This is a genomic window from Polynucleobacter sp. MWH-Creno-3A4, assembly GCF_018881885.1.
Lineage (GTDB): Bacteria > Pseudomonadota > Gammaproteobacteria > Burkholderiales > Burkholderiaceae > Polynucleobacter.
In genome coordinates this window covers 230686-288356 of the sequence record NZ_JACXSA010000001.1, presented here as the reverse complement: position 1 = coordinate 288356, position 57671 = coordinate 230686, and the positions used below count along the sequence as shown (strand labels likewise).

The window sequence follows — 57671 nt, the reverse complement described above, 5'->3', positions numbered from 1 at the left end:
GCAAAATAGTCTTATCTCTTGTATATGACCCTGATGTAGCTTTCGCTACCTGACCCAAGAGAGAATCAGTTCAGGGGCAACCGCAATTAAGCGGCTAGTGCGTAACGTTCGTCGTTAGCAGTTATTACATTCCCATTGATTTACGAGATAACGGGTCCTCGGTATGCCCTTGATGCTTTGTAATCCACGTCGAAACCATGTCGACCCCAGAGTTCATGCATAGGAGGATCTATTTTAAAGCCGCTAGCCCCAAATTGCTTAATATCTTTTGGGATGCCATTAAACCCTATTAGGAAAGATGATTGGTAATAATTCGAGGGGGCTGTTGATGATGTGATCAGCACCCCAAGCTTCTGGTGGCTCTTTGCAGCCGCAGTAACCATACGCAGCTGCAACCGTCAGCATGCCTGCAGCTTTTCCTGCAATGACGTCTCGGATGTCATCGCCTACATAAATTGACTTTGTTGGATCAATATTGGCAATTCTGGCGGCATGCAGAATTGGTTCTGGATGGGGTTTTGAGTGGGGCGTTGTATCGCCTGACACTGTAGAGACCGCTCTTTGACGCAGGCCCATCAGTTCAGTGAGTGGATTGGTGAAGCGCTCACTTTTATTCGTCACAATTCCCCAGGGAAGGTTTGCGATTTCCATTTGCTCAAGCAAATCATCCATGCCATCAAATAACTTGCTGTGGACTAATAGAGCATTTTCATAGTTTTTAAAAAACTCATCTCGCAATGCAATGAAATCCGGATGATCTGGAGTAATTCCAAATGCACCCTCTAATAGGCCCCGTGCACCAGCTGACGCACAAGGGCGCAAAACTTCGTAAGGTTTCGGTAACAGCTGACGCGCTACCAGCAATTGATTGGTTGCAGCCACTAAATCCGGCGCTGTATCTGCAAGAGTGCCATCCAAATCAAAAAATACCCCGTGATAAGGGCTTGATAGGGTGCTCATGCCTTACTTCCTGACGGCAATCATGTAGTTCACATCTACATCATCCCCGAGGCTATACACCTGAGTGATTGGGTTGTAGCTCAAACCCTTTATTCCAATCATCTCTAAGCCCGCTTGACGGGTGAACGCAACCAGCTCTGATGGCTTGATAAATTTCGCGTATTCGTGAGTCCCCTTGGGTAGGAGCTTGAGGATGTATTCGGCGCCAATAATGGCAAATAAGTAGGACTTAGGGCTACGATTCAAAGTGCTAAAGAAGAGCGTGCCACCGGGTTTGCAAAGCTTTGCACAAGCTTGCGCAACTGATGCAGGATTTGGGACGTGCTCCAACATTTCCATACAGGTCACAACGTCATATTGTTCGGGCTGTTCATCAGCGAGAGCCTCTGCTGAGATTGAGCGGTAAGTCAGTTTTGCGCCTACTTCTAATGCATGTAATTCTGCAACCTTGAGAGCTTTTTCAGAAAGATCAATGCCAGTGGTGTCTGCGCCAGATTGAGCGATGGATTCTGCCAAGATGCCACCACCACAGCCGATATCAACCACTTTTTTTCCCTCTAAGTTTACGAAGGATTTGATCCAAGCAAGGCGCAGTGGGTTAATGGCGTGCAAAGGCTTGAATTCACTATTAGGGTCCCACCAGCGGTGAGCTAGGGCGCTAAATTTAGCGATTTCAGATTGATCAACGTTCATCTTGAGTTTGGCTCTCAGTAAGGCGGGTAAAGGATTCTACGAATATAGCGGAAATAAAAAAGCCCGCAAGAAGCGGGCTTTTTTACAAGTAAGGTGAATTACTTAGCTGTACCAACAACTTCGATGTCAGTACGGCGGTTCTTAGCGCGGCCTTCAGCAGTTGCATTGCTTGCAACTGGATTGCTCTTGCCTTTTGATTCTGTGTAGATACGGCTACCGTCAACACCCTTGCTTACAAGGTATGTCTTAACAGATTGCGCACGACGCTGACCGAGAGCCATGTTGTATGCATCTGTACCGATGCTGTCAGTGTTACCAACAGCGATGATGACTTCTAACTTGATCTTGCTTAAATCAGCAGCGATCTTGTCCAAAGTAGCTTTACCTTCTGGTTTCAAATCAGACTTGTTGAAGTCATAGAGTGTGTCAGCTTGCAAAGTGATTTTGCTTTGGCTAACGCCAGCAGGACTGTGTGCAGTCAACGCACCGTCACAACCCTTAGCTGCAGTTGCTGGTGTCCAGTTATTATCGCGCCAGCACAATGTGCCATCGCCGTTTTTCCAGTTTAATTGGCCGTCGCCGTTTTGCCAGTTATCAGAAGCCATTGCTGCAGAAGCAGAAACAGTAATAACAGAAGCGAGCAACACTCTTAGGGTTTTGTTCATTTTTAGTCCTCAAAAATCTCTTTTTAATTAAAGTCAAACTTAAATGTAATTCGCCCTACTTTGAAGCAAAAAACCGCAAAGCGACACATCTCAATTTCGTACAAACTGACAGAATCTTAGCATAGGGGCTATCCGTCATCAAAATGATATTATTTCTGGATGGAACAAGCCGCTAAAGAAACACTACCAATATCCCTCGAAGACGAAATGCGGCGGTCCTATTTGGACTACGCAATGAGCGTCATCGTCGGCAGAGCCCTGCCAGACGTGCGCGATGGCCTCAAACCGGTTCACCGCCGGGTCTTATTCGCGATGTATGAATTAAACAACGATTGGAACCGAGCTTACAAAAAATCTGCCCGTATAGTTGGCGATGTGATCGGTAAATACCATCCGCACGGTGATTCTGCGGTGTATGACACCATCGTTCGGATGGCCCAGGACTTCTCCCTGCGCTATATGCTGGTTGATGGGCAGGGCAACTTTGGCTCCGTAGACGGCGATAACGCTGCTGCGATGCGGTATACGGAGATCCGCCTGCGCAAGATCGCCCATGAGCTTTTGGCCGATTTGGACAAGGAAACCGTGGATTTTGGGCCAAACTACGACGGTAGCGAGAAAGAACCCCTGATTCTTCCTGCAAAAGTGCCTAATTTGCTCATTAACGGCAGCTCAGGCATTGCGGTGGGTATGGCGACCAATATCCCTCCCCATAACCTCGATGAGGTCGTTACAGCCTGTTTACACGTCTTGCATAACCCCGAATGCTCGATTGATGAGCTGATTGAGATCATTCCAGCTCCCGACTTCCCCACCGCCGGCATTATTTACGGCGTTCAAGGAGTGCGCGAAGGCTACAGAACTGGTCGTGGTCGTGTTGTTATGCGTGCCAAGACTCACTTTGAAGATATCGACAAGGGTGCACGTCAGGCCATCATCGTTGATGAGTTGCCATATCAAGTAAACAAAAAGAACTTGCTCGAGCGTATTGCTGAGTTAGTGAATGAGAAAAAAGTTGAAGGCATTTCTGATTTGCGTGACGAGTCAGATAAATCCGGTATGCGCGTTGTGATTGAACTTAAGCGCGGTGAAGTGCCTGAGGTAGTTCTCAATAATTTGTATAAGAGCACTCAACTGCAAGATAACTTCGGTATGAACATGGTGGCCTTGGTAGATAACCAGCCACGCTTGCTCAACTTGAAGCAAATGCTGGAATATTTCTTGCAGCATCGTCGTGAAGTTGTGACACGTCGCACAATTTTTGAATTGCGTAAAGCGCGTGAGCGCGGTCACGTCTTAGAAGGTTTGGCAGTTGCCTTAGCAAACATAGATGAGTTCATTGCCATCATTAAAGCGGCTGCAAACCCAGTGATTGCAAAGCAAGAGTTAATGGGTAAAGCTTGGGATTCATCGATGGTGCGTGAGATGTTGGCGCGTGCTGAGACCGATACACCAGGAGGCCGTAATGCCTACCGTCCAGAAGGTTTGTTGCCCGAGTACGGTATGCAGACTACTGGCCTGTATCGCCTCTCTGACAGTCAAGCACAAGAAATTTTGCAGATGCGTTTGCAACGCTTGACTGGTCTTGAGCAAGACAAGATTGTGAACGAGTACAAAGAAGTCATGGCAGAAATTTCTGACTTGTTAGATTTGTTAGCAAAGCCAGAACGTGTTACTCAAGTCATCGAAAGCGAACTAAAAGAAGTGCAAGCTGAATTTGGTAAAGCTGGCGGTGATACAGGTCGTCGTTCATTCATTGAGATGAATGCAACCGAACTCTTCACAGAAGATTTGATCACTCCACAAGATATGGTGGTGACACTGTCACACACTGGTTACATGAAGAGTCAGCCGCTGAGTGAATACCGTGCACAGAAACGTGGTGGTCGTGGCAAGCAAGCCGCCGCTACGAAAGATGAAGACTGGATTGATACGCTGTTCGTAGCCAATACACACGATACGATTTTGTGTTTCTCTGATCGTGGCCGCATGTACTGGCTCAAAGTGTGGGAAGTTCCACAAGGCAGTCGTACTTCACGCGGTAAGCCAATCGTCAATATGTTCCCATTGATCGAAGGTGAAAAGATCACTGTGATTCTGCCGATCAAGGGCTACCAAGATGATCAGTATGTCTTTATGGCAACGAGTTTGGGTACTGTGAAGAAGACACGCTTATCTGACTTCTCCAACCCACGTAAGGCCGGCATTATTGCGGTTGACCTCAACGAGAATGATTTCTTGGTTGGCGCAGCTATAACGGATGGTCAGCATGATGTGATGTTGTTCTCTGATGCCGGTAAAGCAGTGCGTTTTGATGAGAATGATGTGCGTCCAATGGGCCGTACCGCACGGGGTGTGCGCGGCATGAATTTAGGCGTCGGCCATCAAGTGATTGCGATGTTAGTTGCCCCAGCAGAAGCTGCTGAAGGTGCTGAAGCCGCAGTGGTAGACGCAAACGGCATTGCAATTCCAAGTAGTGTGTTGACTGCTACGGAGAATGGTTACGGTAAGCGTACGCCTATTGCTGAATACACACGTCATGGCCGCGGCACCAAGGGCATGATTGCAATTCAGACAAGCGAGCGTAACGGTAAAGTAGTTGCTGCCGCTTTGGTTTCTCCTGAAGATCAAATTATGTTGATCACTACGGGTGGCGTTTTAGTGCGTACACGTGTTTCTGAAATTCGCGAAATGGGTCGCGCTACTCAAGGCGTGACTTTGATCAACGTGGATGAGGGCACTCGCTTATCTGGTCTGCAGCGTATTGCTGAGAGCGACTCGGATGAAGAGGGCGACGAAGCAGAAGAAGGTGATGCATCTGCTGATTCAGCAACTGATTCCAATTCTGATGCGGCAGGTGACGCTTAAAGCGTTATCACTAGACTAGTAGCTTATGACTTTTGACCGCCGCATCTTCAATTTCGCTGCGGGGCCTGCTACATTACCTGAGGAGGTATTGAAGCAGGCTGCTGATGAAATGCTCAATTGGCGCGGACTCGGTACTAGCGTCATGGAAATTAGTCACCGCAGTAAAGAATTCATGGAAGTGTATGAAGAGGTGATTCAAGACCTGCGTACGCTGATGAGCATTCCGGATTCTTATGAAATCTTGCTCTTGCAAGGTGGTGGACTTGGACAAAATGCAGCTATCCCCATGAACCTCATGCCCTTGGCTAAAAACGGCCCTAAGGCAGACTTTCTAGTCACTGGTGTCTGGTCAGAAAAATCATTTAAAGAAGCGCAAAAGTATGGCGCTGCTCATTTGGTGGCTTCTTCAGCTGCAGAAAAATTCAACACGATTCCAGCAAGATCCACTTGGAATTTATCCAGTGATGCGGCTTATGTGCATTACTGTGCCAATGAGACGATTGGTGGCGTTGAGTTTCCGGATGTACCAGATGTTGGGGGTACTCCTCTGGTGGCAGATATCTCTAGCAATATTCTTTCAAAAGAGATGGATGTCACCCAATGTGCTGTGTGGTTTGGTGGTGCACAAAAGAATATCGGCCCCTCTGGTGTGACCATTGTGATTATTCGCAAAGACCTGCTTGGTCACAGCATGGGTATCACCCCAACGATTTGGGATTGGTCAGTGCAGGCCGGCACTCAATCGATGATCAATACGCCCCCAACTTTTTCGATTTATATGGCTGGCTTGGGCTTTAAGTGGCTCCTCAAGCAGGGTGGCGTCAAGGTGATGGAAAAGCGCAATCAAGAAAAAGCAAACTTGCTCTATAGCTTTCTGGATCAAAGCAGTCTGTATGAAAATCGCGTCACTAAGGAATATCGCTCACGGATGAACGTGACTTTTTTCTTAAAAGATGAGAACCTGAATGCAGAGTTTCTGGCGCAGTCAAATGCTGCTGGTCTGGTGGCCTTGCGAGGTCATAAAGCGGCGGGTGGTATGCGCGCCAGTATTTACAACGCAATGCCGATCGAAGGTGTGAAGGCCTTGCTTGAGTTTATGCGTGATTTTGAAAGGCGGGCTTAATGAGTACTGAAGAACAGCGCTTAGCTCCCCTGCGAGAAAAGATTGATGCATTGGATGCAGCGATTCTAGATTTGCTAACGCAGCGTGCTAAAGCGGCGCAAGAAGTGGGTCATGTCAAAGGTGGCTTCTCATCCCCAGTGTTTCGTCCTGAGCGTGAGCGCCAGGTAGTTGCTCGTCTGCAAGAAATCAATGCTGGACCTTTGTTGCCTGATGGCATCGCCGCTATTTGGCGCGAGGTGATGTCTGCTTGCAGAGCATTAGAGGCTCGTCAAACTATTGCCTATCTTGGGCCAGCAGGGACTTTTTCTGAGCAGGCTGCGCAAACGTATTTCGGTCATTCGATTGTGGGTTTGCCTTGTGCGAGCTTGGATGAAGTTTTCAAATCAGTAGAGAAGGGCGCCGCACAATTTGGCGTGGTCCCGGTTGAGAACTCCAGTGAAGGTGCGATCTCACGCACATTGGATTTGTTGCTAGATTCCTCTATGCGTATTAGCGGAGAAGTCGTCTTGCCGATACGCCATCATCTCTTAACGAAGAGTGGTAGCTTGGATGGCGTGACAACGGTTTGCGCTCATGCACAAGCATTGGCACAGTGCCAACAATGGTTAAGTCTGCATGCCCCGCATTTAAAGCGTCAGGCAGTCAGTAGTAATGCAGAAGCTGCTCGCCTAGCTGCAAATGATCCAAGCCTAGCGGCTATCGCGGGAGATCCTGCGCAAGAAGCTTACGGCTTGCAGGCTGTGGCTGCACAGATTCAGGATGACCCGCATAACCGGACACGATTTGTCGTAGTTGGTAACTATGCGTGCACTCCAACAGGCAAAGATCAAACTTCTTTAGTGTTGTCGGTTGATAACCAGCCGGGGGCTGTGCACCGTTTACTGGCTCCTTTGGCAAAGCATGGTGTGTCGATGAATCGTTTTGAGTCTCGCCCTGCCCGTAAAGGGACTTGGGAATATCACTTCTATATTGATATTGCTGGTCATGCAGAGGATGCCAAAGTTGTAAAAGCGCTTGAGGAGTTAAAAGAGACTGCGGCGTTCTATAAGAATTTGGGTTCTTACCCACACTCTGCCTAATTCATTTGTAAAGTTCGCATGACTTCTAAGATTGGTCTAAAACACATTCACGCTATTGCGCCTTATGTTGGTGGCCGCCCTATCAGCGAGGTTGCTCGTGAATATGGCTTAGATGAAAGCAAGATTGTGAAGCTAGCTTCCAATGAAAATCCATTAGGTATGCCTAAGTCTGCTCAAGAAGCGATGCTCAAGGCTGCAAGTGATCTGGGCCGCTATCCTGACTCCAATGGTTTTGAATTAAAAAAGGTTTTATCAGAGCGCTTAGATGTCCCGGCTAATTGGATTACTTTGGGTAATGGAAGCAATGACATCCTAGAGTTGGCGGCCCGTGCTGTGGCGCAGGCTGGTGACGAAGTCATCTTCTCCAAACACGCTTTCGCGGTTTACCCCCTTGCAACGCAAGCAGTTGGCGCTAAGGCAGTCGAGGTTTCAGCAAGCTCTACTTATGGCCATGACTTGCCAGCGATGTTGGCTGCAGTCAAAGCTGCTGGTGATAAAGCAAAGCTAGTCTTTGTAGCCAACCCAAACAATCCGACAGGAAGCTATCTCACCGCTAAAGAGATTGAAGAATTTCTGGTGGCAGTCCCAGCTCATGTTGTTGTGGTGCTTGATGAGGCGTATAACGAATACTTAACTCCAGAGCAGCGCTATGATGCGGTTGCCTGGGTAAAGCGCTTCCCAAATATGATTTTGTCGCGTAGCTTTTCCAAAGCCTACGGCCTAGCAGGTTTACGTATTGGTTATGGAGTTGCACAGCCTCACTTAACAGATTTGCTCAATCGTATTCGCCAACCATTTAATGTGAATAGTCTTGCGCAGGCAGCAGCCATTGCGGCATTTCAAGACAAAGCATTCTTACAAGAAGGTTTTGAACTCAATCGTGCTGGCTATTTACAACTTACTAAAGCATTTGATGATTTAGGCCTGACTTATCTGCCATCTGCTGGAAACTTTGTTCTCGTCAAGGTAGGTAACGACGATCAAGCGGGGGCCCGCATCAATTTAGCTTTGCTAAAGCGCGGCATTATCGTGCGTCCGGTAGGGAGCTATGGTTTGCCGCAGTGGTTACGTATCTCGATTGGTTTACCAGAAGAAAATGCTGCTTTCATCGCAGCCCTAAAAGAAATCACTGCAGAAATACTTTCCTAATGACCATCATGAATCCTGCGAGCAATTACGGTACTGTCACCATCGTTGGTGTGGGCTTGATCGGCGCATCCCTAGGTTTGGCGCTCAAACAAGCGGGTGTGGTTACCAAAGTGTTAGGTGTGGGTCGCAGTAAAGAAAATTTAGATCAAGCGCAAAAGATGGGTGCGATTGATGGCGTAGTGGATTTAATTGAAGCTGCTAAGCAGTCTGATGTCATTGTGTTGTGCATACCAGTTGCCCAAATGCGAGCAGCCTTTGAGATGATTGAACCGCATCTTGAACCTAGAACTATGATTACGGATGCCGGTAGCACTAAGGGCGATGTGATCTTGACTGCCAAAGAGGTGCTAGGTAAAAAAGCTTGTCAGTTTGTACCGGCTCATCCCATTGCAGGCGGAGCACAACATGGTGCTGCAGCAGCAAAAGCAGATTTATTCAAAGGCAAGCAAACGATTATTTGCCCTCTACAGGAAAACTCTCCTGAAGATATTGCCTTAATGATTAGATTTTGGGAGTCAGTCGGTTCAGTAGTGAAAAAGATTGGTGTTGTACAACACGATGCAATTTATGCCGCCGTATCCCATCTTCCACACATCTTGTCATACGCTTTGATGGCAAGTGTTGTGAATTCTGAAGATGCTGATCAAAAGCTTGGTCATGTTGGCGCCGGCTTTAAAGACTTCACTCGGATTGCAGCATCTAGCCCAGAAATGTGGCGCGACATTTGTTTAGGTAATCGCACAGCCATTCTGAAAGAGTTAGATCAATATCTATTGATCGTGAATCATATGCGTAAATTGATTGCTGAAAATGATGGTACTGGTCTAGAGAAATTATTTAATAAGGCAAGCAAAGCGCGTCAAGATCTGGATGGGGCTTAATGACTCATTTGCCTAGTATTGAGATTGGTCCATTCAAGCGAGCTCAAGGCTCAATTGTTTTGCCTGGTTCCAAGAGCATCTCAAATCGTGCTTTGCTATTGGCAGCGCTTTCTTCGGGCACAACACCGCTAAATAACCTCTTAGATGCAGACGACACACAAGTGATGCGTAATGCCTTGCGTCAACTGGGTTTATCTGTGACGGACAAGGCAGACAAAGTTTGTGTAGTGGAGGGTTGTGGTGGCAAATTCCCGGTGCGTGATGCAGACCTCTTCATGGGTAATGCCGGCACGGCTATTCGTCCTTTAACTGCTGCACTAGCAATGCAAGGTGGTCACTATCGCCTATCTGGTGTTGCGCGCATGCATGAGAGGCCCATTCGCGATTTAGTAGATGGCTTACGTCAAGTGGGCGCCAAGATTGAATACGAATTACAAGAAGGTTATCCCCCAATCAAAATCTTGGCTGCAGACATTCAGATTAAAGATGTGGTTAAGGTACGTGGCGATGTATCAAGTCAATTCTTGACAGCATTGTTAATGGCCTTACCTTTGGTTGCAAATGAGCCGGTCCGTATTGAAGTCATTGGGGAATTAATTTCTCGACCCTATATTGATATCACCTTAAAGCTGATGGCGCGCTTTGGTGTGAAGGTTAGTTGCCCAGATGCACAATCATTTGTGATCCCTGTTAAGACGTCTGATGCGGTGTATCAAAGTCCAGGTCAACTATCAGTTGAAGGTGACGCCTCTTCCGCATCTTACTTCTTGGCCCTTGGTGCTATTGGTGGCGGACCTATAAGGGTTCTGGGCGTAGGTAAGGAGAGTATTCAAGGGGATGTGGCTTTTGCTGATGCGCTTGCCTTGATGGGTGCCAATATTGCTGCTGGTGAGGATTGGCTTGAAGTCTCGGGTGTGAAAAATGCCAACGGCAAACTTCAGGGGATCACGCTTGATTGCACAGAAATCCCAGATGCTGCAATGACACTCGCTATCGCAGCTTTATTTGCAGAGGGTCCAACACGTTTAAACAATATTGCAAGTTGGCGAGTTAAAGAAACAGATCGTATTGCCGCAATGGCAAAAGAATTGAGAAAAGTAGGTGCGATTGTTGAAGAAGGTGCTGACTACATTGTTGTGAATGCACCTAAAGCGCCAGCCGACTGGAAGTCACCGAGCGAAGGCATTGATACTTATGATGACCATCGCATGGCGATGTGTTTTTCACTTGCTGCGTTAGGACCGAACGCACTCAAGATCAATGATCCCAATTGCGTAGCAAAAACTTTCCCAAGCTACTTCGCTGAATTTGCGAAAGTTGTGAGTTAATTCAAAACAATTCATGAGTAATTTTCCAGTCATCGCAATTGATGGACCTACTGCTTCCGGTAAAGGGACGGTTGCCTCTTTGGTGGCAGAAAAGTTGGGCTTTCATTATTTGGATAGTGGGGCGCTCTATCGCTTAGTGGCTTTGGCTAGTGAAAAACAGGGAATTGACGTCAAAAATGGCCCTGAATTAGGCCTCTTGGTTCCTAAGTTATTGATTTCATTTAAAAATAACCAAATTTTCTTGAATGGAGAGGATGTCACTGATGCGATTCGCGCGGAAAACATCGGTTTGAGAGCCTCAGCCTTAGCCGTTCATCCTGAGGTCAGATCTGCATTGGTGGGCCTACAGCGCAGTTTTCGCCAATCTCCCGGATTGGTGGCTGATGGCAGAGATATGGCCAGCGTGATATTCCCAGATGCAGTTTTGAAGGTTTTTTTGACGGCAACAGCCGCTGCCAGAGCTGAGCGTCGCTATAAGCAATTGATAGCTAAGGGAATTTCTGCTAAACTTTCAGACTTACTGCAAGATTTGCAGGAGCGCGATGCCAGAGATAGTAGTCGAGGTACCGCACCCCTCTTGGTTGCAGATGGCGCAAAAGTGCTTGAAACATCAGATCTTTCGATAGATCAAGCAGTTAAGACAGTTTTAGATTGGTATCAATCTGCAATTGTTTAGTTTTTAGCGGTAGATGTAAGTAGTAGTTTTGGCGTCTTAGGAAACTCCACAACGCGATCATTTCATTAGCGTGTTTCTTAAAGACTTTTTTAACCTAACCCGTCGGGCCTTCTGACGGCACAAAGTGAATACACATGTCTGAATCATTTGCAGAATTATTTGAAGAATCATTAACCCGATCGAATATGAAGACCGGCCAAGTTATTTCGGCTGAAGTCCTTCGCATCGACCACAACTTCGTCGTTGTTAACGCTGGCTTAAAGTCTGAAGCGTTTATTCCTGTTGAAGAATTCCATAACGACGCTGGAGAGATTGAAGTAGCTCCTGGCGATTTCGTTTCTGTTGCTATTGACGCTCTTGAGAATGGCTATGGCGACACTATCCTCTCCCGTGATAAAGCAAAGCGCTTGGCATCATGGATGAATTTGGAAAAAGCACTCGAGCAAGCCGAGATCGTTACCGGTACTGTTACCGGTAAGGTTAAAGGCGGCTTGACTGTGATGGTGAACGGTATCCGCGCATTCTTGCCTGGATCACTCGTTGACACACGCCCAATTAAAGACACCAGCCCTTACGAAGGTAAGACGATGGAGTTCAAGGTTATCAAGCTTGACCGTAAGCGTAACAACGTAGTGTTGTCACGTCGTGCGGTAGTTGAAGCTAGCCAAGGTGAAGAGCGTGCGAAGTTGATGTCTAACCTTAAAGAAGGTGCAGTGGTTACTGGCCTCGTTAAGAACATCACTGATTACGGCGCGTTCGTTGACCTCGGTGGTATCGATGGCCTCTTACACATTACCGATTTGGCATGGCGTCGTGTGCGTCACCCAAGCGAGATGTTGACTGTTGGTCAAGAAGTTACCGCCAAGATTTTGAAGTTCGATCAAGAGAAGAACCGCGTTTCACTTGGTGTGAAGCAGCTTGGTGATGATCCATGGGTTGGTATCGCTCGTCGTTACCCACCAAATACCCGTTTATTCGGCAAAGTAACCAACTTGACTGACTACGGCGCATTCGTTGAAATCGAATCTGGTATCGAAGGCTTGGTACACGTTTCTGAAATGGATTGGACCAACAAGAACGTTGCTCCAAGCAAAGCGACTGCATTGGGAACTGAAGTTGAAGTGATGGTTTTGGATATTGATGAAGACAAGCGTCGTATTAGCTTGGGCATCAAGCAGTGCAAAGCAAATCCATGGGAAGAGTTCTCACGTTCACAGCAAAAAGGCGACAAGCTTTCTGGTGCAATCAAGTCGATTACCGATTTTGGTGTGTTCATTGGCTTGCCTGGCGGTATCGATGGTTTAGTTCACCTCTCAGACCTCTCATGGAATGAGCCAGGTGAAGAAGCTGTTAAGAAATACAAAAAAGGTGATGAAGTTGAAGCCACTGTATTGGCAATTGATGTTGAGAAAGAGCGTATTTCTCTCGGTATCAAGCAATTGTCTGGTGACCCATTCAATAACTACACATCCGTCAGCGACAAGGGTAGCCTCGTCACCGGTACTGTGAAGGCAGTTGATGCTAAGGGGGCAACGATTCACTTGGCTGATGAAGTTGAAGCTTACTTGCGCGCTTCTGAGATCTCAACCGATCGCGTTGAAGATGCACGCAATGTATTGAAAGAAGGCGATAGCGTTACTGCAATGATCATTAATATTGATCGTAAGTCACGCGTCATCAATCTTTCAATCAAAGCAAAAGACAGTTCTGATCAACAAGATGCAATGAGCAAACTCCAAGGTGATGCGCAGTCTGGCACAACCAATTTGGGTGCTTTGTTAAAAGCAAAATTGGACAATCAGGGTTAAGGCAATATCGCCGCTTTCCGTTGGGGGAGCGGCGATTTTTTTGATAGATCATGACAGATCAAGAGCAACAAGCAATTACTCGCTCCGAACTTGTGGAGAGCCTTGCGGAACAATTTCCGCAGCTTCTGCCTAGGGACGTAGAGCTAGCAGTAAAAACTTTGCTAGATACCATGACTCATGCTTTAGCTGAGGGCAAGCGTATTGAGTTGCGCGGTGTTGGCAGTTTTGTACTGCATCATCGTCCTGCTCGTACTGGTCGCAATCCAAAGTCTGGTGATAAGGTCTTGATTCCAGAAAAGCGTGTGCCGCATTTCAAGCCTGGTAAAGAGTTGCGTGAACGAGTGGATTACAAGCCGCTCAAACAGGCGGGCCCCAAAGAGGGTTCTGGTGCCTAATATTCAGGCTTATCCTCAGTGGTCCATTCGGGCCATTTTTTTATTTAAATTCTGTACGCCATGATTCAGATAGCGACATCTTGGCTTTTATTGCTACCCATCATGTTTGGTGTTGGGTGGCTAGCTGCTCGCTGGGATCTTCGTCTTGAGAATCGGATGGATGAACGTGAACGCATGCGTCAGCAGCGTTCAACCTTTAAAGGTTTGAGCCTTTTACTGAATGAGCAGCCGGATCAGGCAATTGAAACGCTGGTCAAAATTGCGCAGCTTGATCCAGAGACTATTGAACTCCATTTTTCGTTGGGCAATTTATTCCGTCGTCGCGGCGAGACTGAGCGGGCAATTAAAGTGCATCAGCACTTGGCTAATCGTGATGATTTAAAACCTCGCGATCGTGATCATGCTGCTTATGAATTAGGCCGTGACTTTTTGCGTGCTGGGTTGCTGGACCGTGCTGAAGCTTCCTTGAATCGGGTTGGTGACGGCAAATTTGCGGTTCCTGCAAAAGAAAGTTTGCTAGAGATGTATCAGGTAGAGCGTGATTGGAAAAAAGCCATCATTGCTGCCAGTGAGCTAGAAACACTGCAGGGTAAATCTCATAAAACAGAGATTGCTCAGTTTCATTGTGAGTTGGGTCAAGAGGCTTTGCGTCGTAAGGATTTGGCAGAAGCAGAACAGTCTATTCAGAGGGCCTTGCAGGCCGTCTCAAATCATGCGCGTGCTTTGATTTTGCAGGGTGATTATTTGATGGCGATGGAGCGCCCAGCACAAGCAATTGATGCTTGGAGTTTAGTGGCGGCCTCCCATCCAGCCTATATGCATTTATTGGCTGACCGCTGGATGATTGCCCATACCGCTATTGATCGGGTAGATGAAGGGTTGGATCGTCTCTGCGCACTATTAAAGACTCAGGCATCTGGCGAGCTATTGGATATTGTGCACAAGCAGCTCATGAAAATTCGTGGACCGCAGGCTGCCAATATCATGCTTGCCGATGTCATGCAGCATTCCCCTAGTTTGAGCGCACTTTCTAATCTGGCTGAAACCCGCCTTGCTTTAGAGGAGGGGAGCGCCAATCCAGAAAGGCTCCTGGAGTTGCATTCCATCTTGAATTTGTTGCGTCAGCGTACAACCAGTTTGGCTCGATATACTTGTGGCAACTGTGGATTTCGGGCGCGCAGATTCTATTGGCAGTGTCCTGGCTGTAATAATTGGGAGGCATACTCCCCGAGACGTACCGAGGGTGCTGCACCAAGCGGCCCCTCAATGTAATGTTTAATAGAGTAAAGATTAATCAGGAGCTCATTTGAAAGTCACCATCATCGGCAGCGGCTACGTAGGTTTAGTAACTGGCGCTTGCTTGGCAGAGCAAGGAAACAATGTTTTTTGTTTGGATCTTGATCCTAAGAAGATTGATATTCTCAATTCTGGTGGCGTGCCGATTTATGAGCCAGGCTTAAAAGAGATGATTGAGCGCAATCGTGCTGCTGGCAGATTGCAGTTTTCTACTGACATTGCGGCTTCGGTAGAGCATGGCGACATTCAATTTATTGCAGTAGGCACACCTCCTGATGAAGATGGTTCAGCTGATCTCCAATATGTGGTTGCTGCAGCTCGTAATATTGGCCGCTATGCTACGACTCCTAAGGTGATTGTGGATAAGTCCACAGTGCCAGTAGGTACTGCAGATAAGGTCTCTGCTGCCATTAAAGAAGAGTTGGAAAAAAGAGGTCAACCAGAAGATTTATGTTCGGTAGTATCTAATCCCGAGTTTTTAAAAGAGGGTGCGGCCGTAGAAGACTTCATGCGCCCAGACCGCATCGTCATAGGTACAGAAAGCACTCCAGCAGGATTGCGTGCTAAAGAGCAAATGCGCAAGCTTTATGCGCCATTTAATCGTCACCATGAACGCACTTACTACATGGATGTTAAGAGTGCAGAGCTGACTAAGTATGCAGCGAATGCCATGTTGGCAACCCGTATTTCCTTTATGAATGAGTTGGCCAATTTAGCGGATCTAGTAGGGGCTGACATTGAAGCGGTCCGCCAAGGTATTGGTTCTGACTCTCGCATTGGTTATGGATTTTTATATTCAGGAACGGGCTATGGCGGATCTTGTTTTCCGAAGGATGTATCAGCACTTTCTAAAACTGCTAAAGAACACGGCAGAGATCTAAAAATCTTAGATGCTGTTGAAGCGGTTAATGAGCTCCAAAAATATATCTTGGTAGAAAAAATCGAGAAGCGTTTCGGTAAAGACTTATCAAACATGAAGTTTGCTCTATGGGGATTGGCATTTAAGCCCAATACAGACGATATGCGTGAGGCGCCTAGTCGGGTCATCATCCAAGAGTTGGTAAAGCGCGGCGCTTCAGTAGTAGCGCATGACCCAGTAGCAATGCCAGAGGCACAACACTGCTTAGATTTAGACTTCAAAGGCAATCCTGAGGGCCTTAAAAAGGTCTCTATGGTAGAAAGCCCAATGGCAGCCTTAGATGGATGCGATGCCTTAGTGATCGTGACTGAGTGGAAGGCTTTCCGTAGCCCAGATTTTGACCAGGTAATGCAAAAGTTAAAGCGCCCTATCGTATTTGATGGTCGCAATCTCTATGAGCCTAGCGCCATGCAAGAATTGGGTGTTGAGTACTACGGCATTGGTCGCCATAATTAAGTAAAAATTATTCAATGGAAAAAGCTAACCGCGAACAGTTTTCAAAGGCACGCTTACTTGTAGTGGGCGATGTGATGCTCGATCGCTATTGGTTTGGCGATACGCATCGTATTTCGCCAGAGGCACCTGTGCCAGTAGTACAGGTTGGAAAGATTGATGAACGACTTGGCGGAGCAGCGAACGTTGCGCGTAACGTTGCAGCATTGGGTGCCAACACAACCATTTTAGGTATTGTAGGTAATGACGAAGCAGGCAAACGGGTGGGCGAGCTACTCAAATCCGGTGGCGTCGATAGTCAATTAGAAATTGACGCCAATGTGCCAACGATCGTGAAGTTACGTGTGATTGCCCGTCAACAGCAGCTTATTCGCTTAGATTTTGAAGAGAGTCCTAGCGAGAAGGCCCTCGCCCATAAATTAGAGCGCTTTGAGAAATTGGTTGGTGATGCGGATGTCGTTATTCTGTCTGATTACGGCAAAGGCGCCTTAGGTCAAGTAGCTCATATGATTGAGCAAGCAAGAGCGCAAAACAAAGTCATCTTGGTTGATCCCAAGGGCGAAGATTATGAAAAATATCATGGCGCCAATGTCTTAACGCCAAACCGCAGTGAATTGCGCCAAGTGGTTGGAAAGTGGACTAGTGAAGAAGATCTCACGAATAAAGCGCAAGCCCTGAGAAAATCTCTCGATCTTCAGGCTCTACTGCTTACCCGCTCAGAAGAAGGTATGAGTTTATATACCGAGGCTGGTGTGAGTCATGTGAAAGCACAGGCTCGAGAGGTCTTTGATGTTTCTGGTGCGGGTGATACGGTGATTGCTACTCTAGCTGTGGCATTAGCTGCGCAGTGGCCTTTAGAAAAAGCGATGGCATTGGCAAATCGTGCTGGTGGCATTGTGGTTGGTAAGCTTGGTACTGCAACCGTTACTTCAGAGGAATTACAGTGACTATTATCGTAACTGGAGCCGCTGGCTTTATTGGGGCAAATATTGTTCAGGCACTGAATGCTCGTGGTGAGAAAAACATCATTGCAGTGGATGACCTTAACCCCGCCGATAAGTATCGCAATTTAGCGGACTTAGACATTATTGACTATCTAGATAAGAATGAATTTCTAGAAGCATTTAGAAGTGGCAAGTTTGGCAAAGTCCGGGCGGTCTTTCATGAGGGTGCGTGCTCCGATACGATGGAGACCGACGGCATTTTCATGATGGCGAATAACTATCGCTACACCATGGACTTGCTAGATATCTGCACTGCTCAAAAGGTACAACTTTTGTATGCCTCTTCAGCCGCTACTTATGGGGGCTCCGATGTATTTGTGGAGAGTCGTGAGCACGAGAAACCATTAAATATTTATGGCTACTCTAAATTCTTGTTTGACCAAGTGATGCGCAAGCGTTTTTCAGAAAATGCCAACACCGCTCAAGTAGTCGGCTTCCGTTACTTCAATGTGTATGGCCCCCGGGAATCACACAAAGGTCGGATGGCATCGGTCGCTTTTCATCAGTATCACCAATACAAAGCTAATGGTCATGTCAAACTCTTTGGTGAGTATGGTGGCTATGGTCCTGGCGAGCAAAGTAGAGACTTTGTTTCAGTAGAAGATGTCGTGAAGGTAAATCTTTTCTTTTTGGATCATCCAGACATCAGCGGTATCTTCAATTTAGGTAGTGGCCGTGCACAACCCTTTAATGATGTTGCGCATGCAGTAGCTAATGCAATGCGTAAACTGGATAAAGCTCAACCAGCTACTTTGCAAGAATTAGTGAAAGAAAAAGCGATCGAGTACATTCCTTTTCCGGATGCACTCAGAGGTAAATATCAGTGTTTCACTCAAGCTGATCTTACAAAACTGCGAGCTGCAGGCTATACCGAGCCCTTCCTCGATGTTGAGCAAGGTGTAGGTCGCTATATTGAATGGCTAGAGGCCAATTCTGATTTCTTAGCCGACCCTTTGTAGCTCGGTCAACTAAGTTACTCTCTCTACGTTGTAAACGATCCACGCGCACTTTGTGTCCGTGGATTTTTTATTTACTACTGGAGAGTTTATGACGAGATATTTCAAGATTGATGCTGCAAAAAATTGGATGGGAGCTGCAACACTGGCAGCAGGCATAGCATTTTCATCATTAGGAACTGCCTTTGCTTCACCGATCAACGTTAATACGGCTACTCAATCGGAGTTAGAAAGCATTAAGGGTATTGGCCCTTCGAAAGCGAAAACCATTATTGCTGAGCGTTTGGATGGCGGCCATTTTCAAGATGCCAATGACTTACAAAAGCGTGTTCGGGGCATTGGCATGAGGTCAGTTGAAAAAATGGTCGATAACGGGTTGACGATTGAGTCACCCAGCTCCTTTCGGGAGCCCAATGGCAGGACCAAGAAAGAGGGCGGTAGCTCTAGCAGACGCAATTCTCGTACTCAAGCTAATACTCGCAATCAGTCGGAGCGTACGGGAGCAGGCCGCAGAAATTAAACCCTTCAGAGCCTAGGTACGCTTATGGCTAAAATGGCCTGATGAGCAAACCAACTTACCTGACGATTTCACAAACAGTAGGCAATACGCCTTTAGTGCGTTTACAGCGCATTCCGGGTTTGGAAAATGACAATCGTAATAATGTCATTCTAGGTAAGTTAGAAGGAAATAATCCAGCCGGGTCGGTGAAAGACCGACCTGCGCTGTCGATGATTTTGCGTGCGCAAGAGCGTGGCGAAATTAAGCCTGGCGATACCCTGATCGAAGCAACGAGCGGTAATACTGGTATTGCCCTAGCTATGACTGCTGCGATGTTGGGTTACAAGATGGTATTGGTTATGCCAGAAAATCAAAGTATTGAACGTCGTCAAAGTATGGCCGCTTACGGAGCTGAACTCATTTTGACTGCCGCTTCTGGTGGCATGGAGTTTGCGCGAGACTATGCACTCCAACTCCAGAGAGAAGGCCGCGGTAGATTGTTAGATCAATTTGCCAATCCCGATAATCCACGGGCTCATATTGAAACAACTGGCCCTGAAATTTGGCGCGATACGGATGGTCAGATTACGCACTTTATCTCTGCAATGGGAACGACTGGAACTATCACAGGTGTCTCCACTTACCTCAAGTCGATGAACCCCAATATTCAGATTATTGGAGCCCAACCTGAAGAAGGTTCGCAAATTCCAGGAATTCGTAAATGGGCCCCAGAGTACTTGCCAAAGATTTACCAGGGCGACAGAGTTGATCGTATTGAGTTTGTCACTCAAGCAGACGCTGAAGAGATGGCGCGCCGCCTGGCGGCAGAAGAGGGTATCTTTTGCGGCATCTCTGCTGGTGGGGCTTTAGTTGTCGCTTTGCGTATTGCTCGTCAGGTTGAGAATGCAACGATTGTCTTTATTGTTTGCGATCGTGGCGACCGCTATCTGTCGACCGGCGTATTTCCTGCCTAATTTACTTTAGGCTTTTTCTTTGAGCCTGATTTCTTCGATTTATTTTTTTCAGTACTACTCTTGCCGGTAGGCGCTTTGTTGATATTTTCAACCGGCACTACGCTTTTATTTTTATATCCCAGAGCTTCGGCAAACTCAGCGACACTTTGAGCATAAAAATAGCTGCGGTTGTATTGCACGATCGTTAAGAAGTTATTGAGTCCAACAAAATATTGCACTTGATCAATACCATCTTTATCAGGATAGGGTAAGTCAACAATAAATGCTTTACTAGTGGGCTCAACGCCGCCGCTTTGCAAATCTCCCTGCTGTTTTGTCAAAATGCCTTTGTCGATGAGTTCCTGAACGGTGTATTTGAGCTGAGGTTCACCGTCGGCTAATTCTTTGGCAGCAGAGATAGCTCCAGCTTGTACTGGAAAAGAAATTGGCATACCCGCTTGCCAACCATGCATCTTCATAAAGTTTCCAACGCTAGCAATAGCATCTTTAGGGCTTTGCTTTAAATCAATTCTCCCATCGCCATCGCCATCTACCGCAAAGCTCCGAATGCTGCTGGGCATAAATTGCGGCAGACCAATAGCGCCAGCGTAAGAGCTATTTTGGTTAAGGCAAGCACTAAAGCGAGCATTATTCACGCCTTGAGCGCTGTTTTTGGCTGGGATTTTTCCGCCAGATTCAGTCCAGCACAACAAGATGAGTTCTTTTAGCTGATCTTTAAAGAGCTGCTCCCGAGCCAACTTATTCGGGGTATCAGGGTAGCTGAAGGCGAGGGTGGATAAGACATCTTTGACCCGAAAATTGCCGGTTTGTCGTCCATAGATAGTCTCAATGCCAATGATGGCAACAATGATCTCGGCGGGAACGCCGGATTCTTGCTCCACTTGGCTCAAAAAGGCCTGGTTTTCCTCCCAAAATACCTTTCCAGCCTTTAGACGAACCGGTTCAATAAAGCGTTTGCGATACGCAAGCCAATTTTTCTTAAAGGTCCCCGATGGGGGTAATACCAATTTGCGGATCGAGGGAATCGTTTTAGCATCTGAGAAGCCCAATTCTAGGCTCTGCAAGGGGATTTCTTGAGATTGTGAGACTTGGGTTAGTAGTTCATTCAAATTTTGGCTAAAGCGCGCCTCAGTGGCTGGATCATCAGCTTGGTTTACGATGGCTTGTTCAGTCTTATTTTGCTGTGTTGGAGCGCTGGAGCAGGCTGCTAGAAGCAGGGCTACAAGAAAATAGGCGGCACGAAGATTCATGCGATGAGTTTGAGATTGATGAGAATTAAGCACGTTGTATTAGATTATAAGAACGATGGTTTTGCTATTAAGGATTTTGAGCAATGACAACAGGATACATAACTCATCCAGACTTTCTGAAACATGAGATGGGTAGCCATCATCCAGAGTGTCCAGAACGGATTCAGGCGATTAACGATCAGCTCATTCGGAGTGGCATAGATGGGTTTATCCATCACCTAGATGCGCCATTGGCAACCGAAGCTCAGCTTGAGTTGGTTCATAGCCCAGACCACGTCAATTTTGTAAAAGAACGCTCTCCAGAAAGCGGCTACTTCATGCTCGATGGAGACACCATCATGAATCCCCATACATACCGAGCAGCATTGCGGGCAGCCGGCGCAGCAATTGCAGGAGTGGATGCAGTCATGAAGGGTGAAGTAGAAAATGTATTTTGTGCTGTAAGGCCACCTGGTCATCATGCAGAGCCAACACGCTCAATGGGATTTTGTTTATTTGATAACGTAGCTATTGCAGCGCGTTATGCACAAGAAACTTACGGTATTCAACGGGTAGCTATTATTGATTTTGATGTGCACCACGGCAATGGCACAGAAGCGGCCTTTTTTAATGACCCTAACGTGATGATGTGCAGCTTCTTTCAACATCCTTTCTACCCATACAGTGGTTTAGATTCTTCTGACAATATGGTGAACGTACCTCTACCAGCTGCTACACGGGGCGATGTGGTGCGCTCAATCGTTGAGGAACGTTGGCTACCTGCACTTCGCAACTTTGAGCCCGAGCTGATCATTATTTCTGCTGGGTTTGATGCCCATCGCGAGGATGACTTAGGTCAAATGGGCTTGGTCGAGGCAGACTATGCCTGGATTACCAAGCAACTAAAAGAGATTGCTAAGACTTATTCTCAGAATCGGATTGTGAGTTGCTTAGAAGGTGGATACAACCTTTCCGCTTTAGGTCGTAGTGTAGTTGCTCACGTAAAGGCTTTGGCTGATCTCTAAGTCACAGTCGTGTAGTTAAGAAATCGTTATTGAAAGTACATGATGGCAAATATTTATGAACAAGGGTTAGATCGCAATTCAGCGAACTTCACTCCCATTACACCGCTATTATTTTTAGAGCGCTCCGCAGAGATATATCCAAATAAGACTGCCATCATTCATGGAAAATTACGTCAAACTTGGCAGCAAACGTATGAACGCTGCCGTCGTCTTGCAAGCGCCCTACAAAAGCATAGCATTGGGCTAGGTGATACCGTGGCGGTGATGCTGCCGAACACTCCCCCAATGGTAGAGGCGCATTTCGGCATCCCCATGGCAGGCGCGGTACTGAATGCCTTAAACACTCGCCTAGACCCAGAGTCTATTGCTTTCATGCTCAATCATGGTGAAGCAAAAGTAGTCATCATTGATCCTGAGTTTTCAGGGGTGATGAAAAAAGCGCTTGAGATGGCCAAAAAAGAAACTGGCCGCGAAATTTTGGTAATCGACGTTGAAGAAAAAGAGTATGAGGTGCCTGGCGAGAAGTTGGGCAAGTTGACTTATGAGCAATTACTCTCCGCAGGGGACCCCAATTTTGCTTGGCAGGTACCCGCAGACGAATGGCAAGCAATTTGTTTGAACTACACTTCTGGCACTACCGGAAATCCTAAGGGCGTCGTCTATCACCATCGTGGTGCCGCAATGAATGCAGTCTCGAACATACTGGATTGGGATATTAATAAGCATCCAGTGTATTTATGGACACTGCCTATGTTTCATTGCAATGGCTGGTGTTTTCCTTGGACTGTTGCAGCCCGTGCAGGAGTGAATGTGTGCCTGCGTCGTGTAGATGCGCAGCATATCTTTGCGGCAATTAAAGAGCATGGTGTAACGCATTACTGTGCTGCGCCAATTGTCCATAATCTTTTAGTCAATGCTCCAGATGAAATGAAGGTGGGGGTACCTTCAGGTGTAAAAGGATTAATTGCAGGGGCTGCCCCTCCAGCTTCTATCATCGAAGGAATGGAAAAACTCGGTTTTGATTTAACCCACGTTTACGGCTTAACAGAGGTCTATGGTCCCGCAGCGGTTTGTGTCAAACAAGATGAGTGGAATGATTTAGATATTGGTGAACGTGCGCGTTTGAATGCGCGACAAGGTGTGCGCTATCACTTGCAACAGGCAATCACAGTGCTTGACCCAGAAACCATGCAGCCAGTTCCTGCTGATGGTGAAACCATGGGTGAGATTATGTTCAAGGGCAATATCGCGATGAAGGGTTACCTCAAGAATGAAAAGGCAACTCAAGAAGCATTTGAGGGTGGCTGGTTTCATTCGGGTGATTTGGCAGTCATGAGCCCTGATGGTTACGTGAAAATTAAAGACCGCAGTAAAGACATCATCATCTCCGGAGGAGAAAATATCTCTTCGATTGAGGTGGAAGATGTGCTTTACCGTCACCCAGCAGTGATTGCCGCAGCAGTAGTTGCTAAGCCTGATCCGAAGTGGGGGGAGACCCCCTGTGCATTTTTGGAAATTAAGCCGGGTGTCGAGGTAAGCCCTGCCGATATCATTGCGCACTGTAAGCAACACTTGGCTGGATTCAAAGTGCCAAAGACGATTGTTTTTGGTGATTTACCGAAGACTTCTACGGGCAAGATCCAGAAATTTGAACTACGTAAGCAAGCGGGATCAGCCACTGCTATTGATGTGTAGTTCTGGCCCACTGGGACGGATAAAATAAGTAGTTAAACAATGCTTTACAAATTTTTGTCATTATTGAGAATTCCAAATGAAGATCTTAGTTGCAATAAAACGAGTCGTTGATTACAACGTCAAAATTCGAGTCAAGTCTGATGGTTCAGGCGTCGATCTAGCTAACGTCAAAATGAGCATGAATCCTTTTGATGAGATAGCAGTTGAAGAGGCAGTTCGCTTAAAAGAGGCTGGTGTTGCCTCTGAAATTGTTGTAGTAACTGCAGGCGTAACCCAGTGCCAAGAAACTTTACGCACTGCACTTGCGATTGGTGCTGATCGTGCGATCCTGGTAGAGACCGATGCCGAACTACAACCATTAGCGGTTGCCAAGATTCTCAAAGCCCTCTCTGAAAAAGAACAAGCCCAAGTCATTATTTTGGGTAAACAAGCTATTGATGACGATAGCAATCAAACCGGTCAGATGTTGGCTAGCCTGATGGATATTCCACAGGCAACCTTTGCTTCTAAAGTGGTGATTGCTGATGGTAAGGCTACTGTGACACGCGAAGTTGATGGTGGTCTAGAAACAATCGCCTTGAATTTACCCGCAGTGATTACAACGGACTTGCGCCTTAATGAGCCACGTTATGTCACTTTGCCCAACATTATGAAGGCCAAGAAAAAGGCGATTGATATTGTGAAGCCCGAAGATCTCGGTGTGGATATTGCACCGCGACTCAAAACCATGAAGGTGGAAGAGCCGCCGAAGCGTAGCGCAGGGGTAATGGTTGCTGATGTTGCAGCCTTGGTAGAAAAACTGAAAAATGAAGCGAAGGTGATTTAAATGGCTGCTCTCGTTATTGCTGAACACGATAATCAATCTCTAAAAGCGGCAACCTTAAATGCTGTAGCAGCTGCCCTGCAGTGTTCTCCAGAAGTAGATGTTTTAGTTGCTGGTAACAGTGCTGACGCTGCTGCGACTGCGGCTGCGCAAATTTCGGGTGTACGCAAGGTTATTCAAGTTGATGCTGCGCATCTAGCGGATCAATTGGCTGAACCCTTGGCTGCCCAGATTCTTTCCATTGCCAAGCACTACACCCATCTGCTTGCTCCAGCAACAGCTAATGGTAAAAATGTGATGCCACGCGTTGCTGCCAAGCTAGATGTTGCTCAGTTGTCCGATATTACGAAGGTGGTATCTGCCGATACCTTCGAGCGTCCTATTTACGCTGGTAATGCAATTGCAACTGTGCAGTCAAGCGATCCAGTGAAGGTCATTACTGTTCGTACAACCGGTTTTGACCCTGTGGCCGCTTCTGGAGGCTCTGCAAGTATTGAAAAGCAAGAAGCTACTGCAAGCAATACCAGCTCTTCCTTTGTTGGACGCGAGCTCACGAAGTCTGATCGTCCCGAATTGACAGCCGCCAAGATTATTGTTTCAGGTGGTCGCGGTCTAGGTTCTGGTGAGAAATACCAAGAACTGATTGCACCCTTAGCTGACAAACTGGGCGCCGCCTTGGGTGCGTCGCGTGCTGCGGTAGATGCGGGTTACGTGCCGAATGATTATCAAGTGGGTCAGACTGGGAAAATTGTTGCTCCACAACTGTATATCGCTGTTGGCATCTCAGGTGCGATTCAGCACTTAGCGGGTATGAAGGATTCCAAGGTGATCGTTGCAATCAATAAGGATCCTGAGGCCCCGATCTTTAGTGTGGCGGATTATGGTTTGGTTGCAGACCTCAATACTGCAGTACCAGAGCTTATAAAAGCGCTTGGCTAAGAGTAACTAGTCATGCTGCAAGATGTGATTTAAATAAAGAGGAGTTGTAATGCCATACGTAGCCCCAGTAAAAGACATGCTGTTTGTAATGAATGAATTAGCTGGGTTAGCAGATGTGGTTGCCTATCCGTCTTATGCTGAAGCTGGGGCGGATGTGGATTTAGCTCCGGCGATTTTGGAAGAGTCAGCCAGATTTAATCAAGACGTCGTTGCGCCACTCAATTGGCCAGGCGATCAAAACCCCAGCTCCTGGAAAGATGGCGTTGTTACAACAACCCCTGGATTTAAAGAAGCCTTTGAGCAATTTGCCGCTGCTGGTTGGCAGGGTGTAGTTCATCCTGCGGAGTTTGGTGGTCAGGGCTTGCCAAAACTCATTGCTACCGCTTGTTTTGAGATGGTTCACTCAGCGAGTTTGTCTTTTGCTTTGTGTCCTATGCTGACAGACGGTGCAATTGAAGCCTTGCTCACTGCAGCTAGCCCAGAAATTCAGGGGCAATATGTCCCGAATATGATTTCAGGCGAGTGGACTGGCTCAATGTGTCTCACTGAGCCACAGGCTGGCTCCGACTTATCAATGGTGCGAGCACGTGCTGTACCGGAGGGCAATGGTACTTACAAGATTTTTGGAACGAAGATCTTTATTACCTATGGCGAGCACGATATGGCCAAGAACATTGTCCATTTAGTATTAGCGAGAACTCCTGATGCGCCAGAGGGTGTTAAAGGAATTTCTTTATTTGTGGTGCCAAAGTTTTTGGTCAACGCAGATGGCAGCTTAGGTGAGCGGAATGATGTTCACTGTGTCTCGATTGAACATAAATTAGGAATTAAGGCGAGCCCAACTGCTGTCTTGCAATTCGGTGATCATGGCGGTGCTATTGGCTATCTGGTTGGCGAAGAGAACCGCGGCTTGGAATATATGTTTGTCATGATGAATGCAGCTCGCTTTGCAGTCGGTATGCAAGGCATTGCAGTGGCGGAGCGTGCTTATCAAAAGGCAGTGCAATATGCTAAAGATCGCATCCAAAGCCGTGATTTGTCCGGCTCTGCAGGTCCGGTAGCGATTATTCATCAGCCTGATGTCAAGCGCATGCTGATGACCATGCGCGCTTACACAGAAGCTTCTCGCGCATTGGCTTATTACGCTGCCGCTGCATATGATGCGCAACATGCGGCACCAGATGAGACTGCACGCAAATCTAACCAAGCAATTTATGAGTTCCTAGTGCCAATTGTGAAAGGCTTCTCAACCGAGATGTCGATTGAAGTTGCAAGCCTCGGTGTGCAAGTGCATGGTGGCATGGGTTTCATTGAAGAAACAGGCGCAGCTCAACATTATCGAGATGCGCGCATTCTAACGATTTATGAGGGCACCACTGCTATTCAGGCGAACGACTTGGTTGGTAGAAAGACAGTGCGTGATGGCGGAGCTACCGCAAAAGCACTCTCACAAAAAATTGCTGAAACCGAAAAAGCGCTAGCAGCCAGCGGTTCTGTTGATGCGAAAGCGGTGCTCAAGCAGCTGTCTATTGGTCGCGCCGCATTCGAGGAGGCAGTAGCTTACATAGTGGCAAATGCTAAGAGCGATGCCAAGGCAGTTTACGCTGGCAGCTTTGCTTACTTGCGTCTCTCAGGCTTGGTGCTCGGTGGCTGGCAAATGGCACGAGCGCTTTTAGCTGCAGAGCGTTTACGTGATAGCGACCCTGCTTTTTATGGGGCCAAGATTGCTACTGCACGATTCTTCGCTGAAAATTTATTGCCACAAGCTCAGGCGCTGACAATATCAATTGTAGAGAGTGGTCACTCTACAAATGCTTTAGAAGTTGAGCAATTCTAGGTAGCAATTATTGCGATAGCTTTCTGGCTTCGTAGAGTTGTGAAATAAAGAATTGCTCGAAAGCAATTGCTAGAAAAGTCATCATCACACCAGCACCCAAAACGAGTGCAAAAATAACAGTAAGAATCACCGGCCAACCCGAGCGGGTGCGATGCTGCTCTTCAATGCCAGGATTAAATTGCGCATCCCACTTTTCATCAAGGCGTAGGCCAAAGGCGATCGTGGTTAACCAACTTGCCTCAATCGCAATAAAACCAAAGGTAATGAGGATCCAGCCTGCTGCTGAATGAAAGTGGGTATCTTTCAGAATGGTCCAGCCAGCTATGCCGCCAATCAATGCAAATAATTGCGCCCAAGCCCAAAAGGATTTCCAGCCTTGCAGGTAAAAACAGTTCAGACCGCTGCCAGGAAAAAATAAGCCGAGAGCACAAAAAATCAGTTTGGAGTTTTTCATCTATATTTTTCTAATGGATTTATTGATTTGTATTGGGACGCTGAGTAAAACTAAGGACTTCACGGTCACTGCCAATCATCAGTAATTGATCACCGTTTCGAACAATGCTGCGGTAGTCATTGAGCTCATAGAGAAAGTCATTCTCCAATTCATTCCGCTGTGGGCTGCATGCCATTTTGGTACTGGTGATTTTGCTGAAGGTAAAGCCACGACCATCCTCATCTAGCAGCGCTGTAAATCGATTGCAGCCAGTAGAACCACTGATGCGTTGACCATTAGCATCAAAAGTAATCTGAATCGGATTACTAGCTTCACCTTGCGGAATTTGGCGGGTGCGTACTTCACCATTGCTATTGGGGGGCAAATTCCAGCGCGTAAGCTCCCATTTGGTGTTGCGTAATTCGCTACTGGGCGGACTGGTTTTAGCGTTGCACGGTGGGATGACGTTGGCACAGCCAGTCAAAAAAGCCATGCTTAGAGACAAAAACACCACAAATAGATTCCGGATGCAGTCTTTTGGGGGTGCCTGGATGGAAAAATCGACGCTTATTCTGGTGGACATATTTCTCTAAGTTATTGTTTTGTATATATTTTTTATGTACTGTATTCCGCTATTCTACTGACTTAGGCCTTCAAACAGGTGGAAAAAGTAGGGGTTTTCGTCTAGAATATGAGGTTTTCCGCATTGCCGTATGTTTTATTGGTGGGCTGGAACCAAGAATTTTTTGTAGAAATTTCATTGGGTTGGAAGCAACCTTTTCATTTTAGATTTTTTAAGGAATAAGTATGGTCGTCATTCGACTGGCACGCGGCGGTTCTAAGAAGCGCCCTTTTTACAGCATTGTTGCTACTGATAAGCGCAACCGTCGTGACTCGAACTTCATCGAGCGCATTGGTTACTTCAATCCTCAAGCAGCTGCATCTGAGCAAGCAATGCGCATCGCTCAAGATCGTTTGACTTACTGGACTGGTGTTGGTGCGCAAGTATCTCCAACTGTTGTTCGTTTGATCAAAAATAATCCTGCTGTTTAAATAATTTCGCTAGAGACTTCATCCTCATGGTGGAGTTTTTAGTGGCAGGATTTTCAGTAGTTCTATCTCGGGAAAATAAGGTGTCTTGCAAATGAGTACACCTTCCCTAAATGATTTGATTGAACTTGGCGCCATTTCTGAGGCCCAAGGGCTGCAAGGGCAGGTGAAGGTTAGACCTCACTCATCCGACCCTGTAGCACTTCTCTCTTCTAAAGCAGTTTGGCTATCTCTCATCCCACGCCGGGAGGCGGGTGTCTCTGCGTCTATAGAGCAAGCCTCACTAACGCAATACACAGTAAAGAGCGCGAAGATGCACAGCGGTAATGTCGTGATGGCGCTTGAAGGTGTTGGCGATCGAGATCAAGCACTTGCATTAAAGGGCGCCAGAATCTTGGTAACGCGAGAAACCTTCCCTAAGCCGGATGGCGACTCCTATTATTGGGTTGACTTGATTGGATGTCACGCTGTTAATCTTCAAGGCGAAGCTTTAGGTGAGGTGATAGACATTACTGAGAATGGTGCGCATGGTGTCATTGCAATCGGTGATGCGCAAACTAAAGTGATAAAACAATTGGTACCATTTGTAAAAGAAGTAGTGCAAAACGTAGACTTACCCAATAAGACCATCATCCTCGATTGGCAGAGTGATTGGTGATTGCAAAACCCACAGTAATGAATGAGTCTGAATTCAGATATGCGCTTTGATGTTGTGACCTTATTTCCAGATATGTTCTCTGCTCTTACACAGTGGGGTATTACTGGTCGCGCATGCGAACAATCTTTAGCCAGCGTGCATCTTTGGAATCCTCGGGATTTTTGTACAGACCCCCGCAAGACAGTCGATGATCGCGCTTATGGCGGTGGCCCTGGAATGGTGATGATGGCCAAACCCCTCGAAGACACAGTTGCAGGGATTAAGGCGTCTCATCAGGCTGCGGGGATAAAAACGGGGCCTATCTGCCTCTTAGCCCCCCAAGGGGAGCGTTTTTCCCAAAAAATGGCTGCCACCATCCTGGATTACGGCAATATCAACTTCATTTGTGGTCGATATGAGGCATTGGACCAACGGTTTATAGACCGAAATGTCGATTTTCAACTCTCTATTGGTGATTTTGTCCTTTCTGGGGGCGAAATCCCCGCTATGGCGATGATGGATGCGGTGATTAGACTCATTCCAGGAGCGCTAGGGGATGGCGAATCCGCTGCCCAGGATAGCTTTATGAACGGTCTTTTGGACTATCCGCACTACACCCGCCCTGAAATTTATGAAAATTTATCAGTGCCGGACGTGCTTTTAGGCGGACATCACGCTAAAATAGCGGATTGGCGTCGGCAACAGTCTTTAAAGCTGACGTTCAGGCTAAGGCCAGATTTAATTGAATCTGCCAGAGCTAATGGGTTGCTAACCCGAGAAGATGAACAATTTCTTCGCTCTCTATCCAATTGAGTGCTATTGAAAAGTTTGGTTTTTGGTTTAGTGAAATGGTATTAACTGCATCCTCTATTAGGTCCGTAGATTTTTATCTCGGGATTAAACGCTAATAAGATGTTTAAGGATTAAAAATGAATTTGATCGAAAAAATTGAGCAAGAAGAAATTGCTCGCTTAAGTGCTAACAAAGTATTGCCAAGCTTTGCTCCTGGCGACACAGTAGTTGTTAGTGTGAATGTTGTTGAAGGTACTCGTAAGCGTACCCAGGCCTTTGAAGGCGTTGTGATTGCTAAGCGTAATCGCGGACTCAATTCCAGCTTTATAGTGCGTAAGATTTCTTCTGGTGAAGGCGTTGAGCGTACTTTCCAAACATACTCACCATTGATTGCTAGCGTTGAAGTCAAGCGTCGCGGTGATGTCCGTCGTGCCAAGTTGTATTACTTGCGTGACCGTTCTGGTAAGTCAGCACGTATTAAAGAAAAGCTTCAAGCGCGCACTAAAGTAGCAGCTGCTCCAGCTGCTGAGTAATTGTCGTTTTGATGCAAGCAGAAAGGCGGCCTAGGTCGCCTTTTTTGTTGCCTTAGAATAAGCCTATGACTAAGACTGCCAAACCCGAAGATGATGCAATCAATGTAGCTGCGCCTCCAGGGTTTGACGCGCAAGCAATTCCGGTTCATGAAGTTTGTGACTATCAAGACAAGGTTCCTGCAGAGCGCTTAAGCCCGGAGGCATTAAGAGCACTCTTTGCGTGCCAACCCAGCTGGCAGCCAGAAATTACCGATGAAAACCGTCATGTGATTGCTGCCGATATCATTGCGCGTCGGCAGGCTGCTGGCAAAGTGACTAAGGCAGCAGTTCTTATTCCGTTGTTGCTGAGAGAAGGGGGTTTGTCTGTATTGCTGACCCAAAGAACGGATCACCTACGAGATCATGCGGGCCAAATTAGCTTTCCAGGTGGCCGAATGGATGCCGAAGATCGAAGTCCAGATGACACTGCCTTACGTGAGAGCGAGGAAGAGATTGGTCTAGACCGTAGCCGGGTGGAGATTATTGGCCATTTGCCTGAATATTTAACTGTTTCTGGCTATGGCGTCACACCAGTAGTAGCATTGGTAGAAGCTCAGGCAGAATATGTCTTGGATGAATTTGAAGTGGCGGATGTTTTTGAAGTTCCCTTGAGTTTTTTGCTAGATCCAGCGAATCACCAAGTTCGCTTGTGGCAAAGCGAACAAGGTAGTCGCCGCTTTTATTCAATGCCGTACGAGAACCGCTTTATTTGGGGGGCCACGGCAGGCATGTTACGTAACCTTTATCATTTATTAAAAGTATGACTTTCTTTTCTATTCTCTTCGCCCTCATTGCTGAGCAATATCGCCCAGTCACTTCTCACCATTGGATTGTGCGCATGTGCAATCGCTGGTTGGATTGGGTCGCTGGTGAGTTTGGTGGCAAGAGTGAAGATGGTGCCAGTCCAGTAGGTGCACGTATTGCCTGCTTAGTGGCATTTATTTTGCCAACCTTCTTGGTGTTTGTCATTTACGTTAGTTGCATGGTGACCTTTCCAATCCTAGGTTTCTTGTGGAACGTTGCTATTGCTTATTTGTTCTTTGGGTTTCGCCAATTTAGCCACTCATTCACTTTGGTGCATGAAGCAATTCAGGCCCATGATTTACCTGCAGCTCGCGCAGCCTTAGGTGAGTGGTACGGCCCAGAGTTCGATACCTCCAATCTTTCTGAAACCGATGTGATTTCCCTAGCGCTTGAGCGTGCCATTATTGGTTCACATCGCCATGTTTTCGGTGTTTTATTTTGGTTCATGATGCCAATGGGTCCTGCTGGTGTAGTGCTATATCGCTTGTCGGATATTGCCGCACAACGATGGTCTGAGCGTGGTGACTTCAATTTGAGCGAAGCTGCTCGTCATTTCTTCTACGTGTTGGATTGGATTCCTGCGCGTATCACCGCGATGGGCTTTGCGATTGTGGGTAATTTTGAAGGTGCTGTTTATGGCTGGCGTTATCTCACTCAAAAATGGGACGATTCTTTATCTGCCGTTATTTTGGCCGCTGGTAGTGGTGCTTTAGGCGTGCGTTTAGGCGAACCTTTATCTGAGCCTGATAGTGATGAAGCATTGCGTATGGCTGAGGCTGGCGAGCCCTTGATCTACGAAGTAGGTCTTGAGCCTACTGAGCGTTCGATGCGCTCTGCTGTGGGTTTGGTATGGCGCTTGGTTATCGCTTGGATGGCTTTGTTGCTAATGCTGACCATCGCTCTTTGGCTTGGCTAATTCCCTGAATTTGGGTATCTGCTGTTTTTGAGTCAGAGCGAAGTTGTCTAAATAGCGCCAGTCTTTCTGGCGCTATTTCATTTCTATCGACTGCATCACGTACTGCGCAATCGGGTTCCGATTGATGTGCGCAATTATGAAAGCGACACTTCCCCAGCAGATCTTTGAATTCTCTAAAAGCGTGCTGCAATTCACTGACGGACATGTGAGCTAAACCAAATTCCTGAAAGCCTGGCGAGTCAATTAAGGCACCCAACTTACCAGATGTATCTCTGCCCCAAGCTTCGGGTAATTCAAAATAACGACAAGCAGTAGTGGTGTGCTTGCCAGTATCTAAGCGTACTGAATATTCTTGAGTTAACGCAGCTGCGTTGGGAACCCAGGCGTTGAGTAGGCTAGATTTGCCCATGCCAGACTGGCCTACGAAGACCGAGACCTTGCCCTGTAATGCGGGGCGAAGCGTCTCTATCGATTTAGGATCAAATTTGGCAGACACCTCGCTGACTGGATAACCCATACGGGCATAGGGCGCAATAATCTTGCGAGCATGCTCTAAGTTTTCTGTAAGGTCGCTTTTGTTTAAGAGGATATGCAAACCAATTTGATTGGCCTCAGCCGCTACTACCGCTCTTCCGAGGAGGTCTGGAGAGAAGGCAGGTTGTGTTGCCAAGACCACCAAAATTTGATCGACATTGGAAGCGATGATCTTGCTCTTAAAGGCATCTGAGCGATAGAGAATATTTTCACGAGGCTCGATTTGAATAATGCGGGCTTGATCTGATGAGGTCATCTCTAAAAGCAAACGATCACCCACGGCGCCAACGTGTTGTTTATTGGGGGTGCTAACCTGAATGAGGGGACCATCGGGCGATTCATTGCCGTTGGAATCCTTAAGCAAACGCTGCGCTAAATAATGCCTGCCATAAGAGGCGGTGAGTAGCGCGTGGAATGTATCCATTGCAGATATAGATTTAACTGAGACGCTGTAAGTTAGCAATCCGCAAAGGAGCGGGTGGGTGAGAGCTGTAGAAGGCAGTGTAGATGGGGTCAGGCGTCAGTGTGGACGCATTGTCCTGATACAACTTCACTAAGGCAGAGATCAAATCTGTTGCCGAGGATTTCTGCGCTGCAAAGCCGTCGGCTTCATACTCATGTTTTCTGGAGGCTAAGCTAGCAAGTGGCGTGAAGAAAAAACTAAACACCGGTGATACCAGCATAAAGAGGGCTAAGGCCAGACCACCGTTATAGCCATTCAGGTTAGGCAGGACGCCAAGGTCGGTGTAGAACCAGGACTTAGTACTAATCCAGCCGAGTAGTGCAAACATTCCAAAGCTCAAGGCAAATGAGATCAAGAGACGTTTGCGAATGTGATTGCATTTAAAGTGGCCAAGCTCATGCGCTAATACCGCTTCGACTTCACCAGGGTTGAGTTTCTCAATCAAGGTATCGAAAAAGACAATGCGTTTTGCTTTGCCCATGCCTGCAAAAAATGCATTGCCATGCGCACTACGCTTGCTTCCATCCATAACAAACAGACCTTGACTAGCAAAGTCGCAGCGCTTTAAGAGCGCTTCAATTTGTGACTTCAGAGGACCCTCTTCTAGGGCTTGAAATTTATTGAATAGTGGAGCGATAAACGTAGGGAAGATCCACTGCATGAGCAAACTAAATACAGTGAGGACGCCCCAGGCCCAGAGCCACCATAAATCCCCGGCTTGAGCCATCAAAGCTAGAATAATCCAGAGTAATGGAACCCCAATCGCGGCACCCAGCACCAAACCTTTGAGCATATCGATAAAGAATAATTTTTTGCCCATACGGTTAAAGCCAAAACGTTCCTCTAAAGAAAATTGTTTATACCAAGAGAAGGGGAGATCAATGATGCCGGAGATGATGACAATGGAGGCCAGTAGAGCGATTTTCTGAGGAATGCCTTCGCCCAATAATTGGAGTAGTTCCATATTGAGAAGTTGTAAACCGCCGACTAAAGTGAAGGCAATTAAAATGATGGCGTTGACTCCATTTTCTAAAATACCGAGGCGTAATTTAGCAATCGTGTAGTCAGCAGCCTTTTGATGCTCTGCAAGCGTGACTTTTGCGGCAAATTCTGCGGGAACTTGATCGCGATGCTGGGCAACATAGCGAATTTGACGTTGGGAAAGCCAGTGGCGAAGGCCAAAACTAGCAATAAAGGCAATGAGAAAAATAATTGTGAAGGTCATGAGATCATTATAGATATGAGCGAACAAACAAACACAACAGCCAACAAGGCTGCACCAGCAAATGAGCACCTGATTTGGGTGGATATGGAGATGTCGGGCTTAAATCCCGAAACCGAGCGAATCCTGGAAATCGCCATCATTGTGACCGATGCCCATCTCAATACCATTGCCACCGCCCCAGTCTGGGTGGTACACCAAGATGATGCTGTTTTAGACGCGATGGATGCTTGGAATAAAGGTACCCATGGACGCTCTGGATTAATTGACAAGGTTAAGGCATCTACCCTTAATGAGGCAACGGTTGAAGCGGAGTGCATCGAGTTTTTAAAGAAATACATCAAGGCAGGAATTGCGCCAATGTGCGGCAATACGATTGGACAAGATCGACGCTTTATGGCGAAGTACATGCCTAAGTTAGAGGCGTACTTTCATTATCGCAATGTGGATGTTTCTACTCTGAAAGAGTTATGCAAGCGTTGGCATCCAGAGTTAGTTAAAGGCTTTACAAAAAAGCAGGCCCATACTGCTTTAGCTGACATCGAAGAATCGATAGAAGAGCTAAAGTACTACCGCGATAAATTTATTGTGCCGCTGCCGCAGTAAAACAAAAGTACTGTTACTTGCGTAAAGCACTCTTGGGTCGAAACGCTTTCACAATGGATTCATTCGTTTGGATATAAGGTCCGCCAATTAAATCAATGCAGTAGGGTACCGCCGCAAAGATGCCTGGAACTATTGCTTTACCATTTTCATCTTTGAGTCCCTCAAGAGTCTCAGCAATGGCTTTGGGTTGTCCGGGTAAATTGATGATCAATGCAGCATGATCTTGAATCTCCCTCAGGGTAGCAACTTGCCTAGACAAAATGGCTGTCGGTACAAATTTCAGGCTAATTTGCCGCATTTGCTCACCAAACCCAGGCATCTCACGAGTGCCAGCACTCAGAGTCGCTTCCGGGGTGACGTCTCTGCGTGAGGGTCCAGTGCCACCAGTAGTCAGTACTAGGTCGCATTTAACAACATCAACTAGCTCAATGATGGTTTTGGTGATTAAGGGTGCCTCATCCGCAATCAAGCGTTCGTGAAAGGTGCAGGAGTTGCTAATAGCGTTGGTAAGCCAGGTTCGTAGGGCAGGGATACCTTCGTCTTGGTAGACGCCCTGGCTGGCTCGGTCTGAGATTGAGATTAGGCCAATGGTGATTTGGTCTGAGGATATGGGGTTTTGGGCTTCATTCTGCTTCATGTTTCTATTCTAGCTATTATTAGGGCATGTTTACCTACACATCAAACCAGTTTCAAGAAATTGTCGATTTCATGCTCAAAGAGGCCAAGAGAAGAGGGGCTTCTGACGCAGTGGCTGAAGTATCAGAGGGGCAGGGCTTATCGGTTACGGTACGCAAGGGCGAAGTGGAGACTATTGAGCAAAGCTTGGATAAGCAAGTGGGCGTCACGGTATTTTTGGGTCATCATCGCGGCAACGCTAGCACCAGTGATTTTTCTGAAGCCTCTTTAAAGGCAACCGTCGATGCGGCTTATCACATTGCCCAACATACTGCTGAAGATCATTGTGCTGGTCCTGCAGAACGAGAGCTTCTGGAGAAAAACCCCTTAGATCTAGATTTGTTTCATCCTTGGAATATCGACGCAGCACACGCAGTAGAGATAGCCCGAATAGCAGAGGGCTCTGCATTCTCAGTAAGCAAGCAAATTCAAAATAGCGATGGCGCCTCAGTATCTGCTCATCACGCACATTTCATGATGGGGACCAGTCATGGCTTTATGGGTGGATATCCATTCTCACGTCACTATATTTCCTGTGCGCCGATTGCAAGTGAGGGTGGTAAACAGAGCAATATGCAGAGGGATGATTGGTATTCGAGTTCTCGTATACCTGAAGAGTTGGCAGATCCTGCCGCGATTGGTAAATATGCCGCACAGCGTGCACTCTCCCGATTAAAGGCGAGATCCCTGACAACTCGTCGTTGCCCCGTGATCTTTGAGGCACCTTTAGCCGCTGGCCTCTTGGGGGGCTTAGTACAGGCAGTATCTGGTGGTGCCTTGTATCGGCGATCCAGTTTCTTGTTGGATAGCTTAGGCAAACAAGTGTTACCTAAACATATCAGCCTCTTTGAAGATCCACATCTCAAGTCAATGACAGGGAGTGCGCCATTTGATGAAGAGGGCGTGAAAACAAGTGCGCGTACTGTAGTGGATAAAGGAATTTTAGAGGGATATTTTTTATCCACTTACGCAGCCCGTAAGATGGGTATGAAGACTACTGGCAATGCTGGTGGCTCACATCACCTCACCCTTAAAAGTAAGAAGACACCCAAAGGCGGTCTCCCTGCACTATTAAAGGAAATGGGTACTGGTCTGCTCGTCACTGAATTAATGGGTCAGGGCGTGAACTATGTCACGGGCGATTACTCACGCGGTGCATTTGGCTATTGGGTCGAGAATGGTGAGATTCAATATCCTGTCGAAGAAGTCACCATTGCGGGTAACTTACGCGATATGTTGCTTGACATTGCACTCATCGGTAGCGATACCCTTATCCGAGGCACTAAAGAGACGGGCTCTATCTTGATTGGCTCCATGACAGTTGGCGGCAAATAGTAAAAGACTGAAGAGATAGACCCAGAGGATGTTTGAAACTTTATTAGCGCCGATTGCCCAATCTTTTCAGGCACATTCCTTAATATTCTTTATTTGCGCAATTGTCAGTGTGATTGTTGTAGGAATTTCAAAGAGTGGATTTGGCGCTGGCCTGGGTGTGTTGTCCTTACCCTTAATGGCAAGCCAGTCAAGCATGAATGAGTCCTTGGCAATCTTATTGCCACTACTTATTGCCATTGATTTAGTTGGCTTACGACGCTTCATTAAGAATGCCGATTGGCGAATTTTAAAGTTGATTCTTCCACCAGCATTTATTGGCCTGCTGATCGGAATGATCTTGTTTACTATCATCACACCCAAGGCTTTAACCCTGTTTGTTGGTATCTTCATTTTGTTATTTCTTATCCAGATGCTGGTCACCTCCCATTTTGATTTGAAAGAGGCCAAACCTTATCCTTGGTTGGGACGCTTGATGGGGGTGCTGTCAGGCTTCACCTCGTTTGTGGCTCACAATGGCGGCCCCCCAGTCACGATTTTTATGCTGAGAGAAAAGTTAGCCCCTATGGCTTACACGTCGACGCTCGGAGTATTTTTTACTTTCCTAAACTTTGGGAAATTAGCGCCCTATGCCTATTTAGACTTACTGAGTTTTCAACAACTGGCTACCTCAGCGATTCTGTTACCTTGCGTACCTGTGGGTGTCTATCTCGGCTTTTATTTAGCCGAGAAAATATCTATCAAATGGTATTACCGTCTGGTGCAGTTCTTCTTATTGATTGCCAGTATCAAGTTGATTGCAGACGGGCTTAATTAGCTCTCAGCACTTCTTGTAAAAAGCGCGATATATCCATCAGCTCTGTCGGATTGACTGAGTGCTCCATTGGATATTCATTCCAATTGACGGAGTACCCCAATTTCTCAAGCAATGCACAAGATGCTTGGGCGCGCTCGAGTGCAACAACGGGATCATATTCACCATGGGCCATAAAGATGGGGGTGTTTTGGTTGGCGCTATGTTTCTCTAGAGACAGAGAAGTTGCTAATGGCAAGTAACCAGAGAGGGCAATAATGCCTGCAAGCTTTTTGGGAAAGCGCAAACCAAGCTGCAAGGCCATCGCACATCCTTGTGAAAAGCCTGCTAGAACGATATTTTCATAAGCAATGCCACGACTTGCTTCGCGTTCGATGAGTTTCGCAATAGCGGATGCCGACGCCTGAATACCGCTTGCATCCTCTCGATCCACTAAGTTGCGCCCCAGAATGTCATACCAGGCAGGCATGATATAGCCTCCATTGACGGTGACAGGCATGCTTGGTGCGCTCGGAAAAATAAAGCGAATGGCAGGGCAGCCCGCTAGATCCAATTCCGGGACGATGGGAACAAAGTCATTGCCATCAGCCCCAAGGCCATGCAACCAAATAACAGCAGCGCTCGGCTGGGGAGATGTCTCTAATTCAATACAAGGCAGTAATTCCATGGTGGACTCGCAAAAATTAATGGTTCATTATGACTCCAGCAGTTTACTTTGGCTGGGATGTTTTGGGGCTCATGGGTAAAATCTGCCAATACTCTTTTCCATCTAGATTAGGAACTGCCATGAACTCTAAAAAGCTAACCAACTATATTCTGGGGGCCATGGTACTAGGAATAGTAGCCGGATATTTAGTTCATGCCCTTGGTGCTGGCGGCACATTTCCCAGTAGCTACGTCTCTTATATCTCGATACTGACCGATGTCTTCTTACGGCTCATCAAGATGATCATTGCTCCCTTGGTTTTTTCAACCTTGGTTGTTGGCATTGCCAAAATGGGAGATGCTTCAGCAATTGGGCGGATTGGATTAAAAACCTTTGCTTGGTTTATCTCTATGTCCTTGGTTTCTTTGTTACTAGGCTTGGTGATGGTGAATGTATTCCAGCCTGGGGTTGGCGTTGAGCTCACCCTTCCGGAAATTGCCGCTAGTTCTGGGTTAAATAAAAACAGCTTAAATCTGCCAGACTTTGTGCGGCATATTTTCCCAATCAGCATCTTTGATGCCATGGCTAAAAACGAGATTCTGCAGATTGTTGTTTTTGCCGTGTTCTTTGGCGTTGGTGCAGCTGGTATGGGTGAGCGAGCCAATGAATTCGTTCGCAATCTGGATATGCTCTCCCACATCATGCTCAAGATTACCAGTGCAGTGATGAAGTTGGCACCAATCGCAGTGTTCTCAGCTGTTTCAACTGTGATTGCAGAGAATGGTTTGGCAATTCTCCTCACCTATGGCAAGTTCATGCTGAGCTTCTATGCTTCTATTGCTGTCCTATGGATAGTCATTATTTTGATTAGCTCGGTTGTTCTCAAATGGCGCGCCTTACATTTGGTATCGATGTTGCGGGAACCAGCATTGCTTGCATTTACTACCGCTAGCTCTGAGGCGGCATATCCGATGACACTGGAGCAATTGGAGCGCTTCGGTTGTAAAAATAAAATTGCTTCTTTTGTTTTGCCCATTGGCTATTCTTTTAATTTAGATGGCTCCATGATGTATTGCACTTTTGCAGCTTTATTTATCGCTCAGGTTTATGGTGTGCAAATGGAGTTGAGTCAACAACTGCTAATGCTCTTAGTTCTCATGGTTACCTCTAAAGGTATCGCTGGCGTTCCCCGCGCCTCCTTGGTAGTGATTGCAGCTACCTTATCCCAATTTAATCTGCCTGAAGCTGGCGTTTTATTGATTTTGGGCGTGGATCATTTCTTGGATATGGCTCGCTCTGCTACCAATGTGTTGGGAAATGGGATGGCAACTGCGGTCATTTCCAAATGGGAGGGTGAGTTGGAAGGCGAAGTGAGGAAGCAGAGCTAGCCTCATTGCATTGCAACAAGGTTGCAGTATTTTGAATGAGTTGTCCTTAATGCAGAGTAAGATTCTTTCATTGGATGCCCAGTTTTTGGAGAGCTTTATGAAGCCGTTTTATATTGATTACCCCCAAGAAAAAATTGAAGAGCATCAGCATGCTTATCGCTGCCAATATTGCAAGATTCCGACAACGACTATTTTTGGTCTCTTGGAGAACCATGCAGAAAATTGTGAATACAGAATGCAACATAGTAAATGGGTTCAGCTGGAAGCAAAGCTAAAACCGCACAAAGCGCATTTCGATGAAACCCATGCAGACGAGGTGGACTAAATGAATACTTACCCAATTGCCCTAGAGTTAACTGTTTGGTTTGATTTGGGCTTAAATCAATATGAAGTAGTCATTGATGAAGTCTCAAAGATATCCATCAAAAGAACTGACGATGTCTTGCATACCCGAGAGCTATCTAATGCTGAGGTTCAATTATTGCTAGAGGGCATCAAGGTGCTTGCGGTCCCAGTTACTGAGCAGTTAGATGCTAACCCGAGTCATAAAGCTTCCTCTAGTTATGAGTTGATTATTGAGTCCGCCCACTTTTCCCTAGAATTTAATTGGGAGAATCTGGATGTCGAGTCCAGCTCTTCAGGAGCCTTCGAAGCCTTAGTGAAGCTTGCTAGCTTAGTCCAGAGTTTAGATTTAGATCACTAATTTGAATCACTAAGCTTCAACTACAACAAAGTCACCTTGTGAGACTTTTTCTCTGAACTGGGAAAAAGAAAAGAGCGCTTTGATCTTCTTAGTATTGATTACCTCAATCTTTCCCTCTGGGGTCAGATTGGCCAAATACTCCCCTTCAGGAAAGAGTGCCTCGGGAATCGTTTCTGTTTCTTGTATCTGAGCGCTCAGAACAAGGCTTTTGGTGATCTTGATACGCATGCCCTATCTTAGGATGTGTAAAGGAGCATTCCCTTGCATTCTGCACAATTTTGAAAATCGTATGCACCATTTTTGTGTATGCCAAATTCGAGGAAGAAGGGCTGTGCTAAAGGCTTTTGGGCCGCTTCATTCTAGAAAATATCTTTTTCTAGCACTGATGTTGTGCAAGTCATTTTTCTGTCATCTCAATGCATCGAGCGATGAAAATCCTCGGAGTGTTGGGATATTGGAGTGAGTCACCATATCCACCTAGATATAAGCCTCTCAAGGCCATAAAGCCTAATAATCCTGGCTACGCAGCCCTAGCAGGGGGTGGTTGATAATCCCAGCTGAACTTGAATAGTGTGTTCAAGGTTAATATTCAATGATCTTTATCTGAAATCACCCACTTTTGCATGCTTTTTCCTAAAAAAACGATAGCCTATTTAGCAGCCCTAGCGGCTACAACTGGGCTAACTGCTTGTTTTATGGTCGGACCTGATTATTCAAGACCTGCGGTCAAGACTGGCGAGCAATACCGTGCGCCAACTCAAACCGAGTTCACAGAGTCTTTAGGTGAGAATTCCAACAAGATTCTGGATCCAGTGCAGTGGTGGGAAAGTTTTAACGATCCAACTCTGAATCAGTTGTTAAAGCAAGCCACGGCACAGAATTTAACGCTGCAACAAACTGCATTACGGATTTATCAATTGCAGGCTCAACTTGGTGTGAGTGATGCGGCGCTTTTACCATCAGCAGCATTGAGTGGTACGTATTCCAATAATCGGAATAGTGCAATCCAAGAAGCGATTAACGATCCTAATAATCTAGTAGCCAAAAATATATTGGTGCAATTTAATTGGGAGTTGGATTTTTGGGGAAAAGCAAGGCGTGGTATTGAAAGCTCTTTGAATGCTTACTTTTCTGGCGTAGCTGCTTATTACTCTGCAGATGTTTCCTTAACGGCTGACGTTGCCAATACCTATATCAATATTCGGAACTACGAGGAATTGATTGCTGTTTCTAAAACCAATTTGGAGTTGCAAAAGGAAAGCCTACGCATTGCCAGTGCGCGCTTTAAATATGGCGCAACTTCTATGCTCGATCTTAGTCAAGCGCAAGCACAATATGAGCAGACTAAAGCTCAGATCCCCGGTTTAATTGCCAATCTTAAAAAGTCTCAACATGCGATGAGCATCTTATTGGGTGAGCCTCCTGATTATTATGAAAAGACCTATGGGGCAACCAAAGGCTCTTTGAGGCCGCCTACTGAGTTAGGCGTTGGTATGCCAATCGATTTATTGCGGCGTCGTCCCGATGTCCTTCAGGCAGAATTTAATGCGGCGGCTCAATCTGCTTTGATTGGTGTGAATAAAGCCCAGCTCTATCCAACATTTACCTTGGGCGGGACATTTGGTTATGCAACTTCCAATTACGGCGGCTTAACTTCACCAAACTTATTTAGCTGGGGTAATAATTCATCTGGTGTGACTGCTGGACTCTATTTGCCTTTGTTCTATCGAGGCGCAATTGTGGATCAAGTGCGCGTGCAGGATGCCGTGTTTCAGCAAAATCTGCTGGCTTACCAAAATCAAGTGCTGGTGGCCCAAAAGGAAGTTGAAGATTCCCTCATTACCATTTCCACTACCAAAAGCTCTAAAGAGGATTTAGGTCGCGGGGTCATCGCCGCCAAGAGTGCTGCAGATTTAGCCTTAGAGCGCTACAAGGCCGGACAGAATGACTACACCACGGTGATTACTGCTCAACAATCATTGTTAAATATTCAGAGCTCCTTAGTGCAAACAAAATCTAACGAGCTCATTGGCTATGTTGGTGCGTTTAAAGCACTCGGTGGTGGCTGGACAGCGGATATGACTGCTCCAAAATTACCAGACACCATGATTGCCAATATGAATGACCGTACTGATTGGGGTAATGTGCTGACAAAAACTGGTGATCCACTAAATGTTCAGGCAGGAAAACTGGTGGTTGATACTCCCGATCCTTCTAAGCCTGTAGTACCCAATAAACCTTCTACACCGACTCAGGGAAGCGCAGCACCATGAAAGAACTTTTATTAAAAGCCAAACTTTTGCTGACCAAGTTACAGGAGCAAGTTGAGCCACTCCGAGTTTCGCTGGTGTCGCGTTGGAATGCGCTCTTAGAGAAACTCAGTCAGATCAATATTCCTGTTGTTAATAAAAAGTTATCCCCAAGAACGATAGGTATCTCTATTTTGGTTTTGTTTGCACTCATTGTGATTATTTGTCTGAAGTCTTGTGGAAAAGAGATCAAGCAAACGCCAGTTCCCGTGACAACAGCATTGCCGCTCTCCCAAGAAGTGCGTAGCTATGCCACCTTCGATGGCATCGTAGACCCTTACCTTACTGTCAACTTAGATGCACGCGTGAAGGGTTACCTTACCAAGATTGGCTTTGCGGACGGTGCCATGGTGAAAAAAGGAGACCTGCTATTTGTAATCGAGCAAGATACCTATATTCAGGAGGTCAAATTAAAACAAGCGATTTATACCGAAGCGAAGAGCGAGTACTCTCGTCAGAGATCTTTGCTGAAAGAAAACGCTACCTCACAAGCGGCGGTGGATAAAGCCTTATCCCAGTACCAACAATCGGAAGCTAACTTAACGCTCGCAAAAATTAATTTAGGCTATACCGAAATCCGCGCGCCATTTGATGGGTTGATGGGTAAACATTTATTGGATGTCGGTACGTATTTAGATACAACTTCTAAAGGAGTGCAACTCTCTACTATTCAGCAGATCTCTCCAATTTATGTCTATTTTTCGATCAATGAACGTGATTTCTTAAAGTTTGAGAAGGGTGTGGATCAGAACGCAGAGCGTAAATCAGAGGTCAACACCTTACCTGTATTTGTTGGGCTTCAAGGTGATACTGGATATCCGCATGAAGGGGTCTTAGACTATGCCGCCAACTTGATTTCTACTGAAACAGGTTCTTTACAATTGCGTGGCATTTTTAAGAATGAGCAATATCAACTTATTCCTGGTCTATATGCGCGCGTTATGGCCCAGTATGGCCCACCTAGACAAGCATTATTGTTACCAAGAACTGCAGTCATGACAGATCAAGTAGGTGATTATGTCTACGTCTTGGATGCAGCAAAAAGAGCGCAGCGTCAAGATATTGTCCTTGGGCAGAACTTTGCGAAATATGTTGAGGTAAGCAAAGGCTTAACAGCTAGCAGTCAAGTAGTCATTAATGGCTTTATCAATCTGAGCATCAATCAATTGGCAAACCCAAGCCAAGTGACGCTTGAGCCAATTACGCTCCGTTGATTCAGTAAATATGCTATCTAAATTTTTCATTGAGCGGCCAGTACTGGCCAACGTCATTGCTCTATTGATGATGTTGATAGGTGCTGTATCGATATTCGGCTTGCCGATATCACAGTATCCGGACATTGTTCCCCCTACCATTCAGGTGACTACACGCTATCCAGGTGCCAGTGCAACCTTAGTGCAGCAATTAGTAGCAAGTAATATTGAGACCCAAGTCAATGGTGTTGATGGAATGCTCTATATGGAGTCTTCATCCACTAACGATGGTAATTACACTTTAACGGTGACCTTTAAAGTCGGTACTGATCCTGATTTGGCACAGGTGAACGTACAAAACCGCGTCGCAATTGCAGTACCTTCTTTACCTCAGGCAGTCCAGAAGCAGGGCGTCACTACACGAACGCAGTCAACTGCGATTTTGCAGTTTGTCACCCTTACTTCATCCAATCCAGATCACGACGGTTTATTTTTAAGTAACCTTGCAAACCTCAAATTGCAACAGCGTTTGGCACGCATACCAGGCGTTGCTGCCGCGAACGTATTTGGTGTGGGCAATTACAGTATGCGCGTTTGGCTAGACCCCGCTCAGTTGAAGATGCGCAATCTGACGCCAAACGATGTGATTAGCGCGATCAATCGACAGAATATCTTGCTGACATCAGGGCAAATTGGTGCACCTCCAACACCCTTGGGCCAGGATTTTCAGCTCACTCTGAATGTGACAAGTGCTATGACCACTCCTGAGCAGTTTGGCAGGATTGTGGTGAAGACAGGTAGCAAGGCTGAAATTACTTATTTACGAGATATTGCTCGGATTGAAATGGGTAGCCAAAACTACAGCCAGTTCTTCAAGATTGATGAAAGAGCTGCTGGCGGTATTGCGATCTATCAAATGCCTGGTGCGAATGCGATTGCAACAGCAAATGCTGTCCGCACTGAAATGCAACAAATTCAAAAGACTTTGCCTAAAGAAGTCTCATGGGCAATTCCATTTGATACCACGATGTTCGTGCAAGCCTCAATCCATGAAGTCTATAAAACACTTTATGAGGCTGGCATCTTAGTATTGCTGGTAATCATGATTTTCTTGCAGAACTGGCGGGCTACCTTGGTACCAGCAACGACAGTGCCGGTTACCATCATTGGCGCATTCGCTTGTATGGCCGCCCTTGGCTTCTCCATCAACCTCTTAACATTGTTTGCCATTGTTTTATGTATCGGCATTGTGGTCGATGATGCGATTGTGGTGGTGGAGGCTGTCTCCAAAAAAGTAGAAGAGGGTGAGTCGCCAAGGCAAGGCGCCATTGATGCGATGACCCAATTAATGGGGCCGATCATTGGCATTACTCTGGTCTTAATGGCAGTATTTATTCCTGCCTCATTCATCTCTGGGATTACTGGGCAGATGTACCGCCAATTTGCTTTAGTGATTGCTGCTACAGCATTAATCAGCGGTATCAACGCGATCACCTTAAAGCCAACTCAGTCTGCTCAATATTTAAAACCGATTGATCCGAATTTAGTTAAAAATAAGTTTTATCAAAAGTTTGATTTGTATTTCAATCGGCTGTCCACTTGGTATGAACATCAGATTCAACATCTTATGAATCATCGCGCCAAGGGCGCTATGGTCGGCATCATCATTATTATTGCCTCGCTGGTAGGTTTGATGTTTGTTCCTTCAGGATTTATTCCGAATGAAGACCAGGGATATTTAGTGGTATCCACTACGCTGCCAGATGCAGCCTCTTTGCAGCGGACAGAAGCTGGCATGAAGAAGGCAGTGGATGTACTGAAAAAAGTTCCTGGAGTTGATACTGCGGTTGTCATTGGTGGCATTAATTTATTGAATAACAGTACTTCACAGTCAAACTCCGGTGCGATTTATGTGATTATGAAAAAGTGGGATGAGCGCGGTAAGGGTGAGGACCTGCGTAGTATCTACATGAATATGAACGAAGGCCTCAAGCAAGTTCAAGAGCTGAAGTCCTTTGTGCTCTTACCACCAGCCATTCCTGGTTTAGGTCTTTCTGGCGGCTTTGAAATGCGCTTGATGTTGACTGATGGTAGTAATAACTTTGCCAAGTTAGATGCCGCTACTAAGAATTTTATTGATCAGGCGCAAAAACTTCCAGAAATCATGGCTGCCTTCACACCTTTCCAAAACAATGTTCCACAACTAGAGTTGAGTTTCAATGTAGCAAGAGCTGAAACGGTTGGGGTAGCAATTGGGGATGCTTATGATGTGCTGCAATCATATGTAGGCTCTACATATGTCAATCAATTTTTCAAGTATGGACAAACCTATCAGGTGTATGTTCAGGCAGATGGAAAATACCGCAGTACCGTTGATCAACTCAATCGCTTGTATGTCAAAAATAAGAGCGGAAGCATGGTACCTCTTGGATCATTTATTGATGTGAAAGAGGTTACTGGACCTGCATTTGCATCTCAGTTCCAGCTCTATCCATCAGCTGCTGTGCTTGGCGCTGCGAAGGATGGATACAGTTCTGGAGAGGCCATCAAGGCTTTAGAGGCACTGGCTAACCGAACTTTGCCAGATGGCGTAACCTATCAGTGGGCAGGCATGTCTTATCAGGAAAAACTGGTTGGTAATACCGTGATTCTGATTTTTGCACTCTCGATCTTGTTGGTCTATCTGGTGCTTGCAGCGCAATATGAAACTTGGATTGCACCTTTAGCAGTATTAACTGCAGTGCCACTCTCATTATCGGGTACCGTCATCGCTTTATTGCTGACTGGGCTACCAAATAATATTTATGTGCAGATTGGCCTAGTCCTGATGATTGCACTTTCTTGTAAGAACTCCATTTTGATTGTTGAAGTTGCTATTGAGTGCAGGCAAAAGGGGATGAGTTTTGTTGATGCGGCCCTAGAAGCTTCCAAAGAGCGTTTTAGACCAATTGTGATGACCTCGATTGCCTTTATCTTGGGTGTAATGCCTTTGCTGATGTCAACTGGTGCTGGGGCAGCAGCGCGGATCTCGCTCGGTATCACCGTATTTAGTGGCATGATTGCCTCAACCTGTTTGGCGGTAGCTCTAGTCCCTATTTTCTATGTAGAAATCGAAACCTTCTTTGAGAATCGTGAAAAGAAAAAGCAAGAGAAAATTGAAGCCCGTAAATTAGCCTCAAAATAAGTAAGCATCAAAATTAGTAAGGATAGATATGAACAAAGATAGAAAGCTAGAGCGGGGTTTAGGCCAGCGCCAGATTGAGATGATTGCTATTGGTGGCTGTATTGGCACTGGTCTATTCATGGGTTCTGGAAAAACTATTTCACTTGCGGGCCCTGGCATTATTTTGATCTATGCAATTACCGGCTTAGTGCTCTATTTTGTGATGAGAGCCATGGGTGAGTTATTACTGCACAACCTCGAGTACAAATCCTTTGTAGATTTTTCTGAAGATATATTGGGGCCTGCTGCAGGATTTTTTGTTGGTTGGTCGTATTGGTTTGCCTGGATTGTGGCGGCCATCGCAGAAATTATTGCCATTACAGGCTATATCGCATTTTGGTGGCCAAATCTACCTCCTTGGATTTCTGCGCTAGTACTCATTGCCTTATTGCTGGCCCTGAACATTCTGTCTGTGAAAGCATTTGGTGAGCTGGAGTTTTGGATGGCCATTATTAAAGTCGTTGCCATTGTTGGATTGATTGCCCTGGGACTCTACTTAGCTGTTACTGGTTTTGTTTCTCCGAGTGGCATTCAGGCTCGTATTAGCAACCTCTGGTCATATGGAGGATTTTTCCCCAATGGAATTTCAGGATTGCTTTTGGGTCTACAGACAACTATCTTTGCTTTTGCTGGTATGGAAGTCGTTGGCACAATGATGGCGGAAGCTAAGGATCCCGAGAAAATGATTCCTGATGCCATTCGCAAGATTCCTTGGCGCATCATGATTTTCTATATTGGCACAGTCACCGTCTTAATGATGGTAACGCCATGGAATGATATTCCTGCAGATCAAAGTCCTTTTGTTGGAATGTTCTCTCTAGTAGGCATGATTGCAGCTGCCTCAATCGTTAATGCTGTAGTGATTAGTTCTGCAACTTCTTCGAGTAATAGCGGTATCTATGCGACTTCAAGAATGCTGTACGGTTTATCTAAAAATCACCATGCTCCCGCTATTTTTGGAAAGTTATCAACCTATCAAATTCCGACGGGTGGAATATTCTTGGGTACGGGGCTCATTCTATCGGCATCTATAGTGCTCACCACGACTCAATCGATGATGAGTGCTTTTGAGTTAGTAGGGACGATATCCGCTTTAATCTTTATTTACATCTGGTCTATGATTTTGTTGGCCTATTTAGTCTATTGCAAACGACTACCTCAAGCCCATGATGAATCTGCGTTTAAGATGCCGCTGGGCAAAGTGATGCCGTATGTAGCTTTTGCTTTCTTTGGGATTGTGATTTATGCGTTGACTCTCAATGACGATACTCGGATCGCCCTTTTTGTTCTACCAGTTTGGTTTATTGGTCTTTGGGCGATGTATCGAATTAAAACTAGAAGAAGTACAAAGCAAAAGCAACTGATTGCTGACTTTGAGGAAAAGGTTGCGGCTCAGAATGCTGCGGCTAAAAAATACCTAGAGAAGTCTTAAGATTTTTCTCTATCGCTAATTGCCTTTGCAAGGGCCAAGATTCTTTTGGCATCTTGAATGTGGAGTTCCTCAATCAACTTGCCATTTAGGACGGCAATCCCTGCGCCTGATTGAATCGCTGCATCATATGCGGCGATTCTGTTTTGGGCTTCAAGGATCTCCTCAGGGGAAGGCCCAAAAATTTCATTAGCAAGTACGATCTGATTTGGATGAATCAAGGTCTTGCCATCAAAACCCATATCTCTCCCCTGAATACAAGACAGTTTTAGTCCTGTTTCATCATCTAATGAGAGATGAACACCATCCAAAACATATAGACCATAGGCTCTGGCTGCCAATACAGAGAGGGAGAGTGCGGTCTGAGTCTCAATTCGATCGGGGGTATGGCGAGCATGCAAATCTTTCACAAGATCAGAGGTGCCCAAGACTAAGGTCTCAAGCAATGGATGCGCGTCGGCAATTTCCTGTAACTTGAAGATTGCTAACGGCGTCTCAATCATGGCCCAAATCCGCATAGTGCTTGGTGCGTTCATTTTCTGAAGTAGGGCGGCGACCTCTAGAACTTGTGTTGCCGACTCTACTTTAGGCAGGAGAATGGCATCTGCTTTGCTGTTTGCAAAAAATGCTAAGTCAGCTTTTCCCCAAGCTGTATTTAGACCATTAATTCTGACTACCGCCTCACGATATCCAAACCCTGACTCTAGGGCGCTCAGAATATTTTCTCTGGCAGCGACTTTTGCGTCCGGCGCTACTGCATCCTCTAAATCGAGTATCAGAGAATCAGCAGGCAGGCTCTTAGCCTTTTCTAAGGCTCTCGTATTGGCTCCTGGCATGTAGAGCACAGAGCGCCTTGGGCGGATCGACTGATTCATATTTCCCTTATATCAATCTCATCACAGCATTTAATAAATCCATGACAATTTCAATAGATTTTCAAATGGCTCCGAGTTAAGTGCCATCGGACCTAGGAAGGGGTGAAGGAATAGGATCAAGAAGTACAAGACGCCGACAATGGTTAAGCCTAGAAACAGTATCAAAAGCAAATGGGTTCTCACTGATTTCATCTTAAATAGGCATGAAAAAAATAAAAAGATTAAAGAGCTGCTGAGTAGCCCTAGCCATGCTGGAGGCGCCAAACCGAACCGTGCATTGTAGATACGACTTCGTCTGAGCTCAGTGGCTTCAACTGCTAAGTGAATCATTTGTTGGTGGACGTTAGATTGCCCTACAGTTTGAGGTTGCAGGTGAATAACGTTATCTACAATCTGTATTAATTCTTGGTAGGCTTTGGTGCTAAATTGATCGTTACTTAGAAGAGGCCACTCTTCTTGAATAATGGTTTTCGTATAGGTTCTTAGTTGCTCTCGCCCCTTTTTTTCAACCTCGGGTGGAAATGCTGAATAAAGTCGATACATATTATTGAGAGTACTTGCTTCTTTGGTAATTGCATCACTCACCCCGTTATAGTTTTGCCATACCAATACAGTCACAAATGCAAATACAAGGCTAAATACCACTCCCATAGCGTTGTAGATATAACCAGCATATTCTGAGTCTTCTCCAAAAAGTGCATTTGGAAATTGCTTCTGAAAAATCCAGAAGACTAAGTAGCATAGAGATAAAACAATAACAATGAGCTCTAGTCTTAGGTCGACGCCAGACAATTGCAGTGCTTGTCTTAAGATAGGGAGATCCATAGTGGTGTGTATTTAGGGGGTTATTGAGATACCCATAGCCTAAACCATTTTTCCCGAGAATGGCAAAGCGCTCAATCCTGATTGGTTTATCTAGCGGCGTATAAAATGGCTTAATCCCGATCAATACAGGGTCTTTAAATCTAGTCTGATAGAGCGTATACGAGATGAGTAATCTAGCCTTCAAGTTTGAAAAAGCCTATATCAACGGCCAATGGATGGATGCAGATAGTCAAGCCACCATTCCTGTGCACAATCCAGCTACTGGAGAGTTGATTGGCTCGGTACCCAATATGGGGGCTGCCGAGACTCGTAGGGCGATTGATTTTGCAAATGCAGCTTTACCTGCATGGCGTTCTAAAACCGCTAAAGAGCGCGCCAGAATTCTGCGTAACTGGTTTGATCTCATTATGAAGAACCAGGAAGCATTGGCTCAGTTAATGACGGCCGAACAGGGTAAGCCTTTGATCGAGAGTCGTGGTGAGATTGCTTATGGTGCTGCTTTTATTGAGTGGTTTGGCGAAGAGGCCAAGCGTATTTATGGTGAAACAATTCCTGCGCACGCCAAAGACAAAAGATTAATTGTGATTAAGCAGGCCATTGGGGTTTGTGCAGCCATTACGCCTTGGAATTTTCCATCCGCTATGATTACCCGCAAAGTGGGGCCCGCACTAGCAGCAGGTTGCACCATCGTGCTCAAGCCCGCAAGCCAAACGCCATTTAGTGCATTAGCCCTGTGTCAGCTAGCGCAAGAGGCTGGAGTTCCTCCAGGAGTATTTTCTTGTGTCACTGGCTCAGCCTCTGAGATTGGTGGCGAGCTCTCTTCAAATCCTATCGTGCGCAAGCTCAGTTTTACTGGGTCTACTGAAATTGGTAGATTGTTGTTGGCGCAATGTGCAAGCACAGTTAAGAAGACTTCCATGGAATTGGGCGGCAATGCCCCTTTCATTGTTTTTGATGACGCTGATATTGAGGCAGCTGTGAAGGGTGCGATCACCTCCAAATATCGTAATGCAGGTCAAACTTGTATTTGCGCCAATCGCATCATGGTGCAAGACTCTGTATACGATTTATTTGTTGAGCAGTTTTCTAAAGCAGTGAGTGCATTCAAAGTTGGCAATGGTGCAGATGTCGATACTGTCATTGGTCCATTGATTGACGAGAAAGCGCTTGCCAAAGTTGAAGCGCAGGTCAAGGATGCAGTTGCTAAGGGTGGCAAAGTAGTTGTCGGCGGTAAAAGACATCCTTTAGGAGGTTGTTTCTATGAACCTACCGTTGTATCAGGTGCCAGCAAGGATATGCTGGCCTTCAGGGAAGAGACTTTTGGGCCATTTGCACCGATCTTCAAGTTCTCAACAGAAGCTGAAGCAATTGCCATGGCAAATGACACTGAATTTGGCTTAGCGGCTTATTTCTATGCCCAAAACATTGGCCGCATCTGGCGTGTTGCAGAGGCTCTGGAATATGGCATGGTTGGTATTAATGAAGGCTTAATCACCACCGAAGTTGCTCCATTCGGTGGCGTTAAGGAAAGCGGCTTAGGTCGTGAAGGATCCCAGCACGGTATTGAGGATTACTTAGAGATGAAGTACCTTTGCATGGGTGGTATTCAGTCTTAAGCAGCCAAAGCCTTTTCTGGCTCCACTACTGAGGAGCGAATGAGGTAGTCAAACGCTCCCAGTGAAGCTTTAGCGCCTTCACCCATTGCAATGATGATCTGCTTGTAGGGTACCGTTGTGCAGTCGCCTGCAGCAAAGACGCCAGGCATCGATGTTTCACCTTTAGCATCCACAATCACTTCGCCATGCTTGGATAACTCCACAGTGCCTTTGAGCCAGTCGGTATTTGGCAGTAAACCAATTTGCACAAAAATACCTTCAAGCTCGAGATTATGCTCAGTGTTCGTGACGCGATCGAGGTAACGCAGACCATTGACCTTAGTGCCATCACCCAATGCCTCTTTAGTGAGGGCGCTCTTAATAATGGTGACATTAGATAAGCTAGCAAGCTTGGTCTGAAGTACAGCATCGGCACGTAACTTACTGTCAAATTCGATTAAGGTTACATGGCTAACAATGCCTGCCAAATCAATAGCAGCCTCAACACCAGAGTTACCGCCACCAATCACAGCAACACGCTTACCCTTAAACAAAGGACCATCGCAGTGAGGGCAGTAGGCTACACCTTTGTTGCGATACTCTTGTTCGCCCGGAACATTCATCTCTCTCCAACGCGCACCAGTGCTCACAATGACCGCTTTACTCTTGAGAATTGCACCATTGGCTAATTCGACTTCAAGGCCGTCATCGGTTTTACGTAGTGCACTAGCACGTTGCAAATTCATAATATCGACTTCATAGCTTTTGACATGTTGCTCGAGGGCTTGGACCAATTTAGGCCCTTGAGTTTCTTGAACGGAAATAAAGTTCTCGATGCCCAAGGTGTCCATTACCTGACCACCAAAGCGCTCCGCTACAACTCCAGTGCGAATACCCTTGCGTGCAGCATAGATTGCTGCTGCTGAGCCAGCAGGGCCACCGCCAATAATTAACATATCAAAACTCTCTTTGGCATTGAGTTTGGCAGCATCTTTTTGTGGACTATTGGTATCGAGTTTGGCAACAATTTCCTCAACAGTCATTCGACCTTGACCAAATACTTCACCATTGACGATGACTGTTGGTACAGCCATGATTTTGTACTGATCTACCAAGCCCTGATAAAGGGCGCCATCAATCATTTCATGTTCGATGTTGGGATTGAGTGCTGCCATTAGGTTTAATGCCTGCACTACATCTGGGCAGTTATGGCATGACAAGGAAATAAAGGTCTGAAAACGCAATTTGCCATCTAAACCACGGATCGTATCGATGATGTCTTGCTCGACTTTAGGGGGATAGCCACTCGCTTGCAAAATTGCCAAGATAAAAGAAGTCATCTCATGGCCCATCGGTAAGCCAGAGAATGCAATCCGCGCAACTTCACCCTTTTTGCCAACGGTAAAGCTTGGCACGTTCGGAGACTGACCATCTATAGAAACAGTAATTTTGTCTGATTGCTCTGCTACCTCATTTAAGAGTTCGAGCATCTCTGCTGACTTAGCACTGCCATCTAAGGTGGCTGTCAATGCGATTGGGCTCACAATTTTTTCAAAGTAAGCCTTGAGTTGGGTTTTGATGTTGCTATCTAACATGATGATTCCTTAAAAATATGTAGTGAGTCTATTGGGCAGGATCTGGTCCTCTCCAATAGACTCTCCGAGGAGAGTCTGATTGAATGACTAAGTCAATAACTAAGCTTAGATCTTGCCTACGAGGTCCAAAGATGGAGTCAATGTTGCTGCGCCTTCTTTCCATTTCGCTGGGCAAACTTCACCTGGGTGAGCAGCGGTGTACTGAGCTGCCTTGAGTTTGCGCAATGTTTCGCTAACGTCACGAGCGATTTCATTGGAATGAATCTCAGCTGTCTTGATCACGCCTTCTGGGTTGATGATGAAAGTGCCGCGCAATGCCAAACCTGCTTCAGGAATGTGTACGCCAAATGCATTGGTCAATGTGTGTGTAGGATCGCCAACCAATGGGAACTTGGCTTTACCAACTGCTGGTGAAGTTTCGTGCCAAACTTTATGTGAGAAATGAGTATCGGTTGTCACGATATACACTTCAGCACCCATTTTTTGGAACTCAGCATAGTTTTCAGCTGCATCTTCAATTTCAGTAGGGCAGTTAAAAGTAAATGCTGCTGGCATGAAAATCAATACAGACCATTTACCTTTGAGGCTCTCGTCAGTGATAGTCACGAACTTACCATTGTGGAAAGCTTCAGTTTTGAACGGCTGAACTACAGTATTAATAATAGACATAGTGTTCCTTTTAGGGGGTTGAAAAAATTAACAACTGAACGAATTATGAGCCTGTTGCTTAGATCATTCAAATGAATTAATATGATGTTATTAATCGATTTATTAGATAACAGCTGAAGATAGCAAAAGAGGGCTCAAAATGGCTGCATTACCCACCATAAAGCAATTACGTTACTTAATCGCTTTGAGCGAGACTCTCAGCTTTACCAAAGCTGCTGAGAGCTGTTTTGTGGGCCAGTCCACCCTGAGCGCTGGTCTAAAGGAGTTGGAAGATTCCCTGGGTGTGCAGTTGGTGGAGCGAGATAAGCACTCAGTGTCAGTAACCCCTATTGGCCGTGGGGTAGTAGAACGTGCGCAACGCTTGATTGCCCAGGCAGACGATTTAGTCGAGTTTGTAGAGGGTTCTGCTGGATCTATGGTGGGCGTGATTAAGTTGGGAGTAATACCCACTATTGCCCCTTTTCTATTGCCAACACTATTGCCGAAGATTCGAGAGCAGTTTCCGAAGCTCAAGGTGGTTTTGCGAGAAGATTTGTCGGGTAACTTGATGGATAAATTAAATCGTCATGAATTAGATTTTGCCCTCATTGCATTGCCTTACGATACCGAAGGTTTTCTGACTAAAGAATTATTTGACGATGAGTTCTGGATTATTGGCAATGAAAATGACCCGGCCCTCAAAGGCAAAGACATTCATTTGAACAATAAATTAGCGGATCGGATCTTATTGCTAGAGGAGGGGAACTGCTTGCGCGATCAAACGATCAAGGCATGCAAGAGAAGTCCAGCCGCTAATCACTATGGAATTGAAGCAACCAGCCTACTTACGCTGGTACAGATGGTGGAATCAGATTTAGGCATTGCGCTTTTGCCGGAGATGGCCGTTAAATCTGGCTTGCTCAAACAGACAAATTTGATTGCAAAACCCTTGAGCGCACCAGCGCCCAAAAGAAAGATTGCCTTGGTCGCGAGACCCTCTACCGCGAGAATTGAAGAATTTAATGCCCTTGTCAAAGTGATGAAGCGCTAGGCCGAAAATTGCCTTCCCCGAGACTTTTTTGTGGGTTAGTATCCGTGCATAAATACCACTTGGGGGAAAGTTGATGCGGCTCATGCTTTTTATTTGCTTAGTTTTATCCCCATTGATTTTGCTGGGCATGGAGCTTTTTCATCCAGCCCACTTTACAGCCAATCCCGGAATGACAGCGTACTTATGTCATCCTCAGCCGCATGATCCGCACTATGATGCCTTGTCATATTTTGGCCCCAATTGGTGGTTCCTATTACATATGGTCCAAACACCATTAGTGGTTTTAGTTGGAATAGGTTTATTAATTTTGACTGATACCTTTCATCGTGATCCAGCCTATAAACCGAAAGGCGAAATTTTTTCTTGGATAGCAAGAGCTGCGATCTTTGTTTTTGTTGTGTACTTTACGGTTCTCGATAGTATTGGGGGGATTGCTTTAGGCCGTCAGTTGATTGTGATTGACCAACTCTTCGCTGCCGGAGAAATCAGTACATACGATGCCCATGTAATTCAGCGCTTCTTGGATGTCATGTGGGTAGATTCCTGGATAGGAGGGATTGGATCTTTTGTCAGTCTTGCCGGTTCTTGGGCTGTCTTTATTGCCGCCACTTCTTTGGCAATCTACCTGACGATCAATAAACGTATGCATCTCTTAGGGGCGGCCTTACTAATCGGCTTTGGCTGGGAACTGCAGGTGGCACATGCAAGCTATCATGGCCCGATTGCCTTCGGATTATTGGTGATTGCCTCAATAATTTATCTTTATCAAAATCGATTATCGAAACAGGTGGCTTAAATGAGCCCTCATAAACGAGACTGATAGATCATCTGCTCTGGATATTGAACCTTTTTTGTGCCTTGCCTGCTTTAGTGGCCAGATGAATTGGGTTAGTATCATCCTGATAACCACTGTAAATATATGAAATACTTCTCAAAGACTCGTAATCATTTAAGCCTGAGTGTGATGGGCTTGCTTTTAGGTGGATGCGCCTCGACTTTCACCCCAGACTTCAGTGAGATGTCCGCTAAATATGCTTATTCTTTAGAGCAGTACCAAACCAATAGCATTTTCCAAAACATTTTGCGTTCTGCTGATAATAGGATGGTCAGCTTTTTAGATATGCCAACCATCAATGGCTCTGGCGCAATTGGCGTCAGCCCCTCGGTTGGCGCCTTGTTTTCGGGCGGCTCAGCGCCTTTAAATGCTGGTTATAACGTCATTCAAGGCGGGCTGTCTACCGTTACCCCTAGCGCTGCTTTGACACTGAATAATTCATTTACATTTACACAATCCTCTTTGGATAACGCAGTGTTCTGGACAAGCTATCTGAATGAGTTACCCAAAGAGACTGTGAAGTATTTTTCCCACAATCACATTCCCAAGGAAGTGATTATGAGTATGGTTGTGGATGAGATTGAGATTTTCCAGCCCAATGGAAAATCGACTGTCTTGATTAACAACCCCCTGAGACCAGAGCATGCTCAGTTTCAGCAGTACTTGTATAAGATTATTGGAGATGGCTTTACTGCACAACTGATTGATGCATCAGAGAAACTGGGTCCGCCGCTGACGGTTGATAAAGTTGTCCCAAGATTTGGCGATCAAGCTTTTTCGATGCTTAAAGATTCAAACATCCAGCTAAAGCAGGTGGGTGACTCCAAAAATCCCCTTTACCAGCCAACTCAAGTTTCCCGTAAATATAAGTTTTGCATTACTTCAGATCAGTATGCCAACTATCTACCAGTAAAGAAGTATGGAGAAACGCTTTATTGTGAAGACAATAATGAAGAAGATCTCTTGAAAACCAGTGTCGCCAAAAAACGGCAACCTACTTTGATTGTGCGCATTCGATCTACTAATAATATCTTTGAGTATTTAGGTCAAGTAGTAAAAGCGCAACTGGCTGATAAGCCCTATGTAGTGACCTTGCCACCCTCAGCGAGCACCTTTAATAACAATAAAGGCACTCTTAATCGGGATGCTCTACTAATAGTCAATAAAGATAAGCCGACTCCAAGGCCCTTTGCCATGATCGTGGGGCGGGATGGGTCAACTTACAGCATTCC

General features: G+C 46.1%; 54 protein-coding genes, 1 other RNA gene and 1 pseudogene (2 of these 56 only partly in view). 40 read left to right on the top strand and 16 right to left on the bottom strand.

The window, feature by feature from the left end:
- From ssrA to ompA, 4 genes are all read right to left on the bottom strand, one after another.
- Positions 1-208, bottom strand: a transfer-messenger RNA (tmRNA) gene (gene ssrA, locus IEN92_RS01315); it reaches 151 nt to the left of the window's first position.
- Between the two features lie 71 nt (positions 209-279).
- Positions 280-960 carry an HAD family hydrolase gene (locus tag IEN92_RS01310; RefSeq protein WP_215373707.1) on the bottom strand — a complete coding sequence of 227 codons (681 nt, stop codon included), beginning with the start codon at positions 958-960 and terminating at the stop codon, positions 280-282.
- A 3-nt stretch (positions 961-963) separates the two neighbouring features.
- Positions 964-1653 carry a bifunctional 2-polyprenyl-6-hydroxyphenol methylase/3-demethylubiquinol 3-O-methyltransferase UbiG gene (gene ubiG, locus IEN92_RS01305; RefSeq protein WP_216159837.1) on the bottom strand — a complete coding sequence of 230 codons (690 nt, stop codon included), beginning with the start codon at positions 1651-1653 and terminating at the stop codon, positions 964-966.
- Between the two features lie 98 nt (positions 1654-1751).
- The gene (gene ompA, locus IEN92_RS01300; RefSeq protein WP_215274196.1) at positions 1752-2318 is read right to left on the bottom strand and encodes an outer membrane protein OmpA; all 567 of its coding nucleotides are present in this window, start codon (positions 2316-2318) and stop codon (positions 1752-1754) included.
- A gap of 159 nt (positions 2319-2477) precedes the next feature.
- Here ompA and gyrA point away from each other — a divergent pair, with 159 nt between their 5' ends.
- The 15 genes and pseudogenes from gyrA (at position 2478) to cysM (ending at position 19726) form a co-directional block, all read left to right on the top strand.
- A complete protein-coding gene (gyrA, locus tag IEN92_RS01295; RefSeq protein WP_215373704.1) occupies positions 2478-5186 on the top strand; it encodes a DNA gyrase subunit A in 2709 nt (902 codons plus the stop codon).
- Positions 5187-5211: 25 nt separating this feature from the next.
- On the top strand, positions 5212-6309 hold the full coding sequence (gene serC, locus IEN92_RS01290; protein WP_216159834.1) for a 3-phosphoserine/phosphohydroxythreonine transaminase: 1098 nt from the start codon (positions 5212-5214) through the stop codon (positions 6307-6309).
- Positions 6309-7388 (top strand): prephenate dehydratase, encoded by a 1080-nt coding sequence (gene pheA, locus IEN92_RS01285; protein WP_216159831.1) that lies wholly within the window; start codon positions 6309-6311, stop codon positions 7386-7388. Before serC ends, pheA begins: the two co-directional genes overlap by 1 nt.
- A gap of 18 nt (positions 7389-7406) precedes the next feature.
- Positions 7407-8537, top strand: a complete 1131-nt coding sequence (gene hisC / locus IEN92_RS01280; protein ID WP_216159829.1) for a histidinol-phosphate transaminase — start codon at positions 7407-7409, stop codon at positions 8535-8537.
- Positions 8537-9418: a prephenate dehydrogenase/arogenate dehydrogenase family protein gene (locus IEN92_RS01275; protein WP_216159826.1), complete on the top strand. Its 882-nt coding sequence runs from the start codon at positions 8537-8539 to the stop codon at positions 9416-9418. The genes hisC and IEN92_RS01275 overlap by 1 nt, the downstream gene beginning before the upstream one ends.
- Positions 9419-9426: 8 nt before the next feature.
- Entirely contained in the window at positions 9427-10746 is a 1320-nt protein-coding gene (aroA, locus tag IEN92_RS01270) for a 3-phosphoshikimate 1-carboxyvinyltransferase (protein ID WP_370623894.1), read from the top strand.
- A gap of 13 nt (positions 10747-10759) precedes the next feature.
- Positions 10760-11422, top strand: a complete 663-nt coding sequence (gene cmk / locus IEN92_RS01265; RefSeq protein ID WP_216159820.1) for a (d)CMP kinase — start codon at positions 10760-10762, stop codon at positions 11420-11422.
- Positions 11423-11556: 134 nt separating this feature from the next.
- The gene (gene rpsA, locus IEN92_RS01260; protein ID WP_215373695.1) at positions 11557-13230 is read left to right on the top strand and encodes a 30S ribosomal protein S1; all 1674 of its coding nucleotides are present in this window, start codon (positions 11557-11559) and stop codon (positions 13228-13230) included.
- A 50-nt stretch (positions 13231-13280) separates the two neighbouring features.
- A pseudogene (locus tag IEN92_RS01255) lies at positions 13281-13619 on the top strand (integration host factor subunit beta); the annotation flags it as partial.
- A gap of 66 nt (positions 13620-13685) precedes the next feature.
- A complete protein-coding gene (lapB, locus tag IEN92_RS01250) occupies positions 13686-14897 on the top strand; it encodes a lipopolysaccharide assembly protein LapB (protein WP_216159817.1) in 1212 nt (403 codons plus the stop codon).
- A gap of 34 nt (positions 14898-14931) precedes the next feature.
- A complete protein-coding gene (locus IEN92_RS01245) occupies positions 14932-16296 on the top strand; it encodes a UDP-glucose/GDP-mannose dehydrogenase family protein (RefSeq protein WP_216159815.1) in 1365 nt (454 codons plus the stop codon).
- A gap of 14 nt (positions 16297-16310) precedes the next feature.
- Complete coding sequence (gene rfaE1 / locus IEN92_RS01240; protein ID WP_216159812.1) at positions 16311-17240, top strand: D-glycero-beta-D-manno-heptose-7-phosphate kinase; 930 nt, start codon at positions 16311-16313, stop codon at positions 17238-17240.
- Positions 17237-18256, top strand: a complete 1020-nt coding sequence (gene rfaD, locus IEN92_RS01235; protein WP_216159809.1) for an ADP-glyceromanno-heptose 6-epimerase — start codon at positions 17237-17239, stop codon at positions 18254-18256. Before rfaE1 ends, rfaD begins: the two co-directional genes overlap by 4 nt.
- An 88-nt stretch (positions 18257-18344) precedes the next feature.
- A complete protein-coding gene (locus IEN92_RS01230) occupies positions 18345-18773 on the top strand; it encodes a helix-hairpin-helix domain-containing protein (protein ID WP_216159806.1) in 429 nt (142 codons plus the stop codon).
- A 41-nt stretch (positions 18774-18814) separates the two neighbouring features.
- Positions 18815-19726 (top strand): cysteine synthase CysM, encoded by a 912-nt coding sequence (gene cysM / locus IEN92_RS01225; protein WP_215373685.1) that lies wholly within the window; start codon positions 18815-18817, stop codon positions 19724-19726.
- Here the strand turns inward: cysM and IEN92_RS01220 are convergent.
- Positions 19723-20976, bottom strand: coding sequence for a lytic transglycosylase domain-containing protein (locus IEN92_RS01220; RefSeq protein ID WP_216159803.1), 1254 nt, complete (start codon positions 20974-20976; stop codon positions 19723-19725). The two genes, cysM and IEN92_RS01220, sit on opposite strands and share 4 nt — an antisense overlap.
- A gap of 83 nt (positions 20977-21059) precedes the next feature.
- Between IEN92_RS01220 and IEN92_RS01215 the strand changes: the two genes are divergently transcribed.
- The 5 genes from IEN92_RS01215 (at position 21060) to IEN92_RS01195 (ending at position 27274) form a co-directional block, all read left to right on the top strand.
- Positions 21060-21980 carry a histone deacetylase family protein gene (locus tag IEN92_RS01215; RefSeq protein ID WP_216159799.1) on the top strand — a complete coding sequence of 307 codons (921 nt, stop codon included), beginning with the start codon at positions 21060-21062 and terminating at the stop codon, positions 21978-21980.
- Positions 21981-22022: 42 nt separating this feature from the next.
- Positions 22023-23675, top strand: coding sequence for an acyl-CoA synthetase (locus IEN92_RS01210; protein ID WP_216162085.1), 1653 nt, complete (start codon positions 22023-22025; stop codon positions 23673-23675).
- Between the two features lie 76 nt (positions 23676-23751).
- On the top strand, positions 23752-24501 hold the full coding sequence (locus tag IEN92_RS01205) for an electron transfer flavoprotein subunit beta/FixA family protein (RefSeq protein ID WP_215373680.1): 750 nt from the start codon (positions 23752-23754) through the stop codon (positions 24499-24501).
- Positions 24502-25437: an electron transfer flavoprotein subunit alpha/FixB family protein gene (locus IEN92_RS01200; protein WP_215373678.1), complete on the top strand. Its 936-nt coding sequence runs from the start codon at positions 24502-24504 to the stop codon at positions 25435-25437.
- 49 nt (positions 25438-25486) lie between these two features.
- Positions 25487-27274: an acyl-CoA dehydrogenase gene (locus tag IEN92_RS01195; RefSeq protein WP_216159796.1), complete on the top strand. Its 1788-nt coding sequence runs from the start codon at positions 25487-25489 to the stop codon at positions 27272-27274.
- A gap of 7 nt (positions 27275-27281) precedes the next feature.
- On the opposite strand, the gene IEN92_RS01190 is transcribed toward IEN92_RS01195, so the two are convergent.
- Together IEN92_RS01190 and IEN92_RS01185 are read right to left on the bottom strand one after the other, a co-directional pair.
- The gene (locus IEN92_RS01190; RefSeq protein ID WP_216159793.1) at positions 27282-27728 is read right to left on the bottom strand and encodes a hypothetical protein; all 447 of its coding nucleotides are present in this window, start codon (positions 27726-27728) and stop codon (positions 27282-27284) included.
- Between the two features lie 19 nt (positions 27729-27747).
- A complete protein-coding gene (locus tag IEN92_RS01185; RefSeq protein ID WP_255539732.1) occupies positions 27748-28290 on the bottom strand; it encodes an META domain-containing protein in 543 nt (180 codons plus the stop codon).
- A gap of 224 nt (positions 28291-28514) precedes the next feature.
- Here IEN92_RS01185 and rpsP point away from each other — a divergent pair, with 224 nt between their 5' ends.
- The 6 genes from rpsP to IEN92_RS01155 all read left to right on the top strand — a co-directional run bounded on the left by rpsP (position 28515) and on the right by IEN92_RS01155 (position 32478).
- On the top strand, positions 28515-28760 hold the full coding sequence (gene rpsP, locus IEN92_RS01180; RefSeq protein WP_128112547.1) for a 30S ribosomal protein S16: 246 nt from the start codon (positions 28515-28517) through the stop codon (positions 28758-28760).
- A gap of 91 nt (positions 28761-28851) precedes the next feature.
- Positions 28852-29415 carry a ribosome maturation factor RimM gene (gene rimM, locus IEN92_RS01175; protein ID WP_216159790.1) on the top strand — a complete coding sequence of 188 codons (564 nt, stop codon included), beginning with the start codon at positions 28852-28854 and terminating at the stop codon, positions 29413-29415.
- A gap of 39 nt (positions 29416-29454) precedes the next feature.
- Positions 29455-30207: a tRNA (guanosine(37)-N1)-methyltransferase TrmD gene (gene trmD, locus IEN92_RS01170; RefSeq protein WP_216162079.1), complete on the top strand. Its 753-nt coding sequence runs from the start codon at positions 29455-29457 to the stop codon at positions 30205-30207.
- 116 nt (positions 30208-30323) lie between these two features.
- Positions 30324-30719 (top strand): 50S ribosomal protein L19, encoded by a 396-nt coding sequence (rplS, locus tag IEN92_RS01165; protein ID WP_216159787.1) that lies wholly within the window; start codon positions 30324-30326, stop codon positions 30717-30719.
- A gap of 65 nt (positions 30720-30784) precedes the next feature.
- On the top strand, positions 30785-31522 hold the full coding sequence (locus tag IEN92_RS01160; RefSeq protein ID WP_216159785.1) for a CoA pyrophosphatase: 738 nt from the start codon (positions 30785-30787) through the stop codon (positions 31520-31522).
- The gene (locus tag IEN92_RS01155) at positions 31519-32478 is read left to right on the top strand and encodes a CobD/CbiB family protein (protein ID WP_215373666.1); all 960 of its coding nucleotides are present in this window, start codon (positions 31519-31521) and stop codon (positions 32476-32478) included. Before IEN92_RS01160 ends, IEN92_RS01155 begins: the two co-directional genes overlap by 4 nt.
- On the opposite strand, the gene rsgA is transcribed toward IEN92_RS01155, so the two are convergent.
- Together rsgA and IEN92_RS01145 are read right to left on the bottom strand one after the other, a co-directional pair.
- Positions 32423-33436 carry a ribosome small subunit-dependent GTPase A gene (gene rsgA / locus IEN92_RS01150; RefSeq protein WP_216159782.1) on the bottom strand — a complete coding sequence of 338 codons (1014 nt, stop codon included), beginning with the start codon at positions 33434-33436 and terminating at the stop codon, positions 32423-32425. The genes IEN92_RS01155 and rsgA overlap by 56 nt on opposite strands.
- A 13-nt stretch (positions 33437-33449) precedes the next feature.
- On the bottom strand, positions 33450-34700 hold the full coding sequence (locus tag IEN92_RS01145) for a M48 family metallopeptidase (RefSeq protein ID WP_216159780.1): 1251 nt from the start codon (positions 34698-34700) through the stop codon (positions 33450-33452).
- A 15-nt stretch (positions 34701-34715) separates the two neighbouring features.
- Between IEN92_RS01145 and orn the strand changes: the two genes are divergently transcribed.
- Positions 34716-35303 (top strand): oligoribonuclease, encoded by a 588-nt coding sequence (gene orn / locus IEN92_RS01140; RefSeq protein ID WP_215373661.1) that lies wholly within the window; start codon positions 34716-34718, stop codon positions 35301-35303.
- 13 nt (positions 35304-35316) lie between these two features.
- On the opposite strand, the gene mog is transcribed toward orn, so the two are convergent.
- Positions 35317-35940, bottom strand: a complete 624-nt coding sequence (gene mog / locus IEN92_RS01135) for a molybdopterin adenylyltransferase (protein WP_216159777.1) — start codon at positions 35938-35940, stop codon at positions 35317-35319.
- Between the two features lie 26 nt (positions 35941-35966).
- Between mog and pmbA the strand changes: the two genes are divergently transcribed.
- Positions 35967-37313 (top strand): metalloprotease PmbA, encoded by a 1347-nt coding sequence (gene pmbA, locus IEN92_RS01130; RefSeq protein WP_216159774.1) that lies wholly within the window; start codon positions 35967-35969, stop codon positions 37311-37313.
- 28 nt (positions 37314-37341) lie between these two features.
- Entirely contained in the window at positions 37342-38127 is a 786-nt protein-coding gene (locus IEN92_RS01125) for a sulfite exporter TauE/SafE family protein (RefSeq protein WP_216159771.1), read from the top strand.
- Here IEN92_RS01125 and IEN92_RS01120 read toward each other — a convergent pair.
- Positions 38120-38791: an alpha/beta hydrolase gene (locus IEN92_RS01120; RefSeq protein WP_216159768.1), complete on the bottom strand. Its 672-nt coding sequence runs from the start codon at positions 38789-38791 to the stop codon at positions 38120-38122. The two genes, IEN92_RS01125 and IEN92_RS01120, sit on opposite strands and share 8 nt — an antisense overlap.
- Before the next feature lie 119 nt (positions 38792-38910).
- Between IEN92_RS01120 and IEN92_RS01115 the strand changes: the two genes are divergently transcribed.
- The 3 genes from IEN92_RS01115 to IEN92_RS01105 all read left to right on the top strand — a co-directional run bounded on the left by IEN92_RS01115 (position 38911) and on the right by IEN92_RS01105 (position 40861).
- Positions 38911-40158 (top strand): dicarboxylate/amino acid:cation symporter, encoded by a 1248-nt coding sequence (locus tag IEN92_RS01115; RefSeq protein WP_216159765.1) that lies wholly within the window; start codon positions 38911-38913, stop codon positions 40156-40158.
- A gap of 97 nt (positions 40159-40255) precedes the next feature.
- Positions 40256-40483: a hypothetical protein gene (locus IEN92_RS01110; protein ID WP_216159763.1), complete on the top strand. Its 228-nt coding sequence runs from the start codon at positions 40256-40258 to the stop codon at positions 40481-40483.
- Positions 40484-40861, top strand: coding sequence for a hypothetical protein (locus IEN92_RS01105; RefSeq protein ID WP_215373649.1), 378 nt, complete (start codon positions 40484-40486; stop codon positions 40859-40861).
- 9 nt (positions 40862-40870) lie between these two features.
- Here IEN92_RS01105 and IEN92_RS01100 read toward each other — a convergent pair whose 3' ends face one another.
- Positions 40871-41089 carry a hypothetical protein gene (locus IEN92_RS01100; protein ID WP_216159760.1) on the bottom strand — a complete coding sequence of 73 codons (219 nt, stop codon included), beginning with the start codon at positions 41087-41089 and terminating at the stop codon, positions 40871-40873.
- A gap of 395 nt (positions 41090-41484) precedes the next feature.
- Between IEN92_RS01100 and IEN92_RS01095 the strand changes: the two genes are divergently transcribed.
- The 4 genes from IEN92_RS01095 to IEN92_RS01080 are packed head-to-tail and all read left to right on the top strand — an operon-like array spanning position 41485 to position 49018.
- Positions 41485-43134: an efflux transporter outer membrane subunit gene (locus tag IEN92_RS01095; protein ID WP_215373645.1), complete on the top strand. Its 1650-nt coding sequence runs from the start codon at positions 41485-41487 to the stop codon at positions 43132-43134.
- The gene (locus tag IEN92_RS01090) at positions 43131-44384 is read left to right on the top strand and encodes an efflux RND transporter periplasmic adaptor subunit (protein WP_216159758.1); all 1254 of its coding nucleotides are present in this window, start codon (positions 43131-43133) and stop codon (positions 44382-44384) included. The genes IEN92_RS01095 and IEN92_RS01090 overlap by 4 nt, the downstream gene beginning before the upstream one ends.
- 10 nt (positions 44385-44394) lie before the next feature.
- Positions 44395-47547: an efflux RND transporter permease subunit gene (locus IEN92_RS01085; protein ID WP_216159755.1), complete on the top strand. Its 3153-nt coding sequence runs from the start codon at positions 44395-44397 to the stop codon at positions 47545-47547.
- 28 nt (positions 47548-47575) lie between these two features.
- A complete protein-coding gene (locus tag IEN92_RS01080) occupies positions 47576-49018 on the top strand; it encodes an amino acid permease (RefSeq protein ID WP_216159753.1) in 1443 nt (480 codons plus the stop codon).
- On the opposite strand, the gene IEN92_RS01075 is transcribed toward IEN92_RS01080, so the two are convergent.
- Both IEN92_RS01075 and IEN92_RS01070 read right to left on the bottom strand, forming a co-directional pair.
- A complete protein-coding gene (locus tag IEN92_RS01075) occupies positions 49015-49890 on the bottom strand; it encodes a CoA ester lyase (protein ID WP_216159750.1) in 876 nt (291 codons plus the stop codon). The two genes, IEN92_RS01080 and IEN92_RS01075, sit on opposite strands and share 4 nt — an antisense overlap.
- A 30-nt stretch (positions 49891-49920) precedes the next feature.
- Positions 49921-50715: a DUF4239 domain-containing protein gene (locus IEN92_RS01070; RefSeq protein WP_216159747.1), complete on the bottom strand. Its 795-nt coding sequence runs from the start codon at positions 50713-50715 to the stop codon at positions 49921-49923.
- A 164-nt stretch (positions 50716-50879) separates the two neighbouring features.
- Here IEN92_RS01070 and IEN92_RS01065 point away from each other — a divergent pair, with 164 nt between their 5' ends.
- Positions 50880-52331: an NAD-dependent succinate-semialdehyde dehydrogenase gene (locus IEN92_RS01065; protein ID WP_216159744.1), complete on the top strand. Its 1452-nt coding sequence runs from the start codon at positions 50880-50882 to the stop codon at positions 52329-52331.
- Here the strand turns inward: IEN92_RS01065 and ahpF are convergent.
- Together ahpF and ahpC are read right to left on the bottom strand one after the other, a co-directional pair.
- The gene (gene ahpF / locus IEN92_RS01060) at positions 52328-53905 is read right to left on the bottom strand and encodes an alkyl hydroperoxide reductase subunit F (RefSeq protein WP_216159742.1); all 1578 of its coding nucleotides are present in this window, start codon (positions 53903-53905) and stop codon (positions 52328-52330) included. The genes IEN92_RS01065 and ahpF overlap by 4 nt on opposite strands.
- Before the next feature lie 105 nt (positions 53906-54010).
- The gene (gene ahpC, locus IEN92_RS01055) at positions 54011-54574 is read right to left on the bottom strand and encodes an alkyl hydroperoxide reductase subunit C (RefSeq protein WP_216159740.1); all 564 of its coding nucleotides are present in this window, start codon (positions 54572-54574) and stop codon (positions 54011-54013) included.
- A gap of 139 nt (positions 54575-54713) precedes the next feature.
- On the opposite strand from ahpC, the gene IEN92_RS01050 reads away from it, so the two are divergent.
- The 3 genes from IEN92_RS01050 to IEN92_RS01040 form a co-directional block, all read left to right on the top strand.
- Positions 54714-55604 (top strand): hydrogen peroxide-inducible genes activator, encoded by an 891-nt coding sequence (locus IEN92_RS01050; protein ID WP_216159737.1) that lies wholly within the window; start codon positions 54714-54716, stop codon positions 55602-55604.
- Positions 55605-55677: 73 nt separating this feature from the next.
- A complete protein-coding gene (locus tag IEN92_RS01045) occupies positions 55678-56400 on the top strand; it encodes a hypothetical protein (RefSeq protein ID WP_216159734.1) in 723 nt (240 codons plus the stop codon).
- Positions 56401-56523: 123 nt separating this feature from the next.
- Positions 56524-57671: the 5' portion of a hypothetical protein gene (locus tag IEN92_RS01040; RefSeq protein WP_216159731.1), read on the top strand. Its footprint extends 112 nt past the window's final position; 1148 of the gene's 1260 nt are visible here — the first part of the coding sequence; the start codon lies at positions 56524-56526; its stop codon lies off the right edge, out of view.

Bases quoted from the DNA above. Each gene is read 5' to 3' on its own strand.
- IEN92_RS01310 (WP_215373707.1), bottom strand. From the start codon at position 960: ATGAGCACCCTATCAAGCCCTTATCACGGGGTATTTTTTGATTTGGAT.
- ubiG (WP_216159837.1), bottom strand. From the start codon at position 1,653: ATGAACGTTGATCAATCTGAAATCGCTAAATTTAGCGCCCTAGCTCAC.
- ompA (WP_215274196.1), bottom strand. From the start codon at position 2,318: ATGAACAAAACCCTAAGAGTGTTGCTCGCTTCTGTTATTACTGTTTCT.
- gyrA (WP_215373704.1), top strand. From the start codon at position 2,478: ATGGAACAAGCCGCTAAAGAAACACTACCAATATCCCTCGAAGACGAA.
- serC (WP_216159834.1), top strand. From the start codon at position 5,212: ATGACTTTTGACCGCCGCATCTTCAATTTCGCTGCGGGGCCTGCTACA.
- pheA (WP_216159831.1), top strand. From the start codon at position 6,309: ATGAGTACTGAAGAACAGCGCTTAGCTCCCCTGCGAGAAAAGATTGAT.
- hisC (WP_216159829.1), top strand. From the start codon at position 7,407: ATGACTTCTAAGATTGGTCTAAAACACATTCACGCTATTGCGCCTTAT.
- IEN92_RS01275 (WP_216159826.1), top strand. From the start codon at position 8,537: ATGACCATCATGAATCCTGCGAGCAATTACGGTACTGTCACCATCGTT.
- cmk (WP_216159820.1), top strand. From the start codon at position 10,760: ATGAGTAATTTTCCAGTCATCGCAATTGATGGACCTACTGCTTCCGGT.
- rpsA (WP_215373695.1), top strand. From the start codon at position 11,557: ATGTCTGAATCATTTGCAGAATTATTTGAAGAATCATTAACCCGATCG.
- lapB (WP_216159817.1), top strand. From the start codon at position 13,686: ATGATTCAGATAGCGACATCTTGGCTTTTATTGCTACCCATCATGTTT.
- rfaE1 (WP_216159812.1), top strand. From the start codon at position 16,311: ATGGAAAAAGCTAACCGCGAACAGTTTTCAAAGGCACGCTTACTTGTA.
- IEN92_RS01230 (WP_216159806.1), top strand. From the start codon at position 18,345: ATGACGAGATATTTCAAGATTGATGCTGCAAAAAATTGGATGGGAGCT.
- cysM (WP_215373685.1), top strand. From the start codon at position 18,815: ATGAGCAAACCAACTTACCTGACGATTTCACAAACAGTAGGCAATACG.
- IEN92_RS01220 (WP_216159803.1), bottom strand. From the start codon at position 20,976: ATGAATCTTCGTGCCGCCTATTTTCTTGTAGCCCTGCTTCTAGCAGCC.
- IEN92_RS01215 (WP_216159799.1), top strand. From the start codon at position 21,060: ATGACAACAGGATACATAACTCATCCAGACTTTCTGAAACATGAGATG.
- IEN92_RS01210 (WP_216162085.1), top strand. From the start codon at position 22,023: ATGGCAAATATTTATGAACAAGGGTTAGATCGCAATTCAGCGAACTTC.
- IEN92_RS01205 (WP_215373680.1), top strand. From the start codon at position 23,752: ATGAAGATCTTAGTTGCAATAAAACGAGTCGTTGATTACAACGTCAAA.
- IEN92_RS01200 (WP_215373678.1), top strand. From the start codon at position 24,502: ATGGCTGCTCTCGTTATTGCTGAACACGATAATCAATCTCTAAAAGCG.
- IEN92_RS01195 (WP_216159796.1), top strand. From the start codon at position 25,487: ATGCCATACGTAGCCCCAGTAAAAGACATGCTGTTTGTAATGAATGAA.
- IEN92_RS01190 (WP_216159793.1), bottom strand. From the start codon at position 27,728: ATGAAAAACTCCAAACTGATTTTTTGTGCTCTCGGCTTATTTTTTCCT.
- IEN92_RS01185 (WP_255539732.1), bottom strand. From the start codon at position 28,290: ATGTCCACCAGAATAAGCGTCGATTTTTCCATCCAGGCACCCCCAAAA.
- rpsP (WP_128112547.1), top strand. From the start codon at position 28,515: ATGGTCGTCATTCGACTGGCACGCGGCGGTTCTAAGAAGCGCCCTTTT.
- rimM (WP_216159790.1), top strand. From the start codon at position 28,852: ATGAGTACACCTTCCCTAAATGATTTGATTGAACTTGGCGCCATTTCT.
- trmD (WP_216162079.1), top strand. From the start codon at position 29,455: ATGCGCTTTGATGTTGTGACCTTATTTCCAGATATGTTCTCTGCTCTT.
- rplS (WP_216159787.1), top strand. From the start codon at position 30,324: ATGAATTTGATCGAAAAAATTGAGCAAGAAGAAATTGCTCGCTTAAGT.
- IEN92_RS01160 (WP_216159785.1), top strand. From the start codon at position 30,785: ATGACTAAGACTGCCAAACCCGAAGATGATGCAATCAATGTAGCTGCG.
- IEN92_RS01155 (WP_215373666.1), top strand. From the start codon at position 31,519: ATGACTTTCTTTTCTATTCTCTTCGCCCTCATTGCTGAGCAATATCGC.
- rsgA (WP_216159782.1), bottom strand. From the start codon at position 33,436: ATGGATACATTCCACGCGCTACTCACCGCCTCTTATGGCAGGCATTAT.
- IEN92_RS01145 (WP_216159780.1), bottom strand. From the start codon at position 34,700: ATGACCTTCACAATTATTTTTCTCATTGCCTTTATTGCTAGTTTTGGC.
- orn (WP_215373661.1), top strand. From the start codon at position 34,716: ATGAGCGAACAAACAAACACAACAGCCAACAAGGCTGCACCAGCAAAT.
- mog (WP_216159777.1), bottom strand. From the start codon at position 35,940: ATGAAGCAGAATGAAGCCCAAAACCCCATATCCTCAGACCAAATCACC.
- pmbA (WP_216159774.1), top strand. From the start codon at position 35,967: ATGTTTACCTACACATCAAACCAGTTTCAAGAAATTGTCGATTTCATG.
- IEN92_RS01125 (WP_216159771.1), top strand. From the start codon at position 37,342: ATGTTTGAAACTTTATTAGCGCCGATTGCCCAATCTTTTCAGGCACAT.
- IEN92_RS01120 (WP_216159768.1), bottom strand. From the start codon at position 38,791: ATGGAATTACTGCCTTGTATTGAATTAGAGACATCTCCCCAGCCGAGC.
- IEN92_RS01115 (WP_216159765.1), top strand. From the start codon at position 38,911: ATGAACTCTAAAAAGCTAACCAACTATATTCTGGGGGCCATGGTACTA.
- IEN92_RS01110 (WP_216159763.1), top strand. From the start codon at position 40,256: ATGAAGCCGTTTTATATTGATTACCCCCAAGAAAAAATTGAAGAGCAT.
- IEN92_RS01105 (WP_215373649.1), top strand. From the start codon at position 40,484: ATGAATACTTACCCAATTGCCCTAGAGTTAACTGTTTGGTTTGATTTG.
- IEN92_RS01100 (WP_216159760.1), bottom strand. From the start codon at position 41,089: ATGCGTATCAAGATCACCAAAAGCCTTGTTCTGAGCGCTCAGATACAA.
- IEN92_RS01095 (WP_215373645.1), top strand. From the start codon at position 41,485: ATGCTTTTTCCTAAAAAAACGATAGCCTATTTAGCAGCCCTAGCGGCT.
- IEN92_RS01090 (WP_216159758.1), top strand. From the start codon at position 43,131: ATGAAAGAACTTTTATTAAAAGCCAAACTTTTGCTGACCAAGTTACAG.
- IEN92_RS01085 (WP_216159755.1), top strand. From the start codon at position 44,395: ATGCTATCTAAATTTTTCATTGAGCGGCCAGTACTGGCCAACGTCATT.
- IEN92_RS01080 (WP_216159753.1), top strand. From the start codon at position 47,576: ATGAACAAAGATAGAAAGCTAGAGCGGGGTTTAGGCCAGCGCCAGATT.
- IEN92_RS01075 (WP_216159750.1), bottom strand. From the start codon at position 49,890: ATGAATCAGTCGATCCGCCCAAGGCGCTCTGTGCTCTACATGCCAGGA.
- IEN92_RS01070 (WP_216159747.1), bottom strand. From the start codon at position 50,715: ATGGATCTCCCTATCTTAAGACAAGCACTGCAATTGTCTGGCGTCGAC.
- IEN92_RS01065 (WP_216159744.1), top strand. From the start codon at position 50,880: ATGAGTAATCTAGCCTTCAAGTTTGAAAAAGCCTATATCAACGGCCAA.
- ahpF (WP_216159742.1), bottom strand. From the start codon at position 53,905: ATGTTAGATAGCAACATCAAAACCCAACTCAAGGCTTACTTTGAAAAA.
- ahpC (WP_216159740.1), bottom strand. From the start codon at position 54,574: ATGTCTATTATTAATACTGTAGTTCAGCCGTTCAAAACTGAAGCTTTC.
- IEN92_RS01050 (WP_216159737.1), top strand. From the start codon at position 54,714: ATGGCTGCATTACCCACCATAAAGCAATTACGTTACTTAATCGCTTTG.
- IEN92_RS01045 (WP_216159734.1), top strand. From the start codon at position 55,678: ATGCGGCTCATGCTTTTTATTTGCTTAGTTTTATCCCCATTGATTTTG.